The 57,671-nt window shown below is 44.0% G+C and carries 54 protein-coding genes, 3 tRNA genes, 1 other RNA gene and 1 pseudogene (1 of these 59 running past the window's edge); 28 read left to right on the top strand and 31 right to left on the bottom strand.

All coding sequences use genetic code 11. The annotated features are described in order from the left end of the window. On the bottom strand, window positions 1-886 hold the 5' portion of the coding sequence (locus OKC24_RS06535; RefSeq protein WP_130146420.1) for an outer membrane protein assembly factor BamD. It extends 128 nt beyond the left edge of the window; the window shows 886 of its 1,014 coding nt (coding positions 1-886); it begins with the start codon at window positions 884-886; its stop codon lies off the left edge, out of view. A gap of 71 nt (window positions 887-957) precedes the next feature. On the opposite strand from OKC24_RS06535, the gene rluD reads away from it, so the two are divergent. From rluD to OKC24_RS06520, 3 genes are all read left to right on the top strand, one after another. Beyond that, a complete protein-coding gene (rluD, locus tag OKC24_RS06530) occupies window positions 958-2,010 on the top strand; it encodes a 23S rRNA pseudouridine(1911/1915/1917) synthase RluD (protein ID WP_005011445.1) in 1,053 nt (350 codons plus the stop codon). A 70-nt stretch (window positions 2,011-2,080) separates the two neighbouring features. Continuing rightward, entirely contained in the window at window positions 2,081-2,821 is a 741-nt protein-coding gene (gene pgeF / locus OKC24_RS06525; RefSeq protein ID WP_265464891.1) for a peptidoglycan editing factor PgeF, read from the top strand. Between the two features lie 40 nt (window positions 2,822-2,861). Next, a complete protein-coding gene (locus OKC24_RS06520) occupies window positions 2,862-3,413 on the top strand; it encodes a flavodoxin family protein (protein ID WP_130146416.1) in 552 nt (183 codons plus the stop codon). Between the two features lie 204 nt (window positions 3,414-3,617). Here the strand turns inward: OKC24_RS06520 and smpB are convergent, their stop codons facing one another. Further along, window positions 3,618-4,094 (bottom strand): SsrA-binding protein SmpB, encoded by a 477-nt coding sequence (gene smpB / locus OKC24_RS06515; protein ID WP_005011442.1) that lies wholly within the window; start codon window positions 4,092-4,094, stop codon window positions 3,618-3,620. 137 nt (window positions 4,095-4,231) lie between these two features. Here smpB and coaD point away from each other — a divergent pair, with 137 nt between their 5' ends. The 4 genes from coaD to OKC24_RS06495 all read left to right on the top strand — a co-directional run bounded on the left by coaD (window position 4,232) and on the right by OKC24_RS06495 (window position 5,541). Continuing rightward, window positions 4,232-4,723 (top strand): pantetheine-phosphate adenylyltransferase, encoded by a 492-nt coding sequence (gene coaD / locus OKC24_RS06510; protein ID WP_005011435.1) that lies wholly within the window; start codon window positions 4,232-4,234, stop codon window positions 4,721-4,723. A 1-nt stretch (window position 4,724) separates the two neighbouring features. Continuing rightward, the gene (locus OKC24_RS06505; RefSeq protein ID WP_130146414.1) at window positions 4,725-4,988 is read left to right on the top strand and encodes a YfhL family 4Fe-4S dicluster ferredoxin; all 264 of its coding nucleotides are present in this window, start codon (window positions 4,725-4,727) and stop codon (window positions 4,986-4,988) included. 26 nt (window positions 4,989-5,014) lie between these two features. Beyond that, window positions 5,015-5,391, top strand: an RNA gene (rnpB, locus tag OKC24_RS06500) — RNase P RNA component class A. A gap of 73 nt (window positions 5,392-5,464) precedes the next feature. Beyond that, a tRNA-Met gene (locus OKC24_RS06495) sits at window positions 5,465-5,541 on the top strand. An 88-nt stretch (window positions 5,542-5,629) separates the two neighbouring features. Here OKC24_RS06495 and OKC24_RS06490 read toward each other — a convergent pair. After that, window positions 5,630-6,214: a hypothetical protein gene (locus OKC24_RS06490; protein WP_130146412.1), complete on the bottom strand. Its 585-nt coding sequence runs from the start codon at window positions 6,212-6,214 to the stop codon at window positions 5,630-5,632. Window positions 6,215-6,447: 233 nt separating this feature from the next. On the opposite strand from OKC24_RS06490, the gene OKC24_RS06485 reads away from it, so the two are divergent. Further along, the gene (locus OKC24_RS06485; protein ID WP_131277799.1) at window positions 6,448-7,710 is read left to right on the top strand and encodes a hypothetical protein; all 1,263 of its coding nucleotides are present in this window, start codon (window positions 6,448-6,450) and stop codon (window positions 7,708-7,710) included. Here OKC24_RS06485 and OKC24_RS06480 read toward each other — a convergent pair. From OKC24_RS06480 to carA, 5 genes are all read right to left on the bottom strand, one after another. Next, window positions 7,707-8,330 (bottom strand): CatB-related O-acetyltransferase, encoded by a 624-nt coding sequence (locus OKC24_RS06480; RefSeq protein ID WP_131277797.1) that lies wholly within the window; start codon window positions 8,328-8,330, stop codon window positions 7,707-7,709. The genes OKC24_RS06485 and OKC24_RS06480 overlap by 4 nt on opposite strands. Window positions 8,331-8,387: 57 nt before the next feature. Next, the gene (locus OKC24_RS06475) at window positions 8,388-9,260 is read right to left on the bottom strand and encodes a class I SAM-dependent methyltransferase (RefSeq protein WP_131277795.1); all 873 of its coding nucleotides are present in this window, start codon (window positions 9,258-9,260) and stop codon (window positions 8,388-8,390) included. 227 nt (window positions 9,261-9,487) lie between these two features. Continuing rightward, a complete protein-coding gene (gene greA, locus OKC24_RS06470; protein ID WP_130146406.1) occupies window positions 9,488-9,964 on the bottom strand; it encodes a transcription elongation factor GreA in 477 nt (158 codons plus the stop codon). A 94-nt stretch (window positions 9,965-10,058) separates the two neighbouring features. Next, window positions 10,059-13,289: a carbamoyl-phosphate synthase large subunit gene (carB, locus tag OKC24_RS06465; protein WP_265464890.1), complete on the bottom strand. Its 3,231-nt coding sequence runs from the start codon at window positions 13,287-13,289 to the stop codon at window positions 10,059-10,061. A 13-nt stretch (window positions 13,290-13,302) separates the two neighbouring features. Then, entirely contained in the window at window positions 13,303-14,442 is a 1,140-nt protein-coding gene (gene carA / locus OKC24_RS06460; RefSeq protein WP_265464889.1) for a glutamine-hydrolyzing carbamoyl-phosphate synthase small subunit, read from the bottom strand. Window positions 14,443-14,749: 307 nt separating this feature from the next. Here carA and OKC24_RS06455 point away from each other — a divergent pair, with 307 nt between their 5' ends. Continuing rightward, window positions 14,750-15,229: a hypothetical protein gene (locus OKC24_RS06455; protein ID WP_265464888.1), complete on the top strand. Its 480-nt coding sequence runs from the start codon at window positions 14,750-14,752 to the stop codon at window positions 15,227-15,229. A gap of 266 nt (window positions 15,230-15,495) precedes the next feature. Here OKC24_RS06455 and OKC24_RS06450 read toward each other — a convergent pair whose 3' ends face one another. Both OKC24_RS06450 and yhbY read right to left on the bottom strand, forming a co-directional pair. After that, complete coding sequence (locus tag OKC24_RS06450; RefSeq protein ID WP_130146398.1) at window positions 15,496-16,035, bottom strand: DOMON-like domain-containing protein; 540 nt, start codon at window positions 16,033-16,035, stop codon at window positions 15,496-15,498. A gap of 8 nt (window positions 16,036-16,043) precedes the next feature. Beyond that, entirely contained in the window at window positions 16,044-16,367 is a 324-nt protein-coding gene (gene yhbY / locus OKC24_RS06445; protein WP_005011404.1) for a ribosome assembly RNA-binding protein YhbY, read from the bottom strand. Between the two features lie 194 nt (window positions 16,368-16,561). Here yhbY and rlmE point away from each other — a divergent pair, with 194 nt between their 5' ends. From rlmE to OKC24_RS06425, 4 genes are all read left to right on the top strand, one after another. Continuing rightward, entirely contained in the window at window positions 16,562-17,212 is a 651-nt protein-coding gene (gene rlmE, locus OKC24_RS06440) for a 23S rRNA (uridine(2552)-2'-O)-methyltransferase RlmE (RefSeq protein WP_005011401.1), read from the top strand. Window positions 17,213-17,348: 136 nt separating this feature from the next. Continuing rightward, entirely contained in the window at window positions 17,349-19,238 is a 1,890-nt protein-coding gene (gene ftsH / locus OKC24_RS06435) for an ATP-dependent zinc metalloprotease FtsH (RefSeq protein ID WP_130146394.1), read from the top strand. A gap of 207 nt (window positions 19,239-19,445) precedes the next feature. Continuing rightward, the gene (gene folP, locus OKC24_RS06430) at window positions 19,446-20,300 is read left to right on the top strand and encodes a dihydropteroate synthase (RefSeq protein WP_130146392.1); all 855 of its coding nucleotides are present in this window, start codon (window positions 19,446-19,448) and stop codon (window positions 20,298-20,300) included. 109 nt (window positions 20,301-20,409) lie between these two features. Then, window positions 20,410-20,724, top strand: a complete 315-nt coding sequence (locus OKC24_RS06425) for a DUF5713 family protein (protein ID WP_005011383.1) — start codon at window positions 20,410-20,412, stop codon at window positions 20,722-20,724. A gap of 50 nt (window positions 20,725-20,774) precedes the next feature. Here OKC24_RS06425 and OKC24_RS06420 read toward each other — a convergent pair whose 3' ends face one another. The 3 genes from OKC24_RS06420 to OKC24_RS06410 all read right to left on the bottom strand — a co-directional run bounded on the left by OKC24_RS06420 (window position 20,775) and on the right by OKC24_RS06410 (window position 22,322). Continuing rightward, complete coding sequence (locus tag OKC24_RS06420) at window positions 20,775-21,149, bottom strand: hypothetical protein (RefSeq protein ID WP_130146390.1); 375 nt, start codon at window positions 21,147-21,149, stop codon at window positions 20,775-20,777. A 90-nt stretch (window positions 21,150-21,239) separates the two neighbouring features. Continuing rightward, a tRNA-Leu gene (locus OKC24_RS06415) sits at window positions 21,240-21,325 on the bottom strand. A 262-nt stretch (window positions 21,326-21,587) separates the two neighbouring features. After that, entirely contained in the window at window positions 21,588-22,322 is a 735-nt protein-coding gene (locus OKC24_RS06410) for a hypothetical protein (protein WP_130146388.1), read from the bottom strand. A gap of 169 nt (window positions 22,323-22,491) precedes the next feature. Between OKC24_RS06410 and OKC24_RS06405 the strand changes: the two genes are divergently transcribed. Continuing rightward, a complete protein-coding gene (locus tag OKC24_RS06405; RefSeq protein ID WP_130146386.1) occupies window positions 22,492-22,998 on the top strand; it encodes a hypothetical protein in 507 nt (168 codons plus the stop codon). 470 nt (window positions 22,999-23,468) lie between these two features. Here the strand turns inward: OKC24_RS06405 and paeA are convergent, their stop codons facing one another. Both paeA and OKC24_RS06395 read right to left on the bottom strand, forming a co-directional pair. Continuing rightward, complete coding sequence (gene paeA / locus OKC24_RS06400) at window positions 23,469-24,791, bottom strand: polyamine export protein PaeA (protein ID WP_130146384.1); 1,323 nt, start codon at window positions 24,789-24,791, stop codon at window positions 23,469-23,471. Window positions 24,792-24,916: 125 nt separating this feature from the next. Continuing rightward, window positions 24,917-25,906 carry a LysR family transcriptional regulator gene (locus OKC24_RS06395; protein ID WP_005011371.1) on the bottom strand — a complete coding sequence of 330 codons (990 nt, stop codon included), beginning with the start codon at window positions 25,904-25,906 and terminating at the stop codon, window positions 24,917-24,919. Window positions 25,907-26,555: 649 nt separating this feature from the next. On the opposite strand from OKC24_RS06395, the gene OKC24_RS06390 reads away from it, so the two are divergent. After that, window positions 26,556-28,160 carry an isocitrate lyase gene (locus OKC24_RS06390; protein WP_131277791.1) on the top strand — a complete coding sequence of 535 codons (1,605 nt, stop codon included), beginning with the start codon at window positions 26,556-26,558 and terminating at the stop codon, window positions 28,158-28,160. A gap of 114 nt (window positions 28,161-28,274) precedes the next feature. Here OKC24_RS06390 and OKC24_RS06385 read toward each other — a convergent pair whose 3' ends face one another. Continuing rightward, on the bottom strand, window positions 28,275-28,649 hold the full coding sequence (locus OKC24_RS06385) for a diacylglycerol kinase (protein ID WP_005011358.1): 375 nt from the start codon (window positions 28,647-28,649) through the stop codon (window positions 28,275-28,277). Between the two features lie 243 nt (window positions 28,650-28,892). On the opposite strand from OKC24_RS06385, the gene OKC24_RS06380 reads away from it, so the two are divergent. Next, the gene (locus OKC24_RS06380) at window positions 28,893-29,927 is read left to right on the top strand and encodes an MBL fold metallo-hydrolase (RefSeq protein ID WP_265464887.1); all 1,035 of its coding nucleotides are present in this window, start codon (window positions 28,893-28,895) and stop codon (window positions 29,925-29,927) included. A 73-nt stretch (window positions 29,928-30,000) separates the two neighbouring features. Here the strand turns inward: OKC24_RS06380 and OKC24_RS06375 are convergent, their stop codons facing one another. Then, a complete protein-coding gene (locus OKC24_RS06375; protein WP_265464886.1) occupies window positions 30,001-33,102 on the bottom strand; it encodes a multidrug efflux RND transporter permease subunit in 3,102 nt (1,033 codons plus the stop codon). Between the two features lie 351 nt (window positions 33,103-33,453). On the opposite strand from OKC24_RS06375, the gene OKC24_RS06370 reads away from it, so the two are divergent. After that, window positions 33,454-34,035, top strand: coding sequence for a DUF4112 domain-containing protein (locus tag OKC24_RS06370; RefSeq protein ID WP_171458878.1), 582 nt, complete (start codon window positions 33,454-33,456; stop codon window positions 34,033-34,035). Between the two features lie 8 nt (window positions 34,036-34,043). Continuing rightward, window positions 34,044-34,406: a DUF8817 family protein gene (locus OKC24_RS06365; protein WP_131277148.1), complete on the top strand. Its 363-nt coding sequence runs from the start codon at window positions 34,044-34,046 to the stop codon at window positions 34,404-34,406. A 58-nt stretch (window positions 34,407-34,464) separates the two neighbouring features. Here OKC24_RS06365 and htpX read toward each other — a convergent pair whose 3' ends face one another. Together htpX and OKC24_RS06355 are read right to left on the bottom strand one after the other, a co-directional pair. Then, window positions 34,465-35,370, bottom strand: a complete 906-nt coding sequence (gene htpX / locus OKC24_RS06360; RefSeq protein WP_130148854.1) for a protease HtpX — start codon at window positions 35,368-35,370, stop codon at window positions 34,465-34,467. A 133-nt stretch (window positions 35,371-35,503) separates the two neighbouring features. Then, window positions 35,504-36,283 (bottom strand): annotated as a pseudogene (locus tag OKC24_RS06355) (lytic transglycosylase domain-containing protein); the annotation flags it as partial. Between the two features lie 572 nt (window positions 36,284-36,855). Here OKC24_RS06355 and ttcA point away from each other — a divergent pair. After that, window positions 36,856-37,782, top strand: a complete 927-nt coding sequence (gene ttcA / locus OKC24_RS06350; RefSeq protein ID WP_005011340.1) for a tRNA 2-thiocytidine(32) synthetase TtcA — start codon at window positions 36,856-36,858, stop codon at window positions 37,780-37,782. Between the two features lie 225 nt (window positions 37,783-38,007). Beyond that, complete coding sequence (locus tag OKC24_RS06345) at window positions 38,008-38,391, top strand: SCP2 sterol-binding domain-containing protein (protein ID WP_005011337.1); 384 nt, start codon at window positions 38,008-38,010, stop codon at window positions 38,389-38,391. A gap of 61 nt (window positions 38,392-38,452) precedes the next feature. On the opposite strand, the gene OKC24_RS06340 is transcribed toward OKC24_RS06345, so the two are convergent. Then, window positions 38,453-39,565, bottom strand: coding sequence for an MltF family protein (locus OKC24_RS06340; RefSeq protein WP_130148858.1), 1,113 nt, complete (start codon window positions 39,563-39,565; stop codon window positions 38,453-38,455). Between the two features lie 362 nt (window positions 39,566-39,927). On the opposite strand from OKC24_RS06340, the gene greB reads away from it, so the two are divergent. Both greB and OKC24_RS06330 read left to right on the top strand, forming a co-directional pair. Further along, window positions 39,928-40,419, top strand: a complete 492-nt coding sequence (gene greB, locus OKC24_RS06335) for a transcription elongation factor GreB (protein WP_130148860.1) — start codon at window positions 39,928-39,930, stop codon at window positions 40,417-40,419. Window positions 40,420-40,509: 90 nt separating this feature from the next. Further along, window positions 40,510-40,599 (top strand) — tRNA-Ser (locus OKC24_RS06330). 234 nt (window positions 40,600-40,833) lie between these two features. Here OKC24_RS06330 and OKC24_RS06325 read toward each other — a convergent pair. The 3 genes from OKC24_RS06325 to OKC24_RS06315 form a co-directional block, all read right to left on the bottom strand. Continuing rightward, the gene (locus OKC24_RS06325; protein ID WP_130145088.1) at window positions 40,834-41,532 is read right to left on the bottom strand and encodes a pirin family protein; all 699 of its coding nucleotides are present in this window, start codon (window positions 41,530-41,532) and stop codon (window positions 40,834-40,836) included. A 115-nt stretch (window positions 41,533-41,647) separates the two neighbouring features. Then, a complete protein-coding gene (locus OKC24_RS06320; RefSeq protein WP_131277145.1) occupies window positions 41,648-42,748 on the bottom strand; it encodes a hypothetical protein in 1,101 nt (366 codons plus the stop codon). A 139-nt stretch (window positions 42,749-42,887) separates the two neighbouring features. Beyond that, on the bottom strand, window positions 42,888-44,120 hold the full coding sequence (locus OKC24_RS06315; RefSeq protein WP_130145084.1) for a L,D-transpeptidase family protein: 1,233 nt from the start codon (window positions 44,118-44,120) through the stop codon (window positions 42,888-42,890). 204 nt (window positions 44,121-44,324) lie between these two features. Between OKC24_RS06315 and hemE the strand changes: the two genes are divergently transcribed. From hemE to OKC24_RS06290, 5 genes are all read left to right on the top strand, one after another. Further along, window positions 44,325-45,395 carry a uroporphyrinogen decarboxylase gene (gene hemE, locus OKC24_RS06310; protein ID WP_130145082.1) on the top strand — a complete coding sequence of 357 codons (1,071 nt, stop codon included), beginning with the start codon at window positions 44,325-44,327 and terminating at the stop codon, window positions 45,393-45,395. A 36-nt stretch (window positions 45,396-45,431) separates the two neighbouring features. Then, window positions 45,432-46,235 (top strand): DUF817 family protein, encoded by an 804-nt coding sequence (locus OKC24_RS06305; protein WP_171457718.1) that lies wholly within the window; start codon window positions 45,432-45,434, stop codon window positions 46,233-46,235. 144 nt (window positions 46,236-46,379) lie between these two features. Then, on the top strand, window positions 46,380-46,850 hold the full coding sequence (locus OKC24_RS06300; RefSeq protein WP_005011321.1) for a DUF3015 family protein: 471 nt from the start codon (window positions 46,380-46,382) through the stop codon (window positions 46,848-46,850). An 83-nt stretch (window positions 46,851-46,933) separates the two neighbouring features. Further along, entirely contained in the window at window positions 46,934-48,832 is a 1,899-nt protein-coding gene (locus tag OKC24_RS06295; protein ID WP_130145078.1) for an Lnb N-terminal periplasmic domain-containing protein, read from the top strand. A gap of 311 nt (window positions 48,833-49,143) precedes the next feature. Next, window positions 49,144-50,523: a diguanylate cyclase gene (locus OKC24_RS06290; protein WP_131277139.1), complete on the top strand. Its 1,380-nt coding sequence runs from the start codon at window positions 49,144-49,146 to the stop codon at window positions 50,521-50,523. A gap of 90 nt (window positions 50,524-50,613) precedes the next feature. On the opposite strand, the gene blaOXA is transcribed toward OKC24_RS06290, so the two are convergent. The 5 genes from blaOXA to OKC24_RS06265 all read right to left on the bottom strand — a co-directional run bounded on the left by blaOXA (window position 50,614) and on the right by OKC24_RS06265 (window position 54,135). After that, entirely contained in the window at window positions 50,614-51,447 is an 834-nt protein-coding gene (gene blaOXA, locus OKC24_RS06285) for a class D beta-lactamase (RefSeq protein ID WP_130145076.1), read from the bottom strand. Window positions 51,448-51,538: 91 nt separating this feature from the next. Next, window positions 51,539-51,898, bottom strand: coding sequence for a cupin domain-containing protein (locus tag OKC24_RS06280; RefSeq protein ID WP_130145075.1), 360 nt, complete (start codon window positions 51,896-51,898; stop codon window positions 51,539-51,541). Between the two features lie 105 nt (window positions 51,899-52,003). Continuing rightward, window positions 52,004-52,552 (bottom strand): GTP cyclohydrolase I FolE, encoded by a 549-nt coding sequence (gene folE, locus OKC24_RS06275; RefSeq protein ID WP_171065526.1) that lies wholly within the window; start codon window positions 52,550-52,552, stop codon window positions 52,004-52,006. A gap of 96 nt (window positions 52,553-52,648) precedes the next feature. After that, a complete protein-coding gene (locus tag OKC24_RS06270) occupies window positions 52,649-53,332 on the bottom strand; it encodes a Smr/MutS family protein (protein WP_130145073.1) in 684 nt (227 codons plus the stop codon). Between the two features lie 182 nt (window positions 53,333-53,514). Continuing rightward, window positions 53,515-54,135 carry a TetR/AcrR family transcriptional regulator gene (locus OKC24_RS06265; protein WP_131277136.1) on the bottom strand — a complete coding sequence of 207 codons (621 nt, stop codon included), beginning with the start codon at window positions 54,133-54,135 and terminating at the stop codon, window positions 53,515-53,517. Between the two features lie 60 nt (window positions 54,136-54,195). On the opposite strand from OKC24_RS06265, the gene OKC24_RS06260 reads away from it, so the two are divergent. After that, window positions 54,196-55,098, top strand: a complete 903-nt coding sequence (locus OKC24_RS06260) for an alpha/beta fold hydrolase (RefSeq protein WP_265464885.1) — start codon at window positions 54,196-54,198, stop codon at window positions 55,096-55,098. 67 nt (window positions 55,099-55,165) lie between these two features. On the opposite strand, the gene trpC is transcribed toward OKC24_RS06260, so the two are convergent. From trpC to OKC24_RS06245, 3 genes are read right to left on the bottom strand one after another with little or no spacing between them, the layout of a single operon-like run. Continuing rightward, window positions 55,166-55,972, bottom strand: coding sequence for an indole-3-glycerol phosphate synthase TrpC (gene trpC / locus OKC24_RS06255; protein WP_130145068.1), 807 nt, complete (start codon window positions 55,970-55,972; stop codon window positions 55,166-55,168). 21 nt (window positions 55,973-55,993) lie between these two features. Further along, on the bottom strand, window positions 55,994-57,040 hold the full coding sequence (gene trpD, locus OKC24_RS06250) for an anthranilate phosphoribosyltransferase (RefSeq protein WP_130145066.1): 1,047 nt from the start codon (window positions 57,038-57,040) through the stop codon (window positions 55,994-55,996). Window positions 57,041-57,058: 18 nt separating this feature from the next. Continuing rightward, entirely contained in the window at window positions 57,059-57,643 is a 585-nt protein-coding gene (locus OKC24_RS06245; RefSeq protein WP_005011298.1) for an anthranilate synthase component II, read from the bottom strand. Window positions 57,644-57,671: the final 28 nt, after the last annotated feature.

The following is a 57,671-nucleotide window of genomic DNA, read 5'->3' as shown; positions in this document are numbered from 1 at the left end:
TTTTCACTGCATCCTGTTCAGAATGGGTGCGGCCTTCTTTGCCAAATACGCCTAAAGTCGCACGGTTCCAGAAACTGCCTTCACTGCGGGCGGCGCGCATATTGACCGTGCCGTCAGATTTCACCAGTTCAGGATAGTTCATTTTCAGCACTTGGATATATTGCTGAGACGTTGCTTTGTCGCCGAGTTTGTCATAACCGTAAGCCGCCGTTGCCAAAGCCTCTGGAATTTGCGGCGTTTGCGGATAGTGTTCAATAACCCATAATGAGCGCTCAACAGCTGCAAGGTACGCTTTACGCTTAATGTTGAAGCGGGCGGCGTTCATTTCGCTTTCAGCCAATTCCTGGCCAATAAACTTCATGCGCTGCGCTGCGTCTACTGCATAGGTGCTGGACGGGTAGCGGCGGATAAAATCTACAAAATTCTGATAAGCCACTTTTAAATAGCTCACATCACGGTGTGACTGCTTTAATGACGTATAGCGCAGCAGGCCGTCATAGTTTTGCTCCATATTGGCAACACCGCGGACATAATACGCATAATCTACATTTGGATGCTGCGGATTCAAGCGGATAAAGCGTTCTGCCAAAGTGACAGCGGCTTCATAGTCTTTTTGCTGAAATTTAACGTAAAGCAGTTCCAGCTGCGCCTGCGCTGAATAGCTGCCTGTCGGGTAATAAGTTTCCAATGCTTCCAAGTGTTTAGCGGCATCAGTATATTGATGGCGATCAAGCGCTTTTTTTGCTTTTTCAATATAAACCTGTTCGCTGGATTGCGGACCAGTATCGACCACATCTTTTTTTGGATTGCTGCTGCAGCCTGACATTGCGGCTGCAATACCAATCGTTAGAGCAAGCATTGTCTTTTTATAATGTGGCAGCGACATAAAAATTCCTCTGTTAATACTGGCAATGAGCTACAATTGCACTATTAAACCACTTTTGCCTGAATGATCAAATGACTCAAGCACAATCTTCTAATTCCAATATCCCTGAAACCGACTTCAATTTGCTTGAAGATTCTGAGGATGCAGATAACCATACTTCAGACTCAACTGCAACACGTTTATCGTTGCAATTTCAATTGGATGACAGCTTTTTTGGACAGCGCATAGACCAAGTCGCAGCAACCGTTTGGCCTGATTTTTCACGCGAAAAACTGAAGCAGTGGCTGAAAGAAGGCCATTTGTTAGTGAATGGTAACAGCGTCAAGCCAAAGTATAAATCTGAGGGTGATGAACTGCTCACGCTTGACGTTGAGCTGGAAGCGCAAACCCGCAGCCTGCCTGAAGACATTCCTTTAGACATTGTGTATGAAGATGATGACATTATCGTCATTAATAAGCCTGTGGGCATGGTGGTGCATCCGGGCGCCGGCAATTCGACAGGAACGCTGGTGAACGCCTTGCTGCATCATTATCCTAAATCTGTGGAATTGACCCGCGCGGGCTTAGTGCACCGTATTGATAAAGATACATCCGGCTTGCTGGTTGTTGCAAAAAATCTGGAAGCGCAGTTCTCGCTCAGCAAGCAATTGGCGAAGAAATCGGTTTACCGGATTTATGATCTGGTGGCTTATGGCGCCATTATTGCCGGCGGCACCATTGATGAGCCGATTAAGCGCCATCCGGTAGACCGCATTAAAATGGCCATTCTGCCGGGTGGGAAAGAAGCGGTCACGCACTATAATGTGAAAGAGCGCTTTCAGCACTTCACCCGCATTCAAGCGCGCTTGGAAACGGGCCGCACCCATCAGATCCGTGTGCATTTCAGCTATATCGGGCATGGCCTGATCGGCGATTCTGTATATATGAACCGTGTGCGCGTGCCTGCAGGCGCATCGGAACTGCTGGCAGATACGCTGCGCGGCTTTAAGCGTCAGGCTTTGCATGCGGCTAAGCTGGGGCTAGTACACCCGCGCACAGGCGAAGATATGATGTTTGAAGCGCCGTGGCCAGAAGACTTCAGCCACTTGGTTGATGTTTTGCGTACTGAAAACAAAGCGTATTGATCTGAGTTCAATGCTGGCAGCGGCCAGCATTGAGCCGGCAGCTATAGATAACCGACAAAAGGAATGGGACATGCAATTTGTTCAAGGGCTGCCGAAGGGTGTGTATGCAGGCCAGACCCGAGTGCATCATAAAAAGGCGCTGCCGTCAGAAATACCTGAATTGGCAGGCTTTAATTTGGCCTTGCATGTCAATGATGACCAGCAGCGTGTGCAGCGCCACCGTATGGCGCTGCTGGAAGATTTTTCTGTTCATGGCGTGCGTAAAATCACATGGATGACTCAAACGCACAGCACCATCTGCCGTACCATCAATGCAGAGATGCCTTTTGATGCACTGGAAGGAGATGGTTTGGTGACGCAAATTGCAGGCCATGCCTTAATGATGATGACAGCAGACTGTTTGCCTGTGGTGCTGGGCAATGCAGAAGGCACTGAGGTGGCCAATCTGCATGCAGGCTGGCGCGGTTTGGCTGGCGGCATCATCGAAGCTACAATTGACGAGATGAAAAATCCGCCGTCATGGGCGTGGCTTGGGGCAGCTATTTGCCAAGACAATTTTGAAATTGGCGCTGAAGTGAAACAGGCGTTTTGCTCTAAATATCCTGAGCTGGACAGCGCATTCAAAGCAGGTCTGAAAGAAGGAAAGTTCTATGCAGATCTGTATGCCATTGCGCGGTATATTTTAGTTTTGCATGGGGTGAATACCGTACTGGGCGGCGATCAGTGTTCTTATCAGCAGCCGGAGGATTTTTTTTCTTACCGCAGAGAATCTAAAACTGGCCGCATGGCAACGTTCGTGTTTATGGCGTGAAAATGCTAAACTTGATTGAATCTGTAGACTTTTAATTACTATGCCTTTATCCGCAAAATCTATCGCTATTGTTTATCACAGCCCTTACGGCCATACAGCAAAAGTCGCTTCCTGCATTGCTCAGGGTGCGGAACAGGCCGGCATTGCAGTGCATAGCATGAATATTGAACAGATAGATTGGGAGGTTTTAGATCAGGCTGATGCTATTGTATTTGGCTGTCCGACGTATATGGGCAGCATTACATCGGGCTTGAAGCAGTTTATGGAACAGTCTTCTAAACGCTGGCTTGCGCGGACTTGGCAAGGCAAATTGGCGGCTGGTTTTACCAATGGCGGCGGTTTAAGCGGCGACAAGTTGGCCGTTTTGCAGCAGATTAATTTATTTGCTATGCAGCATGGCATGCTGTGGTCTGGCTTGCCGATGATGCCGACGGGGCGCAGTGCGCAAGACCTGAACCGCATGTCGAGCTTTCTGGGTTTAATGACTCAGTCAGATAATGCGCCAGTTGAGGTGACACCGCCCACCGGTGATTTGAATACCGCCATCTGGTTTGGTGAATATTTAGCCTTGATGTTGAATAAATTTAAATAATTTATTTTTTAATTGTTTGAGTATTTAATTATAAGTTATTAAAAAGTCAAAAGAATTTAATTTTTCTTTTGGCTTTTTTCTTTATGGCTAATTTTGAACAATATGCTGGGACTTCTGTCACTAGAAAATCATTCTGAACTGAAAAATTGATTCATTATTGATCAATAAAAAAACCTCCAGCTGGAGGTTTTTATGATGTGCGGTTTATTTATGCATAATGCGGGCTTTATCACGCTGCCAGTCACGGTCTTTTTCAGTAGCGCGCTTGTCATGCAGCTGCTTGCCTTTAACCAAAGCAATTTCCAGTTTCGCTAAACGGCCTTTCCAGTAACAGGCGAGCGGAACACATGAGTAGCCTTTTTGATCGACGGAACCCATTAGCTTTTCAATTTCACGCTTACTGAGCAAGAGTTTACGTGTACGGCGGGCTTCAGGCACAATGTGCGTAGATGCGCTCAGCAAGGGCTGAATTTGAGCGCCAAACAAATACGCTTCGCCATTTTTAAAGGTGATATAGCTTTCGCTAAGGGTCATGCGGCCAGCACGAAGCGACTTAACTTCCCAGCCTTGCAAGGAAAGTCCAGCTTCAAATTTCTCTTCAATAAAATAATCGTGGCGGGCGCGTTTGTTCTGCGCAATCGTTCCGCCGTTATTTTTTTTAACAACAGTTACTTTCGACATAATCAGAAACTTCCAAAGTTAAGGCTATTGTACCCGAACTTATATGCTTATGGACTGTTTAAATTGATGGAGTTTCTTCACCCAAAAACAAGATTTTGCTAAAATAAGTTTCTACAAAACAAACTGAGTACAAATGGATGTCTCAAACTCGCGTAATTTATCCGGGCACATTCGATCCAATTACCAATGGCCATATTGATTTAGTTACACGCGCATCACGCATGTTTGATGAAGTGGTGGTCGCAATTGCTATTGGTCATCATAAAAATCCATTATTCAGTTTGGAAGAGCGTGTAGAATTAGCAAAAGAATCATTAAGCCATTTAGACAATGTTGAATTTGTAGGCTTTGATGGCCTGCTGGTGAATTTCTTTCATGAGCAGAATGCAACCGCAGTATTGCGCGGATTGCGCGCCGTATCCGATTTTGAATATGAGTTTCAATTGGCGAATATGAACCGCCAGCTCGATTCTAAATTTGAAGCGGTATTTCTGACGCCGTCAGAACAGTATTCCTTTATTTCATCCACATTAGTGCGTGAAATTGCCCGCTTAAAAGGCGATGTGACGAAGTTTGTTCCTGCAAATGTCGAAGCTGCCTTTGAGCGCAAACTACAACAAGGCTGGTAGCGTGTCTTTATATATCACCGATGAATGCATCAATTGTGATGTCTGCGAACCTGTATGCCCCAATGAGGCCATTTTTATGGGGGAGCTCATTTATGAGATTAACCCTGATTTATGTACAGAGTGCGTCGGGCATCATGATAAGCCGCAGTGTCAATTATTTTGCCCTGTCGACTGCATCCCGCTTGATCCCAATCATGCAGAGACGCAGGAAGAGCTGCAGCTGAAGTATGAAAAGCTGACTGATCAAAAAACATCAAGCAATTAGTTTGTTTATTTGCTATCATCCCGCTCGAAGTGAGCCAGACGATCGCTGCTGTGGAAATCTCCGTGATTGAAGCAGGGGAGGAAAGTCCGGGCTTCATAGGGCAGGGTGCCAGGTAACGCCTGGGCGGCGAAAGCCGACGGCAAGTGCAGCAGAGAGTAGACCGCCTCCATGATGTTTTCGAGCAATCGGATTCGGAGGTAAGGGTGAAAGGGTGCGGTAAGAGCGCACCGCGTGTCTGGTAACAGTTCACGGCAAGGTAAACCCCACCAGAAGCAAGACCAAATAGGGATCCTGAGGCACGGCCCGTGCTGGATCCGGGTAGGTCGCTTGAGCGTACGAGTGATTGTACGCCTAGAGGAATGATCGTTCACGACAGAACCCGGCTTATCGGCTCACTTCACCAAATTTTGATCAATTAAGCGCATTAAGTACTTGACGTACTTTGGATAAAACCACATAATGCGCGCACAGTTTAAGGCTATGTAGCTCAGTTGGTTAGAGCACCGCACTCATAATGCGGGGGTCACAGGTTCAAGTCCCGTCATAGCCACCATTTTTATAGACCACGTTCCAAAACGTGGTCTTTTTTTGCCTGAAATTTTTGAAGGTCTTGTTTGTAATCGCTGGTTCATGAGCAAAAATTAAGCCGATTTATAAACCAGTGCGCGCATGCCGGAGCGTAAGGCGAATGCGCCGTGCATGTATACGCCGCCTAACCAATAAGGCACATTGAAAATATCCGCATGGCGGTATTTGACCAGTCCAAATTCAGCCAAAAGCCCCTCAAAAAACATGCCGCCTATGGCCAATAAGATTGCCAATATGCACAGCCAGGCGCGCTCGTAAGTGAAACTTAGCCGAATAATAAAAGTGAGATAAAGAATAAAGCACAATAAAACAGGGTGAAAATTGCCAAAGCCGCTGAGCAGGTATGCACAGGAAAATGCGGTCAAATCTTCAAATAGGCTGCGCCAGCTTCCATGCGCGGTACTTAGCTTAATATCCAGTTTTTGATTGAGTATGCGGCTAACATAGAGGTAATTGATTGCCATAAATAAGAAGGCAATAAAAAACGCAGGAAAGACCCACCATGCTTGCTGGAATAATAAAGGGTGAGGGTAGCTAAGCGTTTGGGTAAATACATGATTGGCATCGCAGAGCGTGGCGACTATTGCGGCAAGCAAAGCTAAAGCAAAGATACCTGTTTTGTTGATGCTATAAGGCATTCCGTGTCCTAATTTTTTTTTGTTTTGATGGACTTTATTTATAGAGAATAGTTTGGTTTATAGCTATGTCATCTGGGGAAAATATTCAGATTAAAATGATATATGTATCAATAATCAAAGTGAAAGAAAATTCAATTTTTAAGCAATAAAATTCGACGATTAGGTTATTGAATTGTAGTATTATTCGAAATATAAATATTTTTAAATAAACTATTAAAAAATAAGGGGAAATGATGTCTTTAGGTGCTGTTTACTTATGGGAACCTGAAATTTTTACGGGAAATATGCCTGATATCAATTATTCAGAACGTACCGCTTATGAGTTGTATCAGAAATATCGAGGCACCAAGAGTAACGGTAATGCATTACAGTTATGGATTGATTATATCGTTGCAACAGTAACAGCTCCGCAATACAGTGAATTTTTTTCTGAAAAAGTACAAAAATGGGCTATAGGGTTACAACAAGGTGTAAAAGACCAAGCTTGGGCAATATTAGAAATAGAGAACTTTGATATTCTTGCACAAGGAGATGCGCTTTACCGTGTATTTTATGAAGCAGTGCAGGCATCGGGCATTGGTTTCTATGAGCCTTATTTTTCAGTTTGGGGAGTTGGTAATTCACAAATACCAGTAGGTGCAGTTGAAGGTGTACTTACTTCATTTTTAAAACCTTTAACAACAGATTCACAAATTTTTAATCTAGAAAAGATTGAACCGCCTCGTAATATAAAAAAAGCTGAAGAATTGGTACGGTTATGGGCAGCACAGCACCCATATGCAAAAAACTTAAAATTATATATTTACAATACTGGGCATGATTTTATTAGTCCAAGACGGAATGTTGAGCATCCTGAATTGGCACCAGATAAGGGGTATCGTGTGTGCTCTTTTGTTGATGAAGTTGAGGGTGTTTTTTACCAATTACAAATGCTATTAACAAGTATGTCAACAAGCCCAATGACTTCATTTACAATGGATTTAACCAATCATTTTATACCTCAAGAGCAAAAAAAATTATTAAAAGAGGAACTTATTTTAAGATTACGAAGTGAGGAGATTCGTACGCATCTCATAGATAGATTTGGAAGAAATGAAATTAAATATTTATTGGTTGGTCGTTGGGACGAGCAGACCAAAATCCGGAAATTTTTTAATGGATTTAATGGTTATGTCAGTTTTATTTTTGCACATTTGGGAAATGGAAATTTAAAAACATTACAGGCATGGGCATATGGAGATATGCCTGAGGATACTATCATTCAATTAAGTTATAAAGATAAGATGATGATTTATGCATTAAGTCTAGATCTAAACAGTTTATCTGACTGTTATGAAGCGTATAAGGACGAGTGCAGTAAAAAAGAATATGAAAAACAGGAATATTATGACAAGGCATTATCTGACTTAGAATATAACTATTCATTATATCAAGACACGATAGCATTAATAAGAGAAGCAGGGACTGCATTACCTGCTTATCAAAAGCAAACTTAATACTGAACATGTTGTTTGAACAAAGTGTCTAGATCATCCGTCTGCAACTGTTCCCGCATCTTTAAAAACTGCTTTTCATTCATCTCATAGAGTTTAAGTGAAAGCAGTTTTTTTATATCTTCCTCAGAAAAGCGGTATTTAATAATTTTTGCAGGGACACCGCCCACAACAGCATAAGGCGGTACATCTTTGGTCACTACAGCGCCTGTAGCCACCACAGCACCTTCGCCAAGCGTCACACCTTGCATAATCATGGCGCGTGAACCAATCCAGCAGCCGTCGCCAATGATTGTATCGCCAGCAGGCACAAAACTGCGTGTATCAAACGGAAAAGCCGAAATCCAGTCAGTACGGTGGAGTTGGTTGCCGCCCATCATAATCACGCACTCAGCGCCAAAACAGACGAAATTACCAATATGGAGCTGATCAATGGGTTTCTCTGCTGTTGCAGGCTTATCATGCAAATAACGCACGACACAGCGTTCAAAGCCCTGATCCCAATAAGCAGAGTAATATGAATAATTTCCCTTAATGTGAATGTTTGGATTTTTCACTGTTTTGGAAATGAATTCGAACTCACACCAGTGATTCACAGGAGAATTAATCAATTTTTCAGACATAGAACATAATTCGTTTAACGATGCACTGCGCTATTTTATATGACTGCCTGCAAAAGTCTAAATAATCTGTAAACGAATCAAATGTGCCGCATCGGTATGACGCATTCCATTCTTACGCGATGCTAGATAACGCTCTGTAATATCTTTTCCAGATAAATCTTCTACAACGAGATAGCGCAAATCCCACATTAAGTCGTGCAGTTGCTGTGTATTAAAAAACCCAATGATTGGTTCATTAAGTAAGTGTGTCACTTGACTGAGTAACATGGTGCCAAGGCGTTCAATGCCCTGTAAATTTTGATAAGGAATCGAATAGTCGAATACAACTTCACTTTCAGAAGCTGCAAATGCGGCAAGATCCCGCAGTGTGCTTAAAGTGGTTTCTGGCTTTAGATAATGAGTGGTGCCTAACCAAGAAAAGAATCCAAGTTCCTTCACATCATAGCTGCTGCGCTGAAGTGCATCGCTTATTTTTTCAGCTTCGAAGTTAATGGGGACAAATTCAACATTAGCTGGAATTTCCCCAAGTTGGCTTAAAGTTTTAATTTTTAATGCTTGAGTATCAGGGTGATCAAGTTCGTAAATCTTTACATCTGGGTAGTGGGCGGCAGCGCGTAAAGCAAAAGAATCTAATCCTGCTCCAATCATGACATATTGTTTTACACCGCGATCAAGAGCTTCAAATAACCAGTCTTCACTATAAAGCGAACGTGTTGCAACTTGCATAACAAGCAAGCCAAAAGTATGGCGAAAGCTCTGCGTTTGAAATACGCGCATTAAGGCTTTATTTGAGAGAAGCAATCGCCATGCGGGACTGGTCATCATCAATGCATAAGCATCATGAAAGATTGGCGGCCGATTGGCAAGGTTGTCATAGGCGCGAATAGCTGCTGCAGCTTGCGCAGTTTGACTGGCACTTTCTTTTTTCATTATTCAGCTCAATTATTTTATATGGGAAAATTGAATTAAAAGTGCTGAATACACAATGGTGGTTTAGGCCAATGTGAATTGAATGATATGGTCAATGATTTGGCGCTTTTAACACGAAAATGTTTGTTATCAATATCACTGGTCTTTGATGCGCAGCTTTGCGATTGGCGGCTTTAGGCCAAAAAAGCCCCTCAGTTGAGGGGCTTTAGATATTGAATCTTTAAATTTTAAAGATATTCAACTTTCACAATTTCGTATTCCACTTCACCTTGCGGAGTGACGATTTTTGCTTCGTCACCTTCATTTTTACTCAGCAGGCCGCGGGCAATAGGAGAGTTTACAGAGATCTTGTTGATCTTAAAGTCTGCTTCATCATCGCCGACAATCTTGTAGGTTTTTTGTTCTTCAGTGTCTAAGTTTTCAATGGTCACGGTTACACCAAAAACCACACGGCCATTTTGTTCAAGGACTTTCACATCAACCACTTGGCACGCGCCGAGTTTGCCTTCGATGTCTTGAATACGGCCTTCACAGAAACCTTGCTGTTCACGGGCAGCGTGGTATTCCGCGTTTTCTTTCAAATCCCCATGTTCACGCGCTTCAGCAATGGCTGCAATGATGCGTGGACGGTCAACACTTTTAAGTTGCTGTAATTCTTTCTCTAAGGCAATTTTGCCTTCGGGAGTCATAGGATAACGTTGCATTGTTGTCCCTCATAAATGGGTATGTAAAAAATACAGGTTTATAAAATAAAAAAGCCCGCCACCGATAAGGTGACGGGTCTTATCAGTAACTTAATTAACCTTTAGTCAGGTCTTGCAGGCGGTATACATCCATCGGCAATTTGATTGCTAAAGCTTGGCATACAGCGTCAGCGCCATTCAAAGTAGTTGTATGATACACCTTACCTTGAAGTGCAGAGCGGCGGATTGAGAATGAATCCTGCTGAGCTTGTTTACCTTCAGTCGTATTGATAATGAGGTGAATTTCGCCATTTTTCAAGCGGTCCACGATATTAGGACGGCCTTCTGTAACTTTGTTCACACGTTCACATTCAATACCTGCTTCTTTAATCACGTCATACGTGCCGCCAGTTGCAAGAATCTTGAAGCCAAAACCAGCAAGCTGTTTCGCAATGCCTGCTGCGCGTGGCTTGTCAGAGTCGCGTACAGAGATAAATGCATGCTTCACTTCGCCTTCTGTTGGAAGACCAGGTAAGCGTTCATTCGCACCTAAAACAGCTTTATAGAATGCTTCACCAAATGTTTTACCCACACCCATCACTTCGCCTGTAGATTTCATCTCAGGGCCAAGAATTGGGTCAACACCCGGGAACTTGTTGAATGGGAACACCGCTTCTTTTACAGAGAAGTGTTCAGGAATAATCTCGGTTGTGAAACCTTGTGACACTAGAGATTGACCCGCCATACAGCGTGCAGCAACTTTCGCTAAAGATTCGCCGATACATTTAGAAACGAACGGGACTGTACGTGATGCACGCGGGTTCACTTCTAAGATGTAAACGTCAGTGCCTTTAACTGCAAACTGTACGTTCATCAAACCAATTACGCCAAGCTCTTTTGCCATCGCGATGGTTTGACGGCGCATTTCGTCCTGAACTTCTTTAGATAAAGAGTAAGGAGGAATAGAACATGCTGAGTCACCTGAGTGAATGCCGGCTTGTTCGATGTGCTGCATGATGCCGCCAATTACAACATCTTTACCGTCAGATACGCAGTCTACGTCAACTTCGATTGCATCATCTAGGAAGCGGTCAAGAAGAACTGGCGCTTCGTTAGATGCTTGAACCGCATCACGTAAGTAGCGTTTCAATTCGTCATCGTTGTAAACGATTTCCATCGCACGGCCACCAAGTACATACGAAGGACGTACTACAAGTGGATAGCCAACTTTTGCTGCTTCAGCCATACCTTCTTCAGCAGATTTTACAATGCTGTTGTTTGGCTGACGAAGCTGCAGACGCTGGATCATTTGCTGGAAACGTTCACGGTCTTCTGCACGGTCAATCGCGTCTGGAGATGTACCGATAATTGGCGCACCAGCTTCTTCTAAAGCACGAGCCAATTTAAGCGGAGTTTGACCGCCGTACTGAACGATAATGCCTTTAGGCTTCTCGATACGCACGATTTCAAGTACATCTTCCAAAGTGATTGGTTCGAAGTACAAACGGTCTGATGTGTCGTAATCTGTAGAAACGGTTTCAGGGTTACAGTTCACCATGATGGTTTCATAGCCGTCATCACGCATTGCAAGGGCAGCGTGTACACAGCAGTAATCGAATTCGATACCTTGACCAATACGGTTAGGACCGCCGCCGATCACCATGATTTTGTCACGGTTAGACGGATTCGCTTCACATTCTTCATCGTAAGTTGAATACATGTAAGCTGTGTCAGATTCAAACTCTGCAGCACAGGTATCTACACGCTTGTAAACTGGAGTTACGCCCAAGTTCCAACGGTGTTTACGGAATTGTTTTTGTGAAATGCCCATCAAGTCCGCAATGCGAAGGTCAGATAAACCTTTACGCTTGAACGAACGGATGTTGTCCGCATTCAAATCACCAAAACCTAAAGTTTTGATTTGGTTTTCAGTTTTGATGATGTCTTCGATTTGAATCAAGAACCAACGGTCGATGTTTGTTGCAGCAAATACTTCATCTAAAGTAAAGCCGTGACGGAATGCATCGCCCACGTACCAAATACGCTCTGGACCTGGAACTTTCAATTCAACAAGAATTTTCTCACGTGCACCTTCAGTGCCCACTGCGATTTTCTCGTCAAAACCGCATGCGCCAACTTCAAGACCGCGAAGTGCTTTAGACACAGACTCTTGGAAGTTGCGGCCAATCGCCATCACTTCACCTACAGATTTCATCTGTGTAGTTAAGGTTGCGTCAGCTTGCGGGAATTTCTCGAAGTTAAAACGAGGAATTTTCGTAACAACATAGTCAATTGCTGGTTCGAAAGATGCAGGCGTTGTACCGCCAGTAATGTCGTTTTTCAACTCATCAAGGATATAACCAACAGCAAGTTTCGCTGCGATTTTTGCAATTGGGAAACCCGTTGCTTTAGACGCTAATGCTGACGAACGAGAAACACGCGGGTTCATCTCGATCACAACCATACGGCCGTCTTTCGGGTTAATACCGAACTGAACGTTTGAACCGCCAGTTTCTACACCAATTTCGCGAAGCACTGCTAAAGATGCGTTACGAAGTAACTGGAATTCTTTATCCGTCAATGTTTGCGCAGGAGCAACAGTGATTGAGTCACCTGTGTGCACGCCCATTGGGTCAAAGTTTTCAATGGTACATACAATGATACAGTTGTCGTTTTTGTCACGAACAACTTCCATTTCGTACTCTTTCCAGCCAATCAATGATTCATCGATCAATAATTGTTTCGTTGGAGAAAGATCGAAACCGCGTTCACAGATTTCAATGAATTCTTCACGGTTGTATGCGATACCGCCGCCTGAACCACCCATCGTGAATGATGGACGGATAATTACAGGGAAACCGAAACGCGCTTGAATTTCAAGTGCATGTTCCATGTCTTCTGCAACATCAGCGCGAGGGCATTCCAAACCGATTTTGCGCATTGCGATATCGAAAAGTTTACGGTCTTCCGCTTTTTCGATCGCTTCTTTGGTCGCGCCAATCAATTCAACATTGTATTTTTCTAAAATACCGTTGGCATCCAGTGCAAGGGCACAGTTCAATGCTGTTTGACCGCCCATTGTCGGAAGAACTGCATCTGGGCGTTCTTTCTCAATGATTGCAGCTACAGTCTGCCAAGTGATCGGCTCGATGTAAGTTGCGTCTGCCATAGCAGGGTCAGTCATAATGGTCGCTGGGTTAGAGTTGACCAAAATAACACGGTAGCCTTCTTCACGAAGGGCTTTACATGCTTGCGCACCTGAGTAGTCAAACTCACATGCCTGACCGATCACAATCGGACCAGCACCAATAATTAAGATGCTTTTAATGTCTGTACGTTTAGCCATGATGCTTCCTTAATTACTTCTTAGATGCTTCGATAAGTTCGATGAAATGATCGAACAGTGGTGCGCAGTCATGTGGACCAGGGCTTGCTTCAGGATGGCCTTGGAAGCTGAACGCTGGCTTGTCTGTACGATGCATGCCTTGCAAGGTTTGATCGAACAGTGATTTGTGCGTAGCTTTCAAGTTAGCCGGCAGCGAATCAGTATCTACTGCGAAGCCGTGGTTTTGAGAAGTAATCATCACAGTACCATCTTCAAGATTTTGTACAGGATGGTTAGCGCCGTGGTGGCCGTGCGGCATTTTTACCGTTTTTGCACCAGATGCAAGTGCAAGAATCTGATGACCTAAGCAAATGCCGAATACTGGAATTTCAGTCGTTTCTACAATTGTTTTTACAGCTTCAATTGCATAGTCACATGCAGCTGGATCGCCAGGGCCGTTTGACAGGAACACGCCATCTGGATTTAACGCAAGTACGTCAGCAGCAGGAGTTTGCGCAGGCACGACAGTCAATTTGCAGCCGCGGTCTGCGAGCATACGTAAGATGTTGGTTTTGACACCGTAATCGTATGCAACTACATGGAATTTAAGTTCAGGTTGGGAGAAACCTTTTCCAAGAGTCCAAGAACCTTCAGTCCATTCGAAACCTTCAGGGTCACAGCATTCTTTAGCGAGGTCTAAACCATTAAGACCGCCAAATGCACGCGCTTTAGCTAAAGCTTCTTCTTCTGTAATGTTTTCGCCGGCAAGAATGCAGCCATTTTGCGCGCCTTTGTCGCGCAAAATACGCGTTAATTTGCGCGTATCAATATCTGCAATCGCGACAACGTTATGTTCTTCTAAGTATTCGCCTAAAGATTGCGTTGATCGGAAGTTGCTATGCAATAAAGGCAGGTCACGAATGATCAATCCGTTGGCCCATACTTTATGAATTCGACCTGACTCAGCGTCTTCATCATTGCAGCCTGTATTACCAATATGCGGGTAAGTTAGTGTTACAAGCTGCTGTGCATAACTCGGGTCAGTCAAAATTTCTTGATAGCCAGTCATGGCAGTGTTGAAAACGACTTCACCAGTCGTACTACCCGATGCGCCAATTGAAGTACCTTTAAAAATAGTACCATCGGCAAGGGCTAAAATTGCTGGGGTGCTCAAACCAAAGCTCCTGAAATTTAGGCTGTAAAAAAGCGAGAAGACGAAAAAAAAGGAAGGCTATTATAAAACCTACCCTCCCTATGTCTGCTCGCTTGAACTTAACACGGCATTATACGCAGAAAGCCCTGTGAAGTCCATTCTATTTATCCTTTATATCGAAGATAAAGGGCTTGCATTTCAGCTGAAAGTTTGTTTTTTAGTCTTGCGAAAAATGTAAGCATTTAATTATTGTCTGACAAATCAGAAATTAAAATTTATCAAATTGAGCTAAGATTAAAAAGTAATCAATAACTATAGGTATAAGATCATGGCGGCATCACAAAAACAAAATGAAACTGCAAAAACGCTTAAAACCATTGCTGCAGATGGTGCAGAGCAGCTGGAACAGGCAGCGAAAGATGCAACTGGTCAAGTTGCAGAGGCCGTTGCTGAAAGCAAAGAAATCATTCAGGCGGAAGCAAAACAGCTGAATGCGAGTGTGCAGGATCAGCTGCGTCAGCTTAAACAAGATGTTCTGCAGAAAATTGAACAGCTGAAATTGCATTTAGGCTCATCACAAAAAGATTTAACAGAATTAAAGGACTTTGTGAAAACTGAGTTCAACGCTGTGATTGAAGATATTTCTAAGTTAAGTAAAGAGTTGAAAGAGGATGTAAGTCAAATTTCTTTGAAACACAAAGATCAATTGACAGAAACTTATAAGCGTTCAAAAGAGCATACCTTAGATGCATGGAAAAAAGTTTCAAGCGCTAAGCCGGAAGCTGATAAGTCAGAGGCTGGCGCTTAAATTTAGAAAACTGAATTTAATTTCAGCTTTTTCCGCAATAAAAGAGAGCAGTATGGTGATGTATTGCTCTCTTTTTTGCTATATTAATAATTCAATAAATTGAGCTGTTTGCATGGTTAATGTGGTTTGGGTTATATCGCGATAGCTGCAAAGCGTGAAAATAGTGTGAAAAACTGCGGTTAACTCAGATTGATTGAAGCTATAGAACGTTGGACATAAAAAAAGCAAAAGGATCGCCTTTTGCTTTCTTACAGCCTGCATTCAGTTTAGAACTGATGTAGCCAGTCACGCTTGTTATGAAAATCTGCATTTGGACTGCTATGCTGCATGGCATAGAAGTGATCGCCCTGAGTCGTTTTTAACACGGCGCTTAAGCCAATGTAGATATCGGACCACTTCAGTTTATGCAGCAGCATGAATTCGGTGAGGTCGATGCTGACATTCATTCCATAATGAGTGCGTTTCAGCTGATTCAGTTCAATATCATAAGCTGCTTTCGGCGGCATATCTTCAGGGTAGCGGTATTCTTCAAACTGATAAGCCTGCCATGCCTGAGAAGGGGAGAGGTTGATTTCACGGTAAAAATCTTCATTGTGCACGCCAATGAAAATTTCAAAACAGGTCTGTTCCCACAGAAAATCTTGACGCGGGTGGGATGCAGCAGGCTGAGGCCATTGCACAAACTGATTTGGGTCACGCAGCCAGAAGCCCACATTTAATGTAAATGGGCTTTGCTGCTCAATTGCGCCAACGAGTGAAATTGCTTCAAAACGGCGGTCAAATGCATTTAGATCATAACTGGCCATTTTATCAGTTAGTTAGATAAATGAGCATGACGAACAAGATTGGATAATTTTGCATTCTGTTTGGCTGCTTTTTTGTACAGCAATACAATTTTACCAATAGTCTGAACAATTTCTGCACCAGACGCTGCTGCAATTTCAGCAGTTAATGCAGCGCGCGCTTCGCGGTCTTCAGCAACTACTTTTACTTTAATCAGTTCGTGATCGTTTAATGCGCGAGCCAATTCTTCAATTACATTTTCAGTTAAGCCTTTGTCGCCCACCATCACAACTGGGTTAAGCGCATGTCCGATTTGACGCAAACGCTTACGTTCTTGAATAGATAAAGCCGCCATAAATGTAACCTGATTTTAAAAACGGCTTAGTATAGCAAATGCAAAGATTAAACGCTTTAAATTCTCTGAAAATATCGATGCAAATTATTGAAAAAAACTGGCATGAAACCTCGATTTAGATACACATGTATACTGCAAATACGGTGTTTTTCACGTACAATCAAGGATTAGAAGTTTATTTTATTTAGAGAGTTATGGCGACGCGCATTACCAACCAAAAATTATCCAAGAGCAGCCGCGACTGGATGCGGGAACATTTAGATGATCCTTTTGTTAAAAAGGCGCAAAAGGAAGGTTATCGCGCGCGCGCCGCTTACAAGCTTCTTGAAATTCAAGAAAAATATAAACTGATTAAACCGGGCATGACTGTGGTGGATTTGGGCGCTGCGCCTGGAAGCTGGTCGCAGATTGCCGGCAAGCTGGTGGGCGATAAGGGCTTGGTGATTGCATCCGATATTTTAGAAATGGATGCGCTGCCAGATGTGACTTTCCTGCAAGGCGACTTCAGGGAAGAAGAAGTGTTCGAAAAATTGTTAAATATTTTAAATGGACGCACGGTAGACGTTGTAATTTCTGATATGGCCCCCAATACATCAGGTAATAAGGCTGTAGATCAACCGCGCCAAATTTATTTGTGCGAGCTTGCACTGGATTTTGCGACCAAAGTGCTTGGCCCCAAAGGCCAATTTGTCGTAAAAGTTTTCCAAGGAACCGGTTTTGATGAGTTCCGCAAGCAGGTCGTTGATAATTTTGATGTATTGAAGACAGCAAAACCGGCGGCGTCGCGTGCCCGATCTAAAGAAGTATTTCTGATTGGACAAGGGCGTAAGAAGGGTTTCAAGTAAAGTCTGCTTGCCAATACGTTAAAAATTGTGCATTTTGTACCTTTTTAACTTATTGCAAAGCTGGTCTGCAGCGTAAATATTAGGGTCAACCCCTTGGTTGGGCATGATCGAATTAGATTGATATGGGAATAAAGCTTTGAGCGATCTTTTTAAGAATGCCGTATTGTGGCTCATTATACTGGGTGTGCTGGTGCTCATTTTCAGCAACGTCAGTGACCGGAGTCAGCCGACAGCAATGAACTATTCAGAGTTCGTGGCAGCGGTGAATGCTGGTCAAATTAAACAAGTCACAATTGATGGCGAAAGAATCCGCGGCGAAAAGTCGAACGGTTCTGAATTTGAAAGTATTCGTCCAGCGGTTCAAGATCCGGAACTGATGCCGAACCTGATTAAAAACAACGTTGTTGTTGAAGGCACAGCGCCTCAGCGCCAAGGATTGTTAATGCAGCTTCTCATTGCCAGCTTCCCTGTGCTTCTAATCATTTTGCTGTTCATGTTCTTTATGCGCAACATGGGCGGCGGTGCAGGCGGTAAGAATGGCCCAATGAGCTTCGGCAAGTCTAAAGCGAAAATGCTGTCTGAAGATCAAATTAAGGTCACTTTTACAGATGTTGCCGGCTGTGATGAAGCGAAACAAGAAGTTGTAGAAATCGTTGATTTCTTAAAAGACCCTGCGAAATTCAAGCGTTTGGGCGCAACAATTCCTAAAGGCGTATTGATGGTTGGCCCTCCAGGTACGGGTAAGACATTGCTTGCAAAAGCAATTGCCGGCGAAGCGAAAGTGCCATTCTTCAGTATTTCCGGTTCTGACTTTGTGGAAATGTTTGTCGGTGTCGGCGCATCACGTGTCCGTGATATGTTCGAACAAGCGAAACGCCATGCGCCATGTATTATTTTCATTGATGAAATTGATGCTGTGGGCCGTCACCGCGGTTCAGGTACAGGCGGCGGGCATGATGAGCGTGAACAGACCCTGAACCAGATGCTGGTGGAAATGGATGGCTTTGAAGGCAATGAAGGCATTATTGTCATCGCTGCGACAAACCGTGCAGATGTGCTGGATAAAGCCCTGCTTCGTCCTGGCCGTTTTGACCGCCAAGTGATGGTGGGCTTGCCGGATATTAAAGGCCGCGAGCAGATCTTAAATGTTCATTTGAAGAAATTGCCGTCTATCACCGGTGTTGATGTGAAAGTGCTTGCACGCGGTACACCGGGATTCTCTGGTGCGCAGCTGGCAAACCTTGTGAATGAAGCCGCACTGTTTGCTGCCCGCCGCAATAAAAATACGGTCGATATGCATGACTTTGAAGATGCAAAAGACAAGCTGTACATGGGGCCTGAACGCAAATCAATGGTGCTTCGTGAAGAAGAGCGCCGTGCGACTGCCTATCATGAAGCCGGTCATGCAATTGTTGCAGAAATTTTGCCGGGTACAGATCCTGTCCATAAAGTGACAATTATGCCGCGTGGCTGGGCGCTGGGTGTGACATGGCAGCTGCCGGAGCATGACCAAACCAGTCATTACAAAGACAAAATGCTGAACGAACTTTCAATTTTGTTTGGCGGCCGTATTGCAGAGGAAGTCTTCATTAATCAAATGTCGACTGGCGCTTCGAATGACTTTGAACGTGCAACGAAAATGGCGCGCGCAATGGTGACTAAATACGGCATGTCTGAAAAGCTGGGTGTAATGGTTTACGAAGAAGACACACAGCAGTCGTTCATGGGCAGCATCGGCAGCCGTACGATTTCGGAAGCAACACAGCAGCAAGTTGATGCTGAAGTGCGCCGCATTATTGATGAACAGTACCGTGTCGCGCGTGATATTTTGGAAAATAACAAAGATATCGCGCATGCCATGGTGAAAGCTTTGCTTGAGTGGGAAACCATCGACCGTGAGCAAATCCGTGACATTATGGAAGGCCGTGAGCCGCAGCCGCCAAAAGTGTACGTGGCTGATAATCCTGTGATTGATGTTGTGCCGACTGATGGCCCAGCAACGCCGCCGCCTTTGCCAGCAAGCTAATTTAACACTGTAAAAATAAGATGAAAAAAGCCCCAAGCAATTGGGGCTTTTTTATTGCTGAGAAAACAGCTGAATCTGGTCAGTATGGTACTACGGGATATTTATAGTGCAGCCCTTTGGCGGCAGTGCATGAATGTTCTTGAAAAGATTTCAGCCCAGTCAGAATTAAAATTGCTAAAATGCCCACAGAATACGAGGAGTATATCAATGCAGCTGATGCCTTTGCCCAATAAAATCTTAAAGTGCGGCCATTTAGAATTGGATTTATCTGTACCGCATATCATGGGGATTTTAAATGTTACGCCAGATTCATTCAGTGATGGCGGGAAGCATAATGGCAAAGCGCAGGCGGTAGCGCATGCAGAACAGATGATTGCCGATGGCGCAACTGTTATTGATGTTGGCGGTGAATCTACCCGCCCAGGCGCTTCACCGGTGAAGATTGAAGAGGAAATTGACCGTGTAGTGCCTGTAGTGGAAGAATTGGCAAAACTGAATGTGGTCATTTCTATCGATACATCACAGCCAGAAGTGATTCAGGCGGCAGTCAAGGCCGGTGCGCATATTTGGAATGATGTGCGCGCGCTGACGCGCCCGCAGGCTTTAGAAACGGCAGCGCTGCTGAATATTCCTGTCATGATTATGCATATGCGCGGTGAGCCGACTACCATGAATAATCTGGATCAGTATGATGATGTTACATTGGATGTCATTGCTGAGCTCAAGCAGCGTATTGACGATGCCTTGGCTGCAGGGGTTCGGTCGGAAAATATTATCATTGATCCAGGGTTTGGCTTTGCCAAAAATGCATCGCAGAATTTAAAGCTGCTGAACGAGTTTTATAAATTGCATGTACTGGGCTACCCAATCTTATCTGCTTTATCGCGCAAGCGCTTTATCGGTGAGGCCCTGAAGGGGGCTGATGCGCAAAACCGCGCTGTCGGCTCTGTTGCCGCGCATATGTTCAGTATCCAGCAGGGGGCATGCATGGTGCGGGCCCACGATGTGAAAGCGATGTCTGATGCGGTAAGCATGTGGCAGGCCATGCAGTCGGCCAGCTAGAAGGCGGCAGGCGCTGAGTGCGGGAAAATGTTTTATGTGTTTTATTTGGTAATTCTGTATAGGTATGTTATATAAGCACGCTTAGTTTTAGTGTGTTCAGAGTGCCTGTATGTTTGCAGATTTACTTCTCCCAATGTTTGATGATGATTATTACCCAGATATTCTGGTTGCAGAAGTAAAGCAATGCGTTGAACAGTTTGCCAAAAAACTGTCTAAACCAGAGTTGACGGAACATGACATTTATCATTTTGCACATGAAGCGGTCATTTCAATTAATGCGATGAAGCCGCAGTTTGAAGATCTGGATTCTTCTTTGGATGATACCGCTGCGGACTATATTGCCGAAGCCATGATGATGGCTGCTCAAGCAGAAGGCTATATGGATATTGAAATGGAAGAACTGGTTGCCAATAGAGAGTGGTAAAGCACTCTCTATTTTTTTGATATTTCAATCACGGCTTTTCTATTCAGTATTCACAGCTCATCCAGCCACTCAGTAAGATGACAGGTTTTATTGAGATGCTCTTCTGCGATTCCATCTACAGTCATCGAATATTCATCATTTTTCATGTCTGCATCTGCCGTTAAATAAAGCCAAAACTTATTATATTTTTGCATGAGCTTTCGAATGTACTGTTCATCAGCCGGATGATTAAATTTGAGCTTAAATTCAGCATCCATGGTTTGGCAGCTGTGGAGATAGAGCTGATTATTTTTTTCCAGCAGCGTGCCGGGAAAGAGATCATAGAACTGTTCTTGATCAGCCAGTGACGATGTGATGTCTTTTGCAGAAGCATGATGTGATAAGCACAGAAATAGGCTGATGGCGAGATATTGAATGATCTTCATTTTATTCTTCTTTCATTTGTTGAGTTTCAGGCATAAAAAAACCAGCAAACTGCTGGGTATTTTATTGCACCATTTTAACAAAATTTAAAATGGTGCCCGAGGCCAGACTCGAACTGGCACGCTTTGTGGGCGGGGGATTTTAAATCCCCTGTGTCTACCGATTTCACCACTCGGGCATGTGCGCAATAATAGTGGACGAACTTGTGCTTGGCAAGCATAAATCCGAACATTTGATTTAATTACAGCCAAAACATCCATTTATATTTAAAAATGCTGGAATACATATGGGAAAATTAAAATAATGCGCTGTGTAATGCGTGGCGCAGTAAGCGCTTATAGCAGTGCGTCTAAGAGTCCAAGAAAACAGGCATAATCTGTTTCAGCAACTCAAGCCTAGGTTCTCAGCAGAGCATCCGGCCAGGCATTTGAATTGCCCTGTTACTTCATGAGTTCATCTAAATAAGTATCTAAGTTGGTATGCTTGAAGCTTTTGCACAGCTGGTTTTCAAAGCGCATGGTTTGCGCATGCAATTCTTGCAGCTGTTTTAATTTTTGTTTTAAAAATTGTGCCCGGTCTGCGCTGCGTTTGCAGAAAAAGAGCTGGAACTTCAGCCTTAAAATTTGCTTATAAGACCAAAAGCAGATACGGCGTGTTTCCTGCAAGTAATGGAATTGCAGATTGTCACTGTGTTCGCGGAATAGATTTTCTTTATAAAAGCGCACAAAGCCAAAACTCATGGTAAAAAAGAACAGCACTGACTGCAAAAAGCCGCTTTCGATATAGGCAATATTCAGGGCTTGCAGCAGAATAATGCCTGCCAGTTTAAGGGGGGTATTGCACAGCTGCTTATAAAGAGAGATTGAGCTGTGCTTCATTTGCTTAATGATCAGCGGCGCAATGAGCATGAAAAACAGCATAATTGCTAAAACGGCTAAACCTTCCGCGCGAAACTTCCCTAAATGTGGCCATGCGGATTGAAAATAAGCGCCTAGACTCATACTAATCGACACGAAAATCATGGCTGCTAGTATCCAAGGGATAAGCTCTTTCAATTCATCCAGCATGCCTTTGGTTTTCATCATGCCGTAAAAAATATAATTGCGTTTGAATGCAGCAGGGTGGAGCAATTTCAGCTGCTCTAGAAAGAGGGCGGCCTGTTTATCTTTAATCATGCAATGTGCAGTGTGGAAAAATGTGCTAAACAATATAATTTATTTTTTGTCTAATGGTGTGTTTTTTTCTCGCTAAAAGCGCTGATTCAGGCCAAAGATTGAGATATTCCACTTTTAGCGCCAGAAGTATGAGAAAATACGTTTTTATACCCGTATTGAAAGGCAAGCTATGGCTGTGCAATCTCCTGAAAATTTAAGTGATATTGAAATCTTAGATATTTTAACCTCCATGAAAAATGATGAGCTGAATACAGAAGCGAAAAACATTATCCGTGAGGGCGGTAAAGCTGGACGTCAGGAGTCGCATAAACAAGCTTTAGTGGCTTTAAATCATTCTTTCGAAGATAAATTTGTTGAAGCGGTGACTTTGGCATTGCAGCTGAACGAAGGCCAAAGCAAAAAAATCCGCTATAAAAAAGACCGCATCCGCATTTTAAAAGCGCGCGGAATTGATTATATGGCTATCGACGGCGCGGAAACAGCGCAAGTACTGTCACAAATCTTTCAGGCTATTACGCGTGAAGATGCTGTTGTTACGCATGATTTGCATAATATCTTCCCATTTTGGAAAGAAGGCTGGCCAATGGTTCAATTTGATAATGCCTATTCTATCCTTGCAGAAGACATTACAATTCATTATCAAGCCGTTTTAGATGTATTGATCAGCAAGCATTGACCATGCTGCAAAAATGCAGAAAATTTTCAATGAAAAAGCGCCACCTTAGGCGCTTTTTTATGGCTGGCATTTTGTTAGCCCATTGTTGAGTGAAAGAGCATAATCTTAAATAGCAGTCCTGCAGCCAGCATGACCAAACAGGGCTGTGTATTCAACTGATTGTCTGCAAGTCCGTACGGCAGATCTGCAGAAGGTGCAAGCGGAGCAACGCTTTTCAATCCTTACAATTTAGAATTTATCGCGATGAACTATACAGCGGGAGCATAAAAGAAAATCAACGAACGCTATAGATTTTATGCACATTTAAAATGAATCACGATTAAATAATTAAAGTACTGTTTAAAATTAATGAGTAACGGAATTTAAATTTTTTATTGAGCGGAATTGTTAATGCCGTTATGCACATGGCTTTGCAGCTGCAGCAGCGATTATGGATTTGTGCTTTTTATTTTTATAAAAAAAGAACCGGATTAATCCGATTCTTCCTGAGAAGCTTCTGGCTGTTCCAGCAGGCGGGTGACCAGCAATTGGTCAATTTTAAAATGATCGACATCGACCACTTCAAATTTGTAACCGCCAAAAATAACAGCATCTGCTGGACGTGGAATTTTACGAAGCTTATACATCATAAATCCAGCAAGAGTTTCGTAATTGTCAGTGTCCGGCATTTCATCAATCGCGAGCGCATGCATGAGGTCTTCAATTGGTGTGCTGCCTTCAATCAGCCATGAATTATTGTCGCGCTTGATAATTTGCTGATCGGCTTCTATTGGCGTGACCCAATCGCCCATCACCGTAATCATGATGTCAGAGAGGGTAATAACCCCGACCACCAGCGCATATTCGTTAATTACTACGGCAAATTTTTCTTTGGTTGAACGGAAACGGTCCAGCAGTTCAGACAGTGTTAAAGTATCGGGGATCGTCAGTACATTACGAATGGTATTTTCATTAAGCTGAAGCAAAGACTGATTGTTTAAAATGCGCACTAAAATATCTTTAGCATCCACATAGCCAATCACGTCATCAATATTTTCACTGCAGACCAAAAATTTGGAATATGGAAATTCCGCAAGCTTCTGCCGAATGCTGGCTTCAGATTCTTTTAGCGTAAAGAACACCACATTTTCACGGGTGGTCATGCTGGATGGCACATTGCGCTCTTCCAGCTCAAATACATTTTCAATGAAATGATGTTCCTGCTTTTGCAGTACGCCAGCCTGCGCACCGGCATCCATCACGGCAGAAATATCATCAAAGGTAATGTTATCTTCACGTGTTGTGTTGACTTTAAACAGGCGGAACAGCAAGTTGGCAATCGCGTTGATGAACCAGGCCAAAGGCTTGCAGGCTACAATGAACACTTGAATCGGATTAATCACCGAAACTGCAATTTTTTCAGGCGCAATCATGGCCAAGCGTTTAGGCATGAGGTCTGCGAACAGAATGAACAATGAAGTGACCAAGGTGAATGATAGCGCAAAGCCAATGGATTCTGCCCAAGGGCCTTGATAAAAGCGGGAAACGAATTCAAGGAAATAGGGGCGGAAAGCGCCTTCTCCTAAGATACCGCCTAAAATTGCGACAGCATTCAGGCCAATTTGCGAGGCAGCAAAGAAATCAGCAGAGTTTTCCTGCAAATCCAGCACTTTTTGGGCGCGTTCATCACCGGATTCTGCCAAGATTTTCAGTTTAACTTTACGCGCGCCAGCAAGAGCGATTTCCGTTAAAGATAAAAAACCGGCTCCCGCAATGAGGATGACGATAATTACAATATTTTGGAAGAGGCTCACGAATCCACCTGCGGATCATCATTATTATGAATATTTTTAACATAAAAAAACCTGAGGGAATAAGTCAATTATTTCCTCAGGCTCTAGTATAGGCTTAAAAAAGAAGAATTTAAGAAAAATAATGCTCAATAGTGTGAAAATTGAGAGTTATTCATCAAAAACTCGCGGTTTTCTTCTTCAATCATTTGGCGGGCAACATACAAAATCAGCTGGCGCAGCCAACGGTGTGCAGGGTGATGATGCAATAGCGGGCACCATGCCATTTTTAATTCAAATTCTGGAATATAAAAAGGCGGATCTTTAAGCAGTAAATTTTGGCTCTTGGCTTGCAGGCGGGCTATACGGGTTGGCAGCGTTGCCACTAAATCAACATTAGACGCGAGTAATCCCGGCATTTGATAATGACGGGTAAACACCGAAATTTTCCGCTTTTGTCCAATCCGCTCTAAAGCCTGATCAATCCAGCCCAGGCCAGCTTGCTTTTCTGGATTGACCCCGAAACCGACGCCCATGCCAGTTTTAGAAACCCAAATATGCTGTGCATCCAAATAGCTTTTTAAATTGAGATTGCCGGCAGCAGGATGCTTATTGTTCAGCAGGCAAGAAAAACTGTCACGCCAAACTAAAACTTGGTGAAAGCTTTGCGGAATTTCGTTAAAGCGGTTAATGGCCAAATCAACTTTGCCTTGTTCCATGTCACGGTATGACACATCACTCGGGGTTAAAAAGTCGAGTACGACATTTGGAGCTTCAGAACGCAAAGCTTTGACTAGCCGTGGAACTAAAGTGGCCTCAGCATAATCAGAGGTCATGATGCGGAAAACGCGGTTAGAGGTATAAGGCCGGAACTCAGTGCGCGGTTCCAGAATCATGGATAAGTCAGCAAGCGCGTCACGGATGCGCGGCTGCAATTCTAAAGCGCGCTCTGTAGGCGTCATGCCTTCAGAAGAACGGATTAAAAGCGGATCATTAAATAAATTACGCAAACGCCGTAAAATGTTGCTCATTGCCGGTTGGGTCACCCCCAACTGTTCAGCTGCACGCGTTACATTTTTTTCACGAAGAAGAACGTCAAGGTAAATTAGTAGATTAAGATCGACCCGCTCCAGATTCATAAAATAAATACCGAAAATAAAATCATGAAATTATTTTGATTATGCCATAAGCCATCCCCCTTGTGTGAGAAACTGATGAAAATAAAGCCGTCTATTTACCGCGGCATTTATGCAGTCTAATGCATATCTGCCGTGTAAAAAGCGGAATAAAACTGGGTGTTTTTCCCCATTTTTCAGCATCTGCAGATCATCTTTCCTGCAGGTCAATTTGATGGGCCTTTATTTCTGAAATGGCATATTTTCAGCTGCCGCCTGTATAAATAGAAAGCATTGCAATTTGCGCGCTCAGGCTGGTCATTTAGGTCAATTTTGACAACCTTTTGCCATTGCAAGCATTTTTATGAACTGACCAGACTTAAGTCTAATGAATAAAATAACAGCAGGATGTTTAAGGTTTAATCAGAGTGATTTTTTTATAAAATCATTTATTAACAATGGATTATTATCTTCTGATTAAAATATAATTAGACTTTGATCTATCCATTTTTTAAATAAATACTGAAAATTAATGCAGGATATTGGATTAATTTTTTCAGTCAATCTAATCTAGGTTCATCAAACCGATGTGCTCTAAATCTGTACAAATCATTGAGGGTATGATTTTAGCCATCCGTTGCAGCAAGTCCTATTATTATATACAGGAAATATCATGACTACATACCAAACAGCGATTGATGCAATCCGCGAATTAAAAGCAAAATTCGGAAGCACTTGGGCAGACATCAGTCCTGAAGATGCTGCGCGTATGCAAATGCAAAACCGTTTCAAAACTGGTTTAGACATTGCTAAATACACAGCTGCGATTATGCGTCGTGATATGGCAGCTTATGATGCTGACTCTAGCCAATACACTCAATCTTTGGGCTGCTGGCACGGTTTCATCGCACAACAAAAAATGATTGCGAACAAAAAATACTTCGGTACTACTGACCGCCGTTATATCTACCTTTCTGGCTGGATGGTTGCTGCACTTCGTTCAGAATTCGGTCCGCTTCCTGACCAATCTATGCACGAAAAAACTTCAGTACCTGCATTGATCGAAGAAATCTACACTTTCCTTCGCCAAGCTGATGCGAAAGAATTAAACGACTTGTTCCGTGCGCTTAAAAAAGCAAACGAAGCTGGTGATACTGCTAAAGCAGCTGAAATCACTGCTCAAATCGACGGTTTCCAAACTCACGTTGTGCCAATTATTGCGGACATCGATGCTGGTTTCGGTAACGAAGAAGCGACTTACTTACTTGCTAAGAAAATGATCGAAGCTGGCGCTTGCGCACTTCAAATCGAAAACCAAGTATCTGACGCTAAACAATGCGGTCACCAAGCTGGTAAAGTAACTGTTCCTCACGAAGATTTCATCTCTAAAATCCATGCGCTTCGCTACGCATTCTTAGAAATGGGTCTTGACGAGGGTATCATCGTTGCGCGTACTGACTCTGAAGGCGCTGACTTGACTCAAAAAATCCCAGTGGTTAAAGAGCCAGGCGACATTGCTTCTCAATACATCAGCTACTTAGATACAACTGAAATTGACATTGCTGATGCTCAAGAAGACGAGATCCTAATCAAACGCAATGGTAAACTTCACCGTCCAAAACGTTTGGCTTCTGGCTTGTACCAATTCCGTCCAGACACGCAAATTGACCGTGTTGTACTTGACTGTGTTTCTAGCCTTCAAAACGGCGCTGACCTTCTTTGGATCGAAACTGCGACTCCAAACGTAGAAGAAATCGCTCACATGGTTAACCGTGTTAAAGAAACAGTTCCAAATGCGAAGCTTGTTTATAACAACTCTCCATCTTTCAACTGGACTTTAAACTTCCGTCAACAAGCTTACGACCGTTGGGTTGCTGAAGGTAAAGACGTTTCTGCTTACGACCGCGCTAAATTAATGAGCGCTGAGTACGACGCTACTGAATTGGCTGCTGATGCTGACGAAAAAGTACGTACATTCCAAGCAGATGCTTCTCGTGAAGCGGGCGTGTTCCATCACTTGATTACACTTCCGACTTACCACACAGCTGCTCTTTCTACTCACGAGCTTGCTCAAGGTTACTTCGGTGACCAAGGTATGCTTGCTTATGTAGCTGGCGTACAACGTAAAGAAATCCGCGGTACGATTTCTTGTGTTAAACACCAAGCAATGGCTGGCTCTGACATCGGTGATGATCACAAAGAAATCTTCTCTGGTGACAATGCACTTAAAGCGCATGACGATGCTAAAAACACAATGAACCAATTCTCTGCTCACTAAGCATTGAACTGATTCTAAAAACCCGGCGGAAGCCGGGTTTTTTTATTTGAATTGAAGTATTTTTCAACCGTACATAAAAAGCAGGCTGAGCGCCTGCTTTTTATAGCTTATTTATCAGGGCCAGAGGATAATCAGCCAAGTGAAAAATATAATGCTTAACGCTGTAAACTGTGCCGCGCTGCCCATATCTTTGGCATTTTTTGAAAGCGGGTGCTGTTCTAAAGAGACGCGGTCTACCACAGCCTCAATTGCAGAATTAAAGAGCTCAACAATAATGGCTAATAAGCCTGCAGCGATCAGTACGGCATGTTCAGCGCGGCTGATATTCAAGAAACAGCTGAGGGGAATGAGTATGGCATTAATGAGAATGATTTGACGGAATGCAGCTTCGTTCTGAAAGGCTGACTTAAAGCCTGACAGTGAATAGCCTGTGGCATGGGCAATCCGTTTAAGGCCGGTTTTGCCTTTGAAAGGTGAAATCTCAGTCATGTATTGGAAGCTATGTATCTTTTTATACTATGTTAATCGGTGAACCTGAAAGAAATCTGAAAATAAAATGGAATAAGATTAAAAGCGGGTGAAATTTTGCAAATACTCTGAATCGAAGAAATGAAAATGCAAAAAAATGACTTAAAAATGGAATGATTTTTAGGCAGAATTGCGCAACAAATTCTAATAATGAATAAAAAATAAAAACATACTGGTACGAGAATAATTTTATAAAGGTAAATAATGAAAAAAATTATATTTGCGATGCTGTTTGCAGTCTGGTCAGTGCTTTGCACTGCGCATACTCAAGGGGATGAGGCTGCTGCCGCGCATTCTGCTGATCAGGCATCACCGCTTAAATCGATCCAATTTGGCCCTTATAAAATTACCGCCTTGCATGATGGTGATACGGTGCTGAATGCAGCTGTATTTGATCAAAATTTTAGCCAACAGGAAGTACAGGCGATATTTCAGGGGCAAAGCGCTGATCCGGTAAAACCGGTGCAGACCAGCGTGAATGCTTTTTTAATTGAAGATGACTTGAGGAATTTAACGTTAATTGACAGCGGTGCAGGAAATTGTGAGGGAAATCATCGGGGGGCCGCTGTTCAGCAGATGGCAACAGCTGGCTATAAAACTTCTGATGTTGGCACCGTGCTGCTGACACATTTACATCCTGATCATGTGTGCGGGATAGAAAATCAAACCAAGGCCGTTTTTCCGTTTGCCACGGTCTATGTGAGTGAAAAAGAATTGTCATATTGGCTTTCTGAAAATACTCTAGCGCTTTTAACGGCGGATCAGCAGGCGCAATACAAATGGACTGCAGCCCAAATAAAAGCCGCCTTGGCGCCCTATAACCAGAAACGCAGTGTGCGGACATTTAAGGTGGGTGCGGTGATTAACGGCATTGAGGCCGTAGAAAGTGCAGGGCATACACCCGGGCATTTTTTATACCAGCTGCAGTATCAAGGGCGGCATCTGGTTTTTGTTGGAGATATTGCGCATTCTGCAAATTTACAATTTGAATATCCTGCGCTGTCTGTCAATTTTGACTTTGATCCTGTCCAGTCTGGCAAAAATCGGGAGCATTTTTTCAAAGATTATGCGGCTCAGGACAGCTTAATTGCCGCCGCACATTTGCCTTTTCCGGGCATTGGAAAAATCAAGCAAAATAAAGCTGGAAGCTTTGAATGGAGCCCAATAGGCACACCTGCAACACCTGCAACACCTGCAACACCTGCAACACCTGCAACATCTGCAACATCTGCAGAATAAAAAATATTCTGTTCAATAAAAAAAGACGCATCATGCGTCTTTTTTTATTGAACTTTGAGAGCGAAAGCAGTATTTACTGAGTATCCACTGCTGCAGCCTTAAAAATAGACCGGATCATAACAAAGGCAAAAGGAATAAAAATAAGCACCAGCACGGTCCCAAACAGCACACCGCCAAACACGCTTAAGCCGATTTCCTGACGGCTGACAGCACCTGCGCCTTGAGCGAAAATCAGCGGAATCACGCCTGCGCCAAAGGCTAAAGAAGTCATAAGAATAGGGCGGAAACGCAGGCTGGCCCCTTCAACCGCGGCCTCAACGGCCTTTTGGCCTCGCCGCTGCGCTGCATCAGCAAATTCAATAATAAGGATGGCATTCTTACAGGACAAGCCAATGGTGGTCAGCAGGGCAATCTGAAAATAAATATCATTTGGGAATCCGCCGATAAATGAAAATAAAATGCTTCCTCCGATGCCAAGCGGAATGGCGGCCATCACGGCAGCCGGAATGGACCAGCTTTCATATAAAGCCGCTAAGCAGAGAAAAATAAAGCCAATGGAGATCAGGTACAGCATGAATGCCTGGTTGCTGGTTTTCTGCTCTTCAAAAGATAAGCCGCTCCAGGCCAAATCTATATCTGACACTTTATTGACCAGCATATCAATTTGCTGCATTGCCTGGCCCGAACTCACGCCAGCCGCTTTCTCTGCTTCCATTTCGACTGCACTGTAGCCATTAAAGCGGTTGACAATTTCCGGCCCTCCAGACCAGCCTGTTGTCGAAAAGCTGGAAAATGGCACCATTTCATTATTGCTGTTTCTGACGCTCCAGTACTGCAAGTCTTCAGGCTTGGCGCGGTAAGGGGCGTCACTTTGCATCATGACCCTTTTGATGCGTCCGTGGTCAATAAAATCGTTAATATATTTTCCGCCTAAGGCCGCCGAAAGGGTGCTGTTGATATCTGCCAAGGCAAGGCCGGAAGCCATTGCGGCTTTCTGATCAATGTGCACTTCTAGTTTTGCTTTATCTGGCGCAGATTTTTTATCAAGATTTTCAAATGCATCAAAATTTTTGACTTCATTTTTCAGCTCATCAAATTTTTGATTGAGGAAATGCCGCCCTTGGCCATTAATATCGCGCACCCAAAAGGTTAAGCTGTCAGTATCGCCTAAGCCATTAACCACAGGCGGCAGTGAAATATTAATACGGGCGTTTGGGGCTTGGCTAAAATATTTGTTGGCGCGTTCGCGGATAGCATCTGCGCTGTTTGCCTGGCCTGAACGTTCATCCCACGGTTTCAGCTGGATAAAGCCCTGAGCTAAATGCTGTCCTGTCCCTGTGCGGTTGCGGCCATAACGCAGCATGACCAAATCAACATTGTCTTTTTCATGTTCCAGAAAATAGCTGCGGACCGCTTCACCGGTTTCAATGGTTTTTGACATTGGCGCATTGTCTTGCAGCGTCACTTGCAGGCTCAGTGAACCTTGATCTTCATTAGGTAAAAAACTGGTCGGCAGCGCGCGGTAAAATAAGGCAAAGACAATGATCAGTGCGCCTGCGATGACTAAGGCGGCTACACGGTTGTGAATAACCAGCTGCGATACCTGTGTGTATTTGCTTTTGGTTTGATGCAGCATGCGGTTAAAACTGACGGCCCAGCGGTAGGTCTGACCGGCCGGCTTTAAGATTAATGCGCACAGCGCGGGGGTCAGCACCAGCGCCACAGACAGTGAAATCGCCATGGCTGTGACTAAGGTAATCGAAAATTGGCGGTAAATTACACCTGTCGAGCCGCCAAAAAATGCCATGGGAATAAATACAGCCGTCAGCACCAGCGTAATGCCGACTAACGCGCCGCTGATTTCATGCATGGACTCAATAGACGCCTGCTTGGCTGTCATGCGCTGTTCATGCATCAGACGTTCGACATTTTCGACCACCACAATTGCATCATCAACCAGCAAGCCGATGGCGAGCACCAAAGCAAAAAGGGTCAGGGTATTGATGGTCATGCCCAGCACATACAGCACCGCCAGAGTGCCTAAAATCACGACAGGGACAGTAATGGCGGGAATAAGCGTTGCGCGCCAGTTCTGCAGAAATAAAAACATGACTGCAACCACCAGTAAAATTGCTTCAAACAGGGTCTTAACGACTTCTTTAATTGACTCTTGCACAAAGGGCGTATTGTCGCGCGGGTAAACCAGCTTATAGCCTGCTGGCAGTGTTTGAGCAATGTGATCTACGGTTTGATTGATCAGCTTGGAGCTTGCAATGGCATTGGCGCCAGAAGCCAGTGATATAGCCATGCCTGCAGAGGGGTAGCCATTGATGGAGCTGTAGGATTGATAATTCTCTGCGCCCAGTTCAACACGGGCCACATCTTTCAAGTAGACAAATCCGCCGTCTGCGCTGGCCTTTAAAATGATCGCATTAAATTGCTCAGCCGTTTTCAGGCGGGAGCCGGATGTGACTTTAGCATTTAAATATTGTTCATTCACTGCGGGCAGCTCGCCGACGCCGCCGGCAGCGACCTGTGTATTCTGTGCTTCTACAGCCTTTTGCACATCGCTTGGCATAAGCTTGTATTCACGCAATTTATTTGGATCGAGCCAAATGCGCATGGCAAATTGCGAACCGAAGACATCCACTTCACCTACGCCTTCGACCCGGGAAATTTCACTTTCTAAATGTGTCAGCAGATAATCAGACAGTTCGATATTGCTGCTTTTACGGCTTTCATCATACAGGCCAATAACCATATGGGTATCGCCGAGGGATTTAAAAACTTCGACACCTTGGCGCTGCACATCTTCAGGCAGGCGGCTGAGTGCGCTGTTGATTGAGTTTTGCACTTGAACTTGCGCAGTATCGGGGTCTGTGCCATTTTCAAAACTGATATTAATTCGGCTGCGGCCTGTGGAATCGCTGCTGGAGCTGAAATACAGCAGGTGATCCAGCCCTTTGATTTGTTCTTCTAAAATTTGTGTGACGCTTTCTTCTACCGTTTCGGCATCGGCGCCCGAATAGGTGGCACTGATGGCGATTCTGGGCGGCGCAATATCGGGATAGCGCTCTACAGGAAGGTTTTTTAAGGCAAATAGGCCGCCCGCCATCACAAATATTGCAAGTACAAATGCAAAAATTGGCCGCTGGATAAAATATTGAGAGAGCATAAGTTATTTTACTTTCCGTAGCGCCTGAAAAGTTCCGTATAAAGGTAATGAAAGCGAAGATGCCGGCATCAATTGCTGATTGATGCATCGAATCCATAGAGAAGCTCTTTGTTTATATACTATAAAAATGAAGAAAAAATGTATAAAAATGCTTAAATGATTGCAATGAATGGCTGTATTGGAATATGAAGGCGGATAAAGGCGGTATGTGCAGACTTGGATCTGCAAGGCCCGTGTACACGATGGATAAGTCAGGCGTTCTTAAAAATAAATGAATGCTGCAGACAGCATCGCAATAAAATGCTTTATTCAGCATAGCGCCATAAAGATGATGGAATGATGGGAAACTCGATGCCGGAAAAAAAATTAACACAGAAAGAGGTCATCCGCATAGAACGGGATTTAGCAAAGTTTGCCAATATGATGGATTCTGTCGTGCGGATTCCATTTACCAAGCAGGGCATTGGGGCGGATGCCGCGCTGAGTACCATTCCAATTGCTGGAGACGCTGCCGGATTTATTTTAACCTGCTATGCGATTTATAAAGCGAAGCAGATTGGCGTGCCGCAAGAGAAACTCAGCCCTGTGCTCAAAATAGCGATGATTGATGCTGTAGTCGGTTTTATACCTATTTTAGGAACAGTGTTTGATATCTTTATCCGTCCGAGCCGCAAGGCTCTGGATGTCGTGCATGAGCATATCCGCACTGAATATCAAATCAGCAGCGAATCGCATGTCATGCATCCTTTTTTGCATGAAAATTTAGAGAAAAAACAGCAACAATCCGCTTTTTGGCGCAATCCGGCAGTGGCTTGGATCTGGCTGCACTTGCCGGATTTGCTTGGCCTGCTGTTTATTGTGCTGCTCGGCTTTGCCATGTGGATGGGCGGTGTCTGGCTATGGCAATGGTTCCAATCAATGAATGCGGGATAGGCAAGTCAATGAATTTCGAAGGACAAATCACCGCAAATCTGCCTGCTGCTAATTTTGATCAAACGGCATTATTTTACCAAGGTTTGGGTTTTAAGCTGCAGTATCAATCTGCCGAATGGATGATTATGCGCTTGGGCAGCATGATGCTGGAGTTTTTTTATCATCCCGCGCTGGATCCGCAGACTTCTTGGCACAGTGCCTGCATCCGTGTACAGGATATTGAAAGCTATTATCGATATTGGTCTAGCTTTGATTGGCAGGCATATAATCATGCGCGAATTACTGATATTCAGCATTTTGCTGAAATCCGTCAATTTTGCATGATTGATCTCAACGGCAGCTTATTGCGCTGTATCCAGACTGCAGACTGAAGCGCCGCTTGCAAAAAAGCCTCCATAGGGAGGCTTTTTTTAAAGAAGATGATCGGGCTTAAGGGCAATCTAATTGCTGTAAAGCCGCGACACGCTGTTCAATTGTTGGGTGAGTCTGGAATAAAGCGGCTAAGCTAAAGCCTTGTTCCTTACCTTCCGCAATTGCAAACGCTTTCATTTCTTTAGGCATTTGATCCGGCATTTCAGATTCGGCCTGCAGGCGAAGCAATGCTGAAATCATCGCCTGTTTGCCTGCTAAGCGGGCGCCAGCTTCATCTGCGCGGTATTCACGGTAACGCGAGAACCACATAACGATTGCAGACGCTAAAATGCCAAAGACAATATCTAAAACAATGGTCGTAATGAAATAGGCGATGCCAGGAGCTTCACCCTCTTCGCGCCCAAATAGATTGCGGTCGATAAAATCGCCGACAATACGGGCAAAGAACATTACGAAAGCGTTGACGACACCTTGAATTAACGCCAAGGTCACCATGTCGCCGTTGGCCACATGGCCGATTTCATGCGCTAAGACCGCACGCAATTCATCTTTATTCATACGTTCCAGCAGGCCAGTGGAAACCGCGACGAGCGCGTCATTTTTATTCCAGCCAGTGGCGAAAGCATTCGATTGATACGATGGGAAAATACCGACTTCAGGCATATTAATGCCAGCGCGTTGAGAGAGTTGAGCAACTTCTTGTAATAACCATGCTTCAGCTTGGCTACGAGGAGCGTTCGGGTCAATAAGCTCAGTACCAGTTGTTTTCTTCGCCATCCATTTAGACATGAGCAGAGAAATTAAAGAGCCAACCATACCGAAGACAAAACAGATAACCAGCAGGTTACCGATGTTTAAGCCACCGGCGCCATGGTAACTGCCGACACCGAAGAGTGACAAGATAATGCCAGCTACAACCAGTACCGCGAGGTTGGTTAGCAAGAACAAACCAATCCGCATCATTGAGAAAATCCTCTTATAAAATAAAAATAATCTGATTTGCTAATCAAAATCAGTTAAAAGAATATGAGGTGAAACTCCTCATAATTCAAGGAAAAAAACGTAAATCCTGCAGAAAAATAAAAAAAGCTGAATTTTATTCTTTGAAGTAAATATGTGCTGAAGCAGATGCATTTGCTGTCGCGTATGATCCTGGCGCATCGGTATAATTGCCGTCTGCTGTGCGAATGATATGGCGCTGATATTTTGATTCCTTCAGTTCAGGTGCAGGCTGCTCATAGCCGCCAGAGCTGGCGACAATTTTGCCCTGTGAGGATGAAGAAGGAATATCGCTGACCAAGCCTGAGCCATTGGAATATAAGTTGCTGAAGCGGCTGCTGACCCGGCGGACATAATCTTGCGTTTCGCGGAAAGGCGGGACGCCGCCGTATTTTTGCACGTTGCCCTCACCGGCATTATAGCCGGCAAGCACTAATGAGGTGTTGCCGTTGAAGCGCTTGCTGAGCCAAGCCAAATAACGCGCGCCAGCCATAATGTTCTGATAAGGATCAAAGGCGTTTGAAACATTAAAACGCCTTGCCGTGGCTGGCATAAGCTGCATCAGGCCTTGCGCGCCGACAGGCGAGCGGGCATTCACATTAAAGCCGGATTCGGTATGCATGACTGCTTTAATTAAGCCTTCAGCAACGCCGTGCTGCTGTGCAGCCTGCTTGATAATGTGGTCAAAGGCATTTTTATTGCGGCTGTAGCTCGGCAAAACGGACGATTCGCTGGCGCCCCAATTGCTGTAGCTGTGAATATTGCTTTCAGGGTAATACGTCACTTTTACTTTGGTCAGTGAGCGGTCTGAATTTTTGCGGTTGGTCAGCAGTGTACTGCCGTTGTTGTCTTTGTAAATATAGATTTGACCGGCATGTGCCGTGGCTGCGCCTAAACAGATAGCCGCAGTGCCGCATACAGATAATATAAATAACCCAAAATTATTGTTCATTGTAGTAAGTAAGTAAACTTCTGTCCCCAACAGTTATTAAGAGTTTAGCAAAAAAAAGATGATTGAAAAGGCATGATCAATTTATTTCTCAGCGAGTTTGTAAAAATCAAGTCATTTTGCTGATTCAATAATCAAAAAAAAAATTAATTTTTTTTTAGCGGGCATAACTTGACAGTATTAAGCTGTTGTTATTTAATACATTTTAAATTGATCAAAAAATGATCAATTTAAATAAAAGCCTTAAACTCAGGGCAAGACACGCTGTCAAGCTGTTTTAAATCCACAAAGTTATCCACAGGATTTGTGGACAACTGTGGAAAAGTCCAAAAGGTAAGCATCTTGGCTAAAAAATGAACTTAACAGTTCAAATTATCATGCGTGCCATGACCTTAAGATGACATTGTTTTTACATTTTTCAGAAATTACATTCTTTAGGTGCGTGATGACTTCGAATCGGATAAAATTGCGCGGTATTTTTTTTAAGGTTTAACTCGTCTATGTTCTCGCCAGTTGAGTCCGAACAAGGATTTAATTTCAAACCAGAACTGCCAACCAGCTCTGCGTATTATCGTCTGCTGAAAAAGCTGCGCCGTCAGGTCGGACACGCCATTCGTGATTTTAAAATGATTGAAGATGGCGACAAAGTGATGGTGTGCATTTCAGGCGGGAAGGACAGCTACACTTTGCTGGACATCATGCTGCAGTTTAAACGCATAGCGCCAATCAATTTTGATGTGGTCGCGGTGAATTTAGACCAAAAGCAGCCGGGATTTCCTGAAGATGTTTTGCCGCGTTATTTAGAAGAAAATAACATTCCGTACTATATCTTAGAAAAAGATACCTACAGCATCACCAAGAAGCTTACGCCGGAAGGCAAAACGTATTGCGCTGTCTGCTCGCGTTTACGCCGCGGTTCGCTGTATGGCTTTGCGCAGGAAATTGGCGCAACTAAAGTGGCGCTTGGCCATCACCGTGATGATATTTTAGCAACGTTCTTCTTAAACTTGTTCCATGGAGGCAGTTTAAAAGCGATGCCGCCAAAGCTGCTGTCTTCAGATAAGAAGAATATTTTGATCCGTCCTTTGGCTTATGTGGAAGAGAAGGACATTATTAAATATGCAGAAATGCGCAAGTTCCCGATTATTCCCTGCAACTTGTGCGGTTCGCAAGAAAACCTGCAGCGCGCCATGCTGAATGATATGCTGCGTCAGTGGGATAAAGATTATCCAAAACGCCTGCACAGCATCTTTGGCGCTTTGCAGAATGTATCGCCATCCCAATTGGCTGACCGTGAGTTGTTTGACTTCGAAGCGTTGGACAGTGAGCGTGAATTTGACTTTAAGCAGAGCTGTTCAACTGAAGATGCTGCGGAAGGTGAAAGCAAGCGAATTAATATGGTCAATTTAGGTTTTGCTGCCGATTAAGCCTGTATTTGTATTCGAAAAAAGCATCTTTATTCTAAAGATGCTTTTTTTATGTTTTTGATTTTTATTGATTATATATGGTTTGGGTGAAAACTGAACGCTGCGTACAAAAAACTTTAGGCATAAGTTAAAATTACATGCTATAACAGGCAACAAGCAAAATAGCTTCAAAAGATGCGGCCTGGATAGGCTTCACACAATGCACAAATAAATTGAGGAAACATCATGCCTGCTTTTTTAACTGATGATTGGTTTTCAACTGTCGAAACTCTTACTGCGCAAGCTGGTAACCTAAACTTACCGCCTGCATTGGCAAATCTGGCAATTAACCTGGTCGTTGCAGACGCTTCTGGCAATACTGAATTATCTTTAGATGGCGGTGCAATTAAGAAAGGCCTTTCAGGCAATGCAAAAACAACGCTCAATATGGATGCGGAGACACTGCGCAAAGTATTCCTTGAGTTTGACATGGCTGCTGCGATGCAGGCTTTCATGACTGGCAAAATTAAAGTTCAAGGCGATATGTCGCAATTGATGGCTTTGCAAACAGCCAAGCCAAGCCAAGAACAAAAAGATTTATTTAAAAAAGTGCTTGAGCTTACGGCTTAATCTGCTTAAATAAAAAAAGCTTACCTGTCGGTAAGCTTTTTTTTGCACTGCATCTCAGCATTTATATATTCACCAGCTGAGGTGTCGTCTTAATGTGTTCTAGATAAGCGCGGATGCGGGTGACATATTGCACCGCCTGACGGTAACGGCCATTGCTGGCTTTATTGCTATCGAGATAGGCATATAAATTGACCCATTTATTAGGATCTTTGCCTTGGTTCTTGATGCGGTTTTGTAGCTGGTTTACAGCGCCCGGACCCATATTATAAGCCACTAAGGCATACCAATTGCGGTCAGGATACGGAATGTCCGAAAACTGATCGAGCATTGAGTCATAATATTTAGCGCCGCCCTGAATGCTTTGAGCAGGATCGGTACGGTTGCTGACACCCATGGCTTTGGCTGTGCTATTGGTGAGCATCATTAAGCCGCGGACTCCTGTAGGGGATACAGAGTTCGGCTTTAAATACGATTCCTGATAGCCAATCGCAGCCAATAGATGCCAGTCTAAATTGTATTGCTGCGCAGTACGCTGAAAGCTGGCTTTATAAATTGGCATGCGGCTGTTTAAATCGCGCTGAATGCTGTCCCAGGATTCTTCTTTAATCACATTCTGGTTGTAGAAATTCGCCAATTGCTGCAGCGTGCCGCTTTGTTTGGCGCGGCAAATAAAGCCGCTGGCTGTTTCGCTGAGCGGATCATTGGCCGCTTTGAATACCCAGTTTAAGTCAGTGTTCAGGCCATTTTTCTGCAAGGATGCATTTTCACCGCAGGACGCTGAAAATGAAGTTAAATTTTTGCCTTCAATAGTCTGAATGCTGGCAGTCGTCATGGCGAAGTTGGCTTTGCCTTGCTTGACCCATTTCAGAGCTGTAGCATTGTCGTCTACCGTTTTAAACTCAAGCTTTACGTTTAAGCTGTCTGCATAGTTGCGGACTAAATCATAGCCAAAACCGTGCAAATGTTCACTGTCATCAAAGACAGCAGTGGGATTGACCACAGATACAACAACCAATTTATTGGTGTTGACAACATTATCAAATTGATATGCTGTTTTGCTTGCATTAATACTATGGAATGGGAGAATCAAAGTACTAAAAGCAAGTGTTTTAATTGGGAGGGATTTTAAAGAGTTAAGGCAAAGCCTCGACCCAGAAGTTGAACTACTGTGCATGTTGTCTCCGCTACAGGTATTTATGCCCTAAAAAGCCAAGGCGAATAAGCCTGTAACTTTTACAAGTCAGCTAAATGCGATAAGGGTTGGGCAGTCATGACGTCATTCAAAATGACTAAGGATTGATTGGAAAATATACAGAAAAACTGTATTGATTAAAAAACACTCAAGATCAAAAGATGTGCGCATAATAAAGATGAAAAAAAGGCTTGTCAAATTTTGTACATGAATTAGTGAAGGTTTGTGGTTTAAGTTATTAATTTTATTAATGAATTAATTTTATATCTTTTTTTTGTATACAGAAAGAGGGTAATATAGTGATTTCCTGTAAGTGAAAAGTAACAGTCAAGCCAAAAAATATTATGAAATCTAACTTAATTACACGCGGTGGACATGACTTGCTGGTTGCTGAATTAAAGCATTTATGGCACGAAGAGCGTCCTGAAATTACAAAAAAAGTGAACTGGGCAGCAAGCCTTGGTGATCGTTCTGAAAATGCAGATTATATATACAATAAGCAAATTTTACGTAAAATTGACCGCCGTGTACGTTACTTAGGAAAACGGCTTGAAGAGCTGCATATTGTCGACTTTTCAGCAGAACAGGCAGGCAAAGTATATTTTGGCGCTTGGGTTGATATTGAAAATGAGGCAGGTGAACAAAAGACTTTAAGAATTGTCGGGGTAGATGAAATATATGATCACCACCCGCAGCATATTTCAATTGACTCACCCATGGCGCGCGCTTTGCTGTCTAAACAGGTGGATGACGAAGCAGAAGTGATGACACCTTCAGGTAAAAAAATATGGTTTATCAATGCAATCCGTTATGAGCCGCCTGAAAAGCCGGACTAATATATTTTTTGATTTTATTTTGAACAGTTAAACTAAAAAAGACCAAAAGCATTTGCCAAAGGTTAAAATTATTTATATGATGGCGTCCATGGAAGCGTGGCAGAGCGGTTTAATGCACCGGTCTTGAAAACCGACGAGGGTTTACCCCCTCCGTGAGTTCGAATCTCACCGCTTCCGCCAAATTTTGAATTAAGCCCTTGTATTTGCAAGGGCTTTTTTCTTGCCTGTAGCTTTACCCCTCAACCTACCCCACATAAAATTTTGGATGCGTTTAGCTTATGTAGGTGTGTTTAGAATATGATAGGAAGAGGGGAATAATTCGGTTGTAATATCCTGAAGCTTATATAACTATTTCAATAATTAAAAAAGCCTTCATTGCGAAGGCTTTTTTATTGCTCATTTCAGATGGTGAAATTACTGAATATTTTCAGGCAAATCAAACCAAATCACTTGCGCATCTTCCAGCGCTTTCATTTGCGCAGCGTCGACAAATGCAATGGCATCACCTGCATTGACAGTGTGTTCGTCTATTTGAACCGTACCTGAAATGACATGCACATAATTAATGTGCTGTACGGCTTTCACTTCCAGAGATTGGCTTTTTTCAATGAAGGCAGTTTTCACCTCGGCATTTTGACGGATATGCATCGGCGCATTGGCATTGGGCCCAACAATCAGGTGCCACTGATTAGGCTGCTCACGCGGGTCACATTTAATTTGCTGATATGTCGGTTCAGCATTGCGTTCATTGGGAATAATCCAAATCTGCAGTAAATGCACCTGTTCATCACCCTGATTCATTTCACTATGCTGAATACCCGTGCCGGCGCTCATCAATTGCCATTCGCCTGCTGCAATACCGCCATGGTTGCCCATGCTGTCTTTATGCGTAATGGTGCCTTTTAACACACAGGTTAAAATTTCCATATTGTCATGCGGGTGCTGGCCAAAGCCTTGATGCCCAGCAATCAAGTCATCATTAATCACGCGCAGCGCGCTGATGCCCATATGCTTTGGATCATACCAGTTGCCAAAGGAAAAGCTGTGTTTAGATTCCAGCCAGCCCATTTTTACATGTCCACGGGATTCACTGCGGTGTAAATAAGCATTCATCATCTTATTCCTCTATTCTTGTTAACTTGAAATCAGTTTATTGTTTTATATCTGCAAGTAAAAGTGGGTAAAAGCAATACAGCGTTTCATATTTAAGACAAATGAGTTTTCCATATTAAGGCTGCTGCGCATTGCAAAAATGCTGTCTGAACTGCAGCCAGCTGTAGGTTTTGCCGTTTGCATAATCCCTTAAAAAATTTTGATACAAGGCTGGCTGGCGCTGCAGCCACGGATTGCTCCAGTGCACATTTTTAGCCGCAGCTTTATCATGATACACCCAGTAATCCTCTAAACAGCTGCTCGGTTCTGGTCGCCGGTCTTGATTGGCTTTATTATATTCATCGTGCATATTTTCGGCATTGACGCCGCCATGATCAACTTTGATTTCAGCACGTTCGCTCGGTGTCAGCAGGCGTTTTTCAGTATGTTTGGTCAATTTCCTATGCGTATAAACATAGCTGTACTCAATATCATACGGGTTCAAAGTCTGATAAACACCAGGTGTGCGGGTGGTGTACTCGATAGAGCTGTCTTCATATTCGCCATTATTTTCATTCATTTTCGGGCCAAAACCTAAGCCGTTTTCTGGGGAAGGTGCAGTAAATTGAGTGCGGTGAAGAATTTTGCCTTGAGGCGTGACTTCAATCAGCTCATAGCTGGTCCGGTAAAAATAGCTTTTAAAATTTGGATTCAAGGCGATATTCCGCGCCATTTCAGCAGGCGTATGGAAATATCGGCTGCGGAAAATCAGCACTAAATTTTTATCGTGCGGCTGAATGCTGAAAAGCTGATGGTCTTTAAGCTGATGCGGTAATTGAGGTTTGAGCATGATGGGCTGCATCGCAGCGCCATAAGACTGAACAAGGGCAAAATAGCTTTTGCTGCCTACGCTGGTATACAGCAGTGCCGGATTTGCGGCCTCTGATAAAGGATAGTAGCGCACGGCATTTTTCCCATTAATGACAAAGTAACGGGCGTTGCTTAAAAAATGCTGTGAAGAATCATTATGCGGATTGTATTTCTGATCGCGGATCTTTTTTTGATCAGACCAATTTTCAGGATAAATAGACTCATCGCCGTCATCAGAAGAGGCGTCTATATAGATAACATTTTGCTCTTCTATCTCCAGCGCTGCATGCGCCATGTGTAATGTTGAAAAAAATAGGCCTGCGGTGATGCCTAAAGTATAGAAAGCCTGTTCTAAGCTCAGTTTCATATTGAACCTTAAATGTTTTTTATTGTGATGTTTTTGATGTCAATGAACGCACTGTATAACCGTTATTTAAAATGAAATGCCATAAAAAAAGTGCTTTATTCGAAAATAAAACACTTTTTATTGATTTGTGACGCAGTAATTACTCTAAGAATTTAACCGTCACGCCAGATTTCACTTTTTTGCCCAAATCGTTGGCATCCCAGTTGGTCAGGCGGATACAGCCGTGTGACGCAGTCTTTGAAATCGCTGACGGATTTGGCGTACCGTGAATACCAAATGATTTTTTGCTTAAGCCAATCCAGATATTGCCCACTGGGCCGTTCGGGCCGGGCGGCAAAGACAGCGGTTTGGTATTTTTGCCTTGCACAAAGTTGCTTGGCGAGTAGCTGTACCACGGATTTGGCGCGACACCCGTCACTTTGTACGTTCCTGTAGGCGACGGCGTATCTGAACTGCCGATGGTTGCAGGGAAAGAGCCAATCATTTGATTGCGGCTGTTAAACAAGTACAGCTGCTTCGCCCCTTTGTGCGCCACAATTAAATGAATGTCTTCAGGCACTTCATTGCGGATATTGGCCACAATAATTTTTTCGCCAGCTTTGCTGAACGTTGCCTTCGGATTGATTTTCTTTAAAAAATCTTCATCCATATGGAATTTTTCACCCAGCATTTCAGTTACGCGGGTGTAATACAGCCCAGGCATTTTTGCTTGCAGCGCATAGTCATGCGGAATGGATTTCGCATAGGGGCCTTTAATGTCTGCATCGGTAATGGTGTATTCAATAAATGCAGGTTTGCTGCCTTGTTTTGCAATTAATGCATCCCAAGTTTCTTTAGTCAACGTCCCAGTCGGCTTAAGGCCATTCATTTGCTGGAATGAAGCAATTGCTTTTAGCGTATTTTTACCGCTTGAGCCGTCAATTGCGCCTGGTGAGGCATGAGCATTGTTCAGCATGACATGTGCGCGGGCATATACAGGGAATTGGCCTTTGCCAATATCTTCATACCACTGCGCATTATTCAGGCCGTCTAATGTCCACGATGCTTTTGCGGCAGATGCGCTGCCGGCAGAAACTTTGGGCGCGGTTTTTGGCGCTGCAGTTGGAGCTGCGCCAACATCGGCAGTTTGATCTTCAGATTTTTGCAGATCGTTCAGCGTTTGAGACGCTTTATTTAAATCTTGTTGTTCTTGTGACGTAATTTGTGTTGATGCAGAAGATGCTGAATCAGCGGCAAGCGGATCAATCGGGTCTTGAACCGCTACATCCGTAATTACCTTTGGATTTAATGGTTGTTCAGAAGTGGCTGCGGCAAAAGCTGTACCCGCAATTATGCAGCTTAAACTCATTGCGAGCATTGTGCGAACGAACATGTAACTCAACCTTAAGAATTATTCATTTACAATGTGAAAAAACGCTTGCAAGTATTGCAGAAAAATTGGGGGGATGCAGTATTTGTTTTGTGTAAATATCATATTTATCTTTGACAATAAACGATTTTTAAAATTCTGAGAAATTACTCAATTTGAAGGGTTTTTGTTATGATGTTGCAAAGTTGAAAATAGATGGAAAAGTAAATGACGGCCCTAAAAAATGATCGTTTCCTGCGTGCATTGCTGCGCGAGCCAGTAGACGCCACTCCCGTATGGATGATGCGTCAAGCCGGCCGTTATTTACCCGAGTACCGTGAAACACGCGCCAAAGCGGGCGATTTCCTTTCTCTGTGCAAAAATACCGATTTTGCCTGTGAAGTCACCCTGCAGCCATTGCGCCGTTACGATTTGGACGCGGCAATTCTATTCTCTGATATTTTGACCGTACCGGATGCGCTGGGTTTGGGCCTGTATTTTGAGGCCGGCGAAGGCCCTAAATTTCATAAAACTGTCCGCACAGAACAGGATGTTGCAAATCTGCCTGCATTTAATGCCAAGTCAGATTTGGGCTATGTCATGAATGCGGTGAGTGCGATCCGTTCTGCTTTAGGCGGTCAAGTGCCATTAATCGGCTTTTCGGGCAGCCCGTGGACGCTGGCAACTTATATGGTCGAAGGCGGTTCAAGCAAGGATTTCCGCTTTACCAAGCAAATGATGTATGCGCAGCCCGAAGTGCTGCATGCGCTGCTCGGTCGTTTGGCGGATGCAGTGATTGACTATCTGAATGCGCAAATTGATGCGGGCGCACAGGCTGTGCAGATTTTTGACAGCTGGGGTGGCGCATTGGCGCACCGCGAATATATCGAATTTTCTCTGAACTATATGCAGAAAATTGTAGCGGGCTTGAAGCGTGAAAAAGATGGCCGAAAAGTGCCGGTAATTTTATTTACCAAAGGCGGCGGCCAATGGCTTGAGCCGATGGTGGCGACAGGCGCTGATGCATTTGGCTTAGACTGGACGACACCGCTGAATGTTGCGCGCCAGACAGTGGCTGGCCGCGCAGCGCTGCAGGGCAACTTAGACCCTGCAACATTATATGGTTCGCATGAGGCCATTGTGAAAGCCACCAAAGCCATGCTGGATGATGCGTATGCCCATGGCGAAAAAACCGGTTATGTGGCGAATCTAGGCCACGGCATTACGCAATGGGTGGATCCTGCAAATCCGAAAGCCTTTATTGATACGGTGCATGAATACAGCGCAAAATATTTGTAATGAATTGGGTACAGTGAAGTCGGATTTTTTAGTGTGATCTCAATTTTTAAATCTTGTTTTGAGTTTTCCTATAAGGCAGCTTCGGCTGCTTTATTTGGGGTATTGCTGCTTGCCGCTTTTGTGCTGACCGCATTTATGGGCAGTCAAGAGTTGTACGGTTTTTTCCGTTACGATTATCTGCTGTTTTATGCGCTGACCATTCAAGCCTGTTTGCTGTATTTAAAGCTGGAATCCTGGGCGGAAGCCAAGGTTATCGCCTTTTTTCATATGATGGCGATGGTGATGGAAATTTTTCTCACTCATCCGCAAATTGCCTCATGGCAGTATCCACAGCCGGCGGTTTTTAAAATTTTGACCGTGCCGTTATTTGCCGGCTTTATGTATTCCGCCGTAGGCAGCTTTTTTGCCCGGTCTTTACGTTTATATCAGGTCTCATTTGAAAAGCTGCCGAGCTTTGGCAATATGCTGACACTGGCGTTATTGTCTTATCTTAATTTCATGAGCAAATTTTTTGTTCCAGACATCCGAATGATTTTATTTGTCTGGAGCATAGTCATTTTCTGGAAAACCAGAATCAAATTTCAGCTGCAGCTTCATCAGTTTCAGCTGCCGATGCTTCCGGTCTTGGCTATTTTGGCATTTATCATCTGGATTGCGGAAAACATCAGCACATTCTATAAAATCTGGCTGTACCCAAGTCAAGTCGATGCATGGCATATGGTGGGCTGGGGAAAACTGGGCTCCTGGTATCTGCTGCTGCTGCTCAGTCTGGTTTTGGTGTTGAAAATATTAGGCACACGGCAAGACAATGGTGTATGGGAACTTAAAAAATCCGCTTAAACAAGAGGTTGATATTTGATCAATTCTTTATTCTAAAATTGTTTTGCGTTCTTTGTTATATAACGGTAATCTGCCAAAGTACAAGAAAATTTGTACACTTTTTAATAATTAAAAACATTGAAAATGATTTTCTGGAGAAATGCTATGTTCAAAAAATTAGCTTTAGCTGCAGTTTTAGCGGCTGGTTCTACAGCTGCTTTCGCAGACCGTGACGCCGGCTGCGGTATAGGCTCTCAAGTCTGGGCAGGCCAGTCAGGGAAGGTTCCAAAAATTTTAGCGGCAACAACCAATGGTCTATTTGCTAACCAATTGTTCGGTATTACTTTTGGTACATTAGGCTGCAGCGGCACAGGAACTGTAACAGCGCAGGCGGTTACATTTACCAATGAAAACTCGGAATCTTTAGCGCGTGATATGGCGGTTGGCCAAGGTGAAAGCCTGAATGTCTTAGCAGAACTGCTGAATATTAAAGCGGCAGATAAAGCGCATTTCTTTGCGGTATCTAAAGCCAATTTTTCTAAAATCTACGCAGCTGAAAATGCGTCTTCTGTGCAGGTGTTAGCGTCTTTACAAAGCGTTATGGCGCAAGACAACGTATTAAAAGCATACGTTTAATTTCTTTAAGCAAAACCCTGTCCATCTGGCAGGGTTTTGTTATATCTGCATGTTTAAAATTTTTTCCAGATGATTAGGTGTCCATGAAATTATTTGCTTTATGCTGTGCATTTGCTGTGTCTGGGGTAACTTTCGCGCAAAGCCCATCAAATGAAATTCCTGCCCATGCGCAGGAGTATGTGCAGCAGGCAGAACAGCAGCGGCTGGCGGATAAAATCATTTGGCATCGTTTAATGTACGCAGATCAGCATGGAAACAGTGAAGTCACTTACAGCGGTTATTTTTTCTCTCAAGATGGACAGCATAATCTGCACAGTGAACTGAGCGCTAATATACAAGCGCTGTTTCAGGCTGCTTTGCCCAATCAATCCATCCGCTGCCGTTTTCCTGCCCGCAGCCAATGGCTGATGGAACAGCTGAATATTCAGTCAGCGCAATTGCCAGCGGTCCAATGTCCAGAATTGGATGACTGGTTTGGCAAAATCAATCCGTATAAAGCAACCCTGATCTACGCCACAGACTTTATGGGCAATCCCAGTTCAATGTTTGGGCATACGCTTTTGCGTATCGATCCTAAAGATCAGAAACAGCTGAATTTAGTCTCGTACGCCATTAATTATGCGGCGACGGTTACTAATGCCGATGGCTGGTCATTTGCGTGGAAAGGCTTAACAGGGCAATATCCGGGTGAATATTCACTCATGCCGTATTACCGCAAAGTGAAAGAATATGGCGATTTTGAAAGCCGCGATTTGTGGGAATATGAACTGAATTTATCTGAGGCGGAAACCCAGTTTTTGGTCAAGCATATTTGGGAAATGCAGAAAGTCACCTTTCCTTATTATTTTGTCAGTGACAATTGCGCATACCGCTTGCTGGGACTGCTGGATACCGTCCGTCCAGAGCTGGACTTGAAGAACCAGTTTAAAGTCGCTGCGGTTCCAATTGAAACCATACGTTCGGTCGAACGGCAGGGGCTGGTTGCAGACACGGTCTACCGTCCAGCCTTGGAAACGCAGCTCTTGGCGCAGGCCCGCCAGCATGGCCGTATTTTGGCGCAAAAGTCGCACCAGCTGGCTTTTACAGCGCCGCAGCATATGCAGGCGCAATTGTCAGCCTATTCAGAAACAGAGCGCGCTAAAATTTTAGAAATGGCGTATGACGATTTATACCTCTATTTAACCTCACGCAAAGTTGAAGGTAAATTTGCCCGGCCGCGGCTGCGCCAGCTTTTGGTGCTGCGCAGTGAAATCCCTGCGGAAAAACAGCGCACCGATGCGCCGCGTCCAAATACGGATCCTGTACAGGGGCATCATGCCAGAAATTTTCAACTCAAAGCCGGTGAAGTGCAGGGGGACAGTTTCGTTGAGTTGGGGCACCGGCAAGCCTATCATGATTTAATGGATCCGCAGGGCGGCTTCCGTACAGGCACACAGCTGATGTTTTGGGATGGCGCAGTGCAATATCGGCAAGATACATTGAAGCTGGAGCATTTTGACTTTCTGTCTGTCAATTCCTATAACCCCATCACGCCGTTTAAGACTCCGCTGTCGTGGGGCTTTAACTTTGGCTGGCAGCAGGAGGCCTTGGGCGCTCACGGCCAGTTCAGTGAAACACAGCAGCATGGCGTAGCCAATTTGAGTGTGCAGGCGGGTTTCAGCAGGGCAAACAGCGGCCGGCGCCATTTATGCTATGCGCAAATGCAAGTGCATTTTCAGGGCAGCAAGGCTCTGGATGACGGCTGGCGCGCCGGGGCTGGACCAGCGCTGGGTTGTCAAAATATCTGGTCAGATAACATCAACAGCTTGGTGCAGGTCGAGCTGCCTTTTTGGCAAGATCAGAACCAATGGAATATCAGGCTGAATAGTCAAATTCAATATGCATTGAATGCGCAAAATGCGCTGCGTTTGGGCTGGGAGTTTCAGCAGCAGCATGGCTTTGATTGGGATAAAGCCAGTTTCGAATTTATTCATTTCTTTTAGTCCATGCCGGATTTCGAATTGCGGAAAAGTGTCCTCCTGAGCGATGGGGAAATCATAGCCCTGTTTAAGAGCGCTCTCCAGTTGTTCAGCTATTCTGTAAAAGCATTCAATCCTGTCTGAAAAAACACTGCTTATTGAGATCAACCGCCTGATTTTTAGCACACTTATCATGCAAATTTATGTAAATATTTAAAATTAAAATACTGTTTTTTATAAAAAGATTGATTGGGTCACACTATTCATATTATGTATAATTTGCGGCACTATTATTTTTTTGATGGCTGGATGTTATAGCCGCTGGGACAAAATGTATGAATACTGAAAGCATTGCAAAGCTTGCAAAACAATGGAAACTCATTTGCGATGATTATTCAGTCGATATTTTAAATGATGCTGTTCAATTCATACAAAGGCACTCTGAAATTTTGGTGGTTGAATTTTATAAAAACATGATGCTGGAAAAAGAGGCTTCGTATTTTCTTTCGGATGATATTGTCCAAAACCGTTTAACCAAGACGCTGAATCAATGGCTGATTGAATCCTTTAATGCGCCGCTGCAGCACAAGTTTGAAGAAGTGGCCGCAAAGCAGCAAATGGTCGGCAAAGTCCATGCGCGGATTGGCATACCGTCTTGGCTGATTATGCGCGGCATTCGGGAAATCGAAAAGAAAATATTCAGCCTGAAGGCTGAATCTCAGTATGCTGAAAATTATACTTTAAGCATGATCAGCTATATTTTTCAGATTCTGGGCTTCAGTTCAGAAATTATGTGCCGTTCCTATGAAGTCAATATTGAAAAGAATAATGACATTAAGCACAGCTACCGTTTATTTTCCGCCATGCAGGATGCCTCTGTGCAAAAAGACAAGCAGCGCAGTTCATTGCTGGATTGGGAAAATGAACTCATGTTTAAGGTATTTTCAGATACACAGCGGTTTACGCATCCTGCACTGTCAAAATCTGAATTTGGCCTCTGGTTTATTCATAAAGCGGCTTACGCTTTCAGTGGTTCAGAGCAGGTGGATGAAATTATCGGCCGGATCCATGAAGTGGATTTACTGAATAATCATGTGCTGGAATGCGGTCGCAAAGAGCAGACTATTGCGCTGATTCAGCAGATGCGCAGTAAAAATAGAGAAATTCAGCATCTAATTGATCAGCTGTTCCAAGTGGCTGAATATATTGATTCAGGCAATGATGCGCTGACACAGCTGCTGAACCGCCGCTATTTAGAGACCATTGTTTCGCGTGAGATTCATTTTTCCCGCAAGAATCATTCGCCGTTGTCACTGCTGGCGATAGATGCGGACTTCTTTAAACGGATTAATGATAAGCATGGCCATGCTGCTGGAGATTTGGCGCTGCAGTTTATTAGCGAAGTGCTTTTCGAATCTGTGCGGGGCAGTGACTATGCCTTCCGCATTGGCGGAGAAGAGTTTTTGCTCTTGCTGGTCGATAGCGATTTGATCCGGGCGCAGGAGATTGCAGAGCGTATCCGTAAACGTGTGCAGGACACGCCCATCCGCTCATCGCTGGGCAGCAGTTTTAATTTTACGGTCAGCATTGGCTGTGCGTTGTATGATGGGCATCCAGATTATCAGCGCTTTTTAGATGCTGCCGATGCCGCGCTGTATGCCGCTAAAAACAAAGGCCGCAATAATGTGTATTTAGCAAAATCGAGTACAGCATAGACATGGCGGAATAGAAAGACCGCAATTTGCGGCTTCTCTTTTCAAATGAATGGGGTGCAATTCAATACATGTTGGGATTTTAAAAAGGGCTTATAGGATTTTGAGCTGCTTTAAACTGCGGATCACCAGCTCTTTACGCAGAGATGCCGGTGTGGATTGATCCATTTCTAGGTTGAGTGAAAAGGCTGTGGTTTTGCCTTGAGCATCTTCAACCCAGCCGGTATACCAGCCGACTTGAGGCTCAACATCCATGCCCCAGCCGCTTTTGGCATAGAGCGCTTTACTGCCGATCTGTTCAATAAACAGCATTTTAACCACTTGCTGCTGTGTGCTTTTGCGAAAGGGCAATTGCAAGTGTGACAGCTGATCGGCAAATTGCACTTCCTGCCTTGGTGTAATTTTAAGCGGGCCCATCAGCCAGAAATTATCGACTTGAGCGCCAATATTACTATTGCCAAATTGAACCCGCTTCACTTCATTTTGCATCAGCTCTAAGCCAATTCTGCGCGCCAATTCCTGATATACCGGCACGGCAGAGGCGGTCATTGCCTGCGCTAAGGTCAAATCTTTTTCCCAAGCCGGAAAGCTGCGTTTTTCCCCATTCCATTTGAATACTTCGTCTGGGGAAGTTTTATTGTGTTCAATGCCAATCAGGGCATTCAGCATTTTAAACGTGGAAGCCGGTATAAATGGCTGATCTGCGCGCTGTATCGCATTGCCATATGCTTGAAGATCATTGCCGCTTTTAATGAGAATCACGCCCTGAACATTGGCTTGATTAAACAAATTGCGGATAGCGGCTGCATCAGTTAAATGGCTGGCATTGGCAGAATGCGCTTGATTGTGTGAAAAAGGGGATGCAGTGCAGGCGCCCAGAAAAATTATGGGGCATAAAATTGCACCGTATTTTGTGAAAGGATTCATTCATTAAACTCTGAAAATTGCTTGAAGCACTATGCCAATAAACATGCAAAATTACAGCGAATTCATGTGATGAATCTGTAACTTAATCCGTTTAAGCCGCGACATTCACATAATATTTTTTGACTGCTTCAACCACTTCAAACGTACCCTCAAAACCAGGCGGAATAATGCCTGCTTCGCCAGGGCCAACTTCAATCATGATATTGGAGTGTTTGTGATGAATGCGCACACGGCCTTCAATTACTGTAAAGAATTCTTGCTTATTTGGCGCAAAAACAATATTCCAAGCGCCCACTTCACATTGCCATATGCCGCAGTCCATATTGGGGTGCTCATATAAGCTGCAGGTATGGCGCTCAGGATTGCCTTTGACCAAGCGGTCTGGCCGAGGGAAATCAACGGTGCGTTCACTTTGAGTTGGCCCTTGGTCCGCAACTAAAATAGCTGACATAGCAGATTCCTTGCTAAATAAATTTAATAAGTGTTTTAAGATGAAATTTAAATGATGCGGCTAAAAAAAGCCCCAACACAGGTTGAGGCTTTAATAAAGGCTAAATTAATAGCTTTCCGGGACCGCGCTTAAAAACTCTCGGCGTTCTTCTTTATTGGTTTTAAAGTCGCCGACAAATGATACTGTTCGGGTTGTAGATTCTTGTTTGCCGACACCGCGCATCATCATGCACATATGGGCGGAATCAATCATCACAGCTACACCGCGGGCGCCAGTCACCTCCGCTACGGCTTCCGCAATCTGCTGCGTCAAGTTTTCCTGAATCTGCAGGCGGCGCGCAAACATTTCTGTGATGCGGGCAAATTTAGAGAGGCCCAAAACATTGCCTTCTGGCAGGTAGGCAATATGCACACGGCCATGAAACGGCAGCAGATGATGTTCGCAGAGTGAATAGAACTCGATATTTTTAACAAGCACCATTTCACGGTTATCAGAAGGGAAGACCGCTTTATTGGTTACTTCTTCCAGAGTTTGACTATAGCCGGACGTTAAATAGGAGAAGGCTTTAGCAGCACGCATAGGGGTATCTTTAAGACCTGGGCGATTAAGGTCTTCACCAACGGCAGTAAGAATGTTAGCGTAGGATTGCTGCATAGACATAAGACGTGTTCACTTACACAGAGAGATTGAACAAGGACGGCATTGTAGCAGAAAACCATTACAATGCCTGCTTTTAAAGGAAAAATCCGATTACTGTTTAAACTGCGGGTTCTTTTCTGCGCGTTTAAGCAAAACCAGAACTGCGCCAGTTCCGCCTTGGTTTTCAGGCGCGCTGACAAAAGCCAGTACATCACGGTGCTGACGCAGCCAGCTGTTGACATGCGTTTTTAAAATGGCTTCGGGGCCTTTGCCATGCACAATTTTAATCACGTTTTGATTATCATCTTTGGCCATTTGGATAATCTGCAGTACAGCTGTGCGGGCATCTTCTACGGTACAGCCATGCAGATCAACGGCTTCAAACCAGCGCAGATTGCCTGCTTTTAAATCTTCAAATACACGGTGCTGCAGCGTAGCAATGCGGTAACTCAGCTTGGCTTGGCTGGCGACAGGATTGAGCATCGCTTGCGTGTCGGATAGCAGGGCTTCATCGGTTTGCGTTGGGCCAACAGCCGAAGCGCGCTTTGCTAAAGTCTGCGCATCCGGTTTTCTTTGGGTGTGCTTAACCGTTTTTGCCATATTTCCTGCATTCATTTTCTGCACGCCCTGCATTTGCTTGCGGAAAAAATCTAATTCTTCCTGTTGTTCCTGTTCAGGTGTTTTTTCTATGGGCGCAACGGGTTCTGGCGCGGGCGCCGGCTTGCTGATTTGTTTTTTAAACGCATTCAGTAAGTTGTATTGTTCTTTAGACAGCGAAGAATCGTGTTTGCTCATAATGGATAAAACAGAAAGGATGCGGATATATTGCTAAATTATAGTCCGAAATGGCCTAGATTTGAACTGAATTGGATTTATATCGTTCAGAATGGAGCGGCAGGGAATCCCTGTGCTTTAGTTCGGTTTTGCTCCTGCAATTTTTTTGACGTTTTCTGGGCATGCCAGCAGTAGGGCAGCTGTTAATCAGGCATATAGCTGAGCAGAATATCCAAGCCTAATTCAAAAATCTGATCCTGATCTGCTACAGTCCAAAAGGCCATTGCACTGTTCAGCAATAGATCATCGGAATTTGGAGGCTGTTTTTGTGCCGCATGATGATAGCCTTTAGCTTCATCCACGCCAGCGCCAATTAAATAATAATTCAGAACTCTTAAAAAATGGCTGGCTTGTTTTGCAGAGAGATTGGTTTGCTGCAGGATCAAAAGAATATGATGCATGAAGTTTTGTCCAATCTCAGAATCTAATGGATGAACTGCTAAAATTAAGAAGATATTGGGGTATTGCTGCGATAGCCTTCTCCATTGATATGCAATATCTTTTAATTGGGCCTTTGCGCCATCAATGCTTTGATTAAATTCAATCTTTAAAATTAAACTGTCGACAATTTCTGCAAAAATCTGCTCTTTATTTTTGACATGATAATAAATGCTCATGGCTTCGCAATTTAATTTTTGCGCAAGCTTACGCAAACTAAAACGGTCAATGCCATGTTCTTCAATTAATGCCATTGCGCTTTCAATAATCGATTCTTTAGTCAATTTGATTTTGTTTTTGGGTTTATTTTCATCTGGATTTGACATCTGTATTTGCACCAAGTAAATTTAACTTACAGTGTAAGGTTAACAAAATAAGAGATAAAAATGAAGTACACATTGCAAAGTTGGAAGCGGGATGGGAAATATTTTGCTTTTAAGAACTATAAAATTTTCTATAGGTTTGCAGCGAAGCAAGATGCGCCAACCATTTTCCTCATTCACGGCTATCCGACCAGTTCATTTGACTGGTCTAAAATATGGGATGAATTATCAGAGCAATATCAAATTCTTGCGATTGACCTCTTGGGATTAGGCTTTTCTGATAAGCCCAACAAGCATGTTTACAGTGTTCAGGATCACGCAGCGCAATGTGTGGCGTTGCTTGAGCATTTAAATTTAAAAAAGGTCCATTTAATTGGCCATGATCTGGGGGCGGGCATCCTTCAGGAATTGCTGCATCGGCAGCAATCGCAGCATTTACCTTTTAACATCCAATCTGCAATTTTTATGAATGGCAGCTTATTCCCAGAGGCCTATCAGCCTCGGTTTATTCAAAAGCTCATGGCGTCTAGCTTTGGCCATTTAATTGGGCTGCTGCTGAATAAGCGTATTTTTTCTAAGAATATGAAACAGATGTTTGATGTGCATCATCCGCCATCAGATGCTGATCTGGCACAATGGTACGAGCAATTAAACTTTAATGACGGCAAAAAGTGTTTGGTTGCACTGAATCGTTCAATTTTTGAAAGGTTTAAGCATCGGGATAGGTTAGTGGTCGCCTTAATGGAGAGTCAAATTCCAATGCTGCTGATTAATGGCCAAAATAATCCGAATTCTGGAACTCAAATGGCAAAACGCTATCGGGAACTTGTGCCGCATCCTCAAGTGGTCGAACTCACAGATTGCGGTCATTGGACGCCATGGGAAAAGCCTGAAATTGTAGCGCGTGAAGTTCTAACTTTTTTGTCTTCAGCATTCATGATTCAGCCTGCTTTTGAAACTGAATAGCCTGAGAACTGGCCTCATTTTTTAAACTCCGGTTCAGGGCCATGCATAGCCCTGAAGCGGATAGGTTTTAAACTGCTTTTGGCGTACCAAACAATTCAGCAAAAGCCTGATCGGGGCGCGGCTGCTTCATAAAGCTTTCACCGACCAAGAACGCATGGATGTCATGTTCCTGCATCATGGCGACATCGGCAGGCGTGGCAATCCCGCTTTCAGTCACCAATAAGCGTGAAGGCGCCAGCAGTTTTTTCAAACGCAGTGAGGTATTTAAATCCACATCAAAGGTTTTTAAATTGCGGTTGTTTACACCCAGCAGGCAGCGCTCAGACAGGCGCAGCGCGCGTTCAAGCTCTTCTTCATCATGCACTTCAACCAAAACATCCAAATGGTGCTCAAAGGCAGTTTTAGACATTTCTTCCAATTGCTGATCTGACAAACACGCCACAATCAGCAAAATGCAGTCGGCATGCAAAGCGCGCGCTTCAATCACGCCGTATGGATCAATCAAAAAGTCTTTGCGCAGGGCGGGCAAGCCGCAATGCGTACGGGCAATCTGAATGTTCTCATCGGCGCCTTGGAAAAAATCCGCATCCGTTAAAACAGATAAACATGCCGCGCCAGCATCTTGATACTGCTGGGCAATTTCTGCAGGGTTAAAGTTTTCGCGGATGATGCCTTTAGACGGCGAGGCTTTTTTAATTTCAGCAATCACCCCGGGGCGCTTGCTGTACAAAGATTGCGCAAAACCCCGTACAGGTGTTGCAGCCTGCGCCAGTTCTTCCACATCTTTATAGCTGCGCTGCTTTAAGCGCGCAGCAAATTCTTCCTGCTTGCGGTCAACAATTTTACCCAAGATGGTATTTGCGATATCAACCATGATTTAAATTTCCTTGACCGGTTAAGCTTCGTATTGTTTTAGCGTTTTGGTAAATTCAGACAGCACATCCATTTTTTCTAAAGCCTGACCGCCATAGATGATGTCATGCGCCAAGGCCACACCTTGCTTATATGAGGTGGTCAGGCCTGATACATAGATGCCCGCTCCAGCATTCAATGCGATCATGCTGGCCGCTTTTTCACCAATCGCTGTTTTCTTTTTGCCCAAGGCGTTTTTAATCAGCGCCAAGCTTTCTGCAGAGCTGTCTACAGATAAGCCGGTTAAGGTCTGAGATTCTATATCCACCGCTTCCGGCTGAATTTCCCATTCGGTAATTTCGCCGTTTTTCAGCTCTGCCACATAAGTAGAAGAGGCAAGGCTGATTTCATCTAAGCCGTCTTTAGAATGCACCACCATGACATGTTCTGCGCCCAGCTGCTTCAAAACTTCTGCTATTGGGCGGCACAGCTCAGTAGAGAAGACACCAATCACAAAACGCTTAACGCCAGCCGGATTCGTAAGCGGGCCGAGTAAGTTGAAAATGCTGCGGAAGCCCAGTTCTTTACGCGGGCCAGCAGCATATTTCATGGCTTTATGATGATTTGGCGCAAATAAGAAGCCGACACCTAAATCACGGATGCAGCGCTCAGTTTGCTGCATATTTAAATCAAGGTTAATACCGGCCTGTTCTAAAAGGTCAGAAGAGCCTGATTTTGAAGACACGCCGCGTCCGCCATGCTTGGCAATATTTGCGCCAGCCGCTGCAATCACAAAAGAAGAAGCTGTAGACACGTTAAATAGGTTTTGACCATCGCCGCCAGTACCGACAATATCCACCAAATGCGGTAAATCGCTGACATCAATTTTAATGGCATACTCACGCATGACACGGGCTGCAGCGGTAATTTCGTCAATGCTTTCGCCTTTTTGACGCAGGCCCATCATCAGTGCGCCAATCTGCGCGTCTGTTGCTTCACCATTCATAATGGTGCGCATCACTTCTTCCATTTGCGGCTGGGTGAGTTCAATATTTTTCGTAATATTATTTAAAGCTTGCTGAATATTCATAATCTTGGATGCGCTCTGTTATGCGTAAATTTCTAAGAAGTTTTTGAAAATCTGATGGCCGTGCTGGCTTAAAATAGATTCAGGGTGAAACTGCACGCCTTCAACCGGCAATGTCTTATGTTTAACCCCCATAATCTCTTCCATGGAGCCATCTTCCTCATTGGTCCAGCAGGTGACTTCCAAGCATTCTGGCAGCGTCGCCTGATCAATCACCAAAGAGTGATAGCGCGTTGCGGAAAATGGAGAAGGCAGATTGCTGAAAATGCCCTTATCGCTGTGATACATGTCAGACAGGCGGCCATGCATGACTTTTTTTGCGCGGATAATGTCACCGCCAAAAGCCTGTCCAATGGCTTGGTGGCCTAAACACACACCCAGCAATGGAATCTTGCCTGCAAAATGCTGAATGGCAGGAATAGAAATACCTGCTTCACTTGGTGAACAAGGGCCTGGGCCAATGACCAAATACTTCGGTTGCCATCGCTCAATATCTTCTAAAGTCACGGCATCATTACGCACTACTTTTACTTCCTGATTTAACTCGCCAAAATACTGGACGATGTTGTAGGTAAAAGAGTCATAGTTGTCGATCATGAGAAGCATATCAAGCGTATCCCTAAGAAATTTATAC

The organism is Acinetobacter entericus, from assembly GCF_026168575.1.
In the GTDB taxonomy this organism is placed as follows: Bacteria; Pseudomonadota; Gammaproteobacteria; order Pseudomonadales; family Moraxellaceae; genus Acinetobacter; species Acinetobacter bouvetii.
Note: the sequence above shows the minus strand (reverse complement) of the source record. Positions and strands in the feature narration are given on the sequence as shown.

Coding starts and splice junctions, on each gene's coding strand:
- OKC24_RS06290 (WP_131277139.1), top strand. CDS start 49,144: ATGAATACTGAAAGCATTGCAAAGCTTGCAAAACAATGGAAACTCATT.
- OKC24_RS06325 (WP_130145088.1), bottom strand. CDS start 41,532: ATGAATGCTTATTTACACCGCAGTGAATCCCGTGGACATGTAAAAATG.
- OKC24_RS06385 (WP_005011358.1), bottom strand. CDS start 28,649: ATGACTGAGATTTCACCTTTCAAAGGCAAAACCGGCCTTAAACGGATT.
- rluD (WP_005011445.1), top strand. CDS start 958: ATGACTCAAGCACAATCTTCTAATTCCAATATCCCTGAAACCGACTTC.
- greA (WP_130146406.1), bottom strand. CDS start 9,964: ATGCAACGTTATCCTATGACTCCCGAAGGCAAAATTGCCTTAGAGAAA.
- coaD (WP_005011435.1), top strand. CDS start 4,232: ATGTCTCAAACTCGCGTAATTTATCCGGGCACATTCGATCCAATTACC.
- OKC24_RS06265 (WP_131277136.1), bottom strand. CDS start 54,135: ATGTCAAATCCAGATGAAAATAAACCCAAAAACAAAATCAAATTGACT.
- yhbY (WP_005011404.1), bottom strand. CDS start 16,367: ATGGCGGCTTTATCTATTCAAGAACGTAAGCGTTTGCGTCAAATCGGA.
- trpD (WP_130145066.1), bottom strand. CDS start 57,040: ATGAATATTCAGCAAGCTTTAAATAATATTACGAAAAATATTGAACTC.
- OKC24_RS06295 (WP_130145078.1), top strand. CDS start 46,934: ATGAAATTATTTGCTTTATGCTGTGCATTTGCTGTGTCTGGGGTAACT.
- blaOXA (WP_130145076.1), bottom strand. CDS start 51,447: ATGAATCCTTTCACAAAATACGGTGCAATTTTATGCCCCATAATTTTT.
- OKC24_RS06480 (WP_131277797.1), bottom strand. CDS start 8,330: ATGTCTGAAAAATTGATTAATTCTCCTGTGAATCACTGGTGTGAGTTC.
- htpX (WP_130148854.1), bottom strand. CDS start 35,370: ATGATGCGGATTGGTTTGTTCTTGCTAACCAACCTCGCGGTACTGGTT.
- OKC24_RS06475 (WP_131277795.1), bottom strand. CDS start 9,260: ATGAAAAAAGAAAGTGCCAGTCAAACTGCGCAAGCTGCAGCAGCTATT.
- folE (WP_171065526.1), bottom strand. CDS start 52,552: ATGCAGCAATCCTACGCTAACATTCTTACTGCCGTTGGTGAAGACCTT.
- OKC24_RS06490 (WP_130146412.1), bottom strand. CDS start 6,214: ATGCCTTATAGCATCAACAAAACAGGTATCTTTGCTTTAGCTTTGCTT.
- OKC24_RS06245 (WP_005011298.1), bottom strand. CDS start 57,643: ATGCTTCTCATGATCGACAACTATGACTCTTTTACCTACAACATCGTC.
- OKC24_RS06420 (WP_130146390.1), bottom strand. CDS start 21,149: ATGAAGATCATTCAATATCTCGCCATCAGCCTATTTCTGTGCTTATCA.
- OKC24_RS06520 (WP_130146416.1), top strand. CDS start 2,862: ATGCCTTTATCCGCAAAATCTATCGCTATTGTTTATCACAGCCCTTAC.
- pgeF (WP_265464891.1), top strand. CDS start 2,081: ATGCAATTTGTTCAAGGGCTGCCGAAGGGTGTGTATGCAGGCCAGACC.
- OKC24_RS06315 (WP_130145084.1), bottom strand. CDS start 44,120: ATGTTCGTTCGCACAATGCTCGCAATGAGTTTAAGCTGCATAATTGCG.
- OKC24_RS06280 (WP_130145075.1), bottom strand. CDS start 51,898: ATGTCAGCTATTTTAGTTGCGGACCAAGGGCCAACTCAAAGTGAACGC.
- OKC24_RS06345 (WP_005011337.1), top strand. CDS start 38,008: ATGCCTGCTTTTTTAACTGATGATTGGTTTTCAACTGTCGAAACTCTT.
- greB (WP_130148860.1), top strand. CDS start 39,928: ATGAAATCTAACTTAATTACACGCGGTGGACATGACTTGCTGGTTGCT.
- hemE (WP_130145082.1), top strand. CDS start 44,325: ATGACGGCCCTAAAAAATGATCGTTTCCTGCGTGCATTGCTGCGCGAG.
- OKC24_RS06370 (WP_171458878.1), top strand. CDS start 33,454: ATGCCGGAAAAAAAATTAACACAGAAAGAGGTCATCCGCATAGAACGG.
- OKC24_RS06375 (WP_265464886.1), bottom strand. CDS start 33,102: ATGCTCTCTCAATATTTTATCCAGCGGCCAATTTTTGCATTTGTACTT.
- OKC24_RS06425 (WP_005011383.1), top strand. CDS start 20,410: ATGTTTGCAGATTTACTTCTCCCAATGTTTGATGATGATTATTACCCA.
- rlmE (WP_005011401.1), top strand. CDS start 16,562: ATGGCGACGCGCATTACCAACCAAAAATTATCCAAGAGCAGCCGCGAC.
- OKC24_RS06380 (WP_265464887.1), top strand. CDS start 28,893: ATGAAAAAAATTATATTTGCGATGCTGTTTGCAGTCTGGTCAGTGCTT.
- OKC24_RS06390 (WP_131277791.1), top strand. CDS start 26,556: ATGACTACATACCAAACAGCGATTGATGCAATCCGCGAATTAAAAGCA.
- OKC24_RS06395 (WP_005011371.1), bottom strand. CDS start 25,906: ATGAATCTGGAGCGGGTCGATCTTAATCTACTAATTTACCTTGACGTT.
- OKC24_RS06485 (WP_131277799.1), top strand. CDS start 6,448: ATGTCTTTAGGTGCTGTTTACTTATGGGAACCTGAAATTTTTACGGGA.
- smpB (WP_005011442.1), bottom strand. CDS start 4,094: ATGTCGAAAGTAACTGTTGTTAAAAAAAATAACGGCGGAACGATTGCG.
- OKC24_RS06405 (WP_130146386.1), top strand. CDS start 22,492: ATGGCTGTGCAATCTCCTGAAAATTTAAGTGATATTGAAATCTTAGAT.
- ttcA (WP_005011340.1), top strand. CDS start 36,856: ATGTTCTCGCCAGTTGAGTCCGAACAAGGATTTAATTTCAAACCAGAA.
- OKC24_RS06410 (WP_130146388.1), bottom strand. CDS start 22,322: ATGATTAAAGATAAACAGGCCGCCCTCTTTCTAGAGCAGCTGAAATTG.
- OKC24_RS06450 (WP_130146398.1), bottom strand. CDS start 16,035: ATGGCCAGTTATGATCTAAATGCATTTGACCGCCGTTTTGAAGCAATT.
- carB (WP_265464890.1), bottom strand. CDS start 13,289: ATGGCTAAACGTACAGACATTAAAAGCATCTTAATTATTGGTGCTGGT.
- OKC24_RS06260 (WP_265464885.1), top strand. CDS start 54,196: ATGAAGTACACATTGCAAAGTTGGAAGCGGGATGGGAAATATTTTGCT.
- OKC24_RS06270 (WP_130145073.1), bottom strand. CDS start 53,332: ATGAGCAAACACGATTCTTCGCTGTCTAAAGAACAATACAACTTACTG.
- OKC24_RS06300 (WP_005011321.1), top strand. CDS start 46,380: ATGTTCAAAAAATTAGCTTTAGCTGCAGTTTTAGCGGCTGGTTCTACA.
- trpC (WP_130145068.1), bottom strand. CDS start 55,972: ATGGTTGATATCGCAAATACCATCTTGGGTAAAATTGTTGACCGCAAG.
- folP (WP_130146392.1), top strand. CDS start 19,446: ATGCAGCTGATGCCTTTGCCCAATAAAATCTTAAAGTGCGGCCATTTA.
- OKC24_RS06320 (WP_131277145.1), bottom strand. CDS start 42,748: ATGAAACTGAGCTTAGAACAGGCTTTCTATACTTTAGGCATCACCGCA.
- OKC24_RS06365 (WP_131277148.1), top strand. CDS start 34,044: ATGAATTTCGAAGGACAAATCACCGCAAATCTGCCTGCTGCTAATTTT.
- OKC24_RS06340 (WP_130148858.1), bottom strand. CDS start 39,565: ATGCACAGTAGTTCAACTTCTGGGTCGAGGCTTTGCCTTAACTCTTTA.
- OKC24_RS06455 (WP_265464888.1), top strand. CDS start 14,750: ATGGCGGCATCACAAAAACAAAATGAAACTGCAAAAACGCTTAAAACC.